49 protein-coding genes and 1 pseudogene (2 of these 50 cut by a window edge) are annotated in these 57,189 nt (G+C 71.3%); 23 read left to right on the top strand and 27 right to left on the bottom strand.

Going from position 1 to position 57,189, the window contains the following annotated elements:
* From ACZ4UV_RS28020 to ACZ4UV_RS28010, 3 genes are all read right to left on the bottom strand, one after another.
* Positions 1-178, bottom strand: partial view of an ATP-binding protein gene (locus ACZ4UV_RS28020; protein ID WP_390048630.1) — the 5' end (the start) only. It extends 251 nt beyond the left edge of the window; 178 of the gene's 429 nt are visible here — the first part of the coding sequence; it begins with the start codon at positions 176-178; the stop codon falls past the left edge of the window.
* Positions 179-428: 250 nt separating this feature from the next.
* Positions 429-1,214: a zf-HC2 domain-containing protein gene (locus ACZ4UV_RS28015; protein WP_390048632.1), complete on the bottom strand. Its 786-nt coding sequence runs from the start codon at positions 1,212-1,214 to the stop codon at positions 429-431.
* Positions 1,215-1,239: 25 nt separating this feature from the next.
* Positions 1,240-1,842 carry a sigma-70 family RNA polymerase sigma factor gene (locus ACZ4UV_RS28010; RefSeq protein ID WP_467841534.1) on the bottom strand — a complete coding sequence of 201 codons (603 nt, stop codon included), beginning with the start codon at positions 1,840-1,842 and terminating at the stop codon, positions 1,240-1,242.
* A 170-nt stretch (positions 1,843-2,012) separates the two neighbouring features.
* Between ACZ4UV_RS28010 and ACZ4UV_RS28005 the strand changes: the two genes are divergently transcribed.
* From ACZ4UV_RS28005 to ACZ4UV_RS27995, 3 genes are read left to right on the top strand one after another with little or no spacing between them, the layout of a single operon-like run.
* Positions 2,013-2,543: a cupredoxin domain-containing protein gene (locus tag ACZ4UV_RS28005; RefSeq protein ID WP_467841531.1), complete on the top strand. Its 531-nt coding sequence runs from the start codon at positions 2,013-2,015 to the stop codon at positions 2,541-2,543.
* Complete coding sequence (locus tag ACZ4UV_RS28000; protein ID WP_451020440.1) at positions 2,540-3,532, top strand: metallophosphoesterase family protein; 993 nt, start codon at positions 2,540-2,542, stop codon at positions 3,530-3,532. The genes ACZ4UV_RS28005 and ACZ4UV_RS28000 overlap by 4 nt, the downstream gene beginning before the upstream one ends.
* Positions 3,529-4,206 carry a hypothetical protein gene (locus ACZ4UV_RS27995; RefSeq protein WP_467841528.1) on the top strand — a complete coding sequence of 226 codons (678 nt, stop codon included), beginning with the start codon at positions 3,529-3,531 and terminating at the stop codon, positions 4,204-4,206. Before ACZ4UV_RS28000 ends, ACZ4UV_RS27995 begins: the two co-directional genes overlap by 4 nt.
* Before the next feature lie 128 nt (positions 4,207-4,334).
* On the opposite strand, the gene ACZ4UV_RS27990 is transcribed toward ACZ4UV_RS27995, so the two are convergent.
* From ACZ4UV_RS27990 to ACZ4UV_RS27955, 8 genes are all read right to left on the bottom strand, one after another.
* The gene (locus ACZ4UV_RS27990; RefSeq protein ID WP_467841525.1) at positions 4,335-5,846 is read right to left on the bottom strand and encodes an MFS transporter; all 1,512 of its coding nucleotides are present in this window, start codon (positions 5,844-5,846) and stop codon (positions 4,335-4,337) included.
* Between the two features lie 73 nt (positions 5,847-5,919).
* Positions 5,920-6,942 (bottom strand): class II fructose-bisphosphate aldolase, encoded by a 1,023-nt coding sequence (fbaA, locus tag ACZ4UV_RS27985; RefSeq protein WP_352364163.1) that lies wholly within the window; start codon positions 6,940-6,942, stop codon positions 5,920-5,922.
* Between the two features lie 161 nt (positions 6,943-7,103).
* Positions 7,104-7,652, bottom strand: coding sequence for an orotate phosphoribosyltransferase (gene pyrE / locus ACZ4UV_RS27980; protein ID WP_450897790.1), 549 nt, complete (start codon positions 7,650-7,652; stop codon positions 7,104-7,106).
* 10 nt (positions 7,653-7,662) lie between these two features.
* Positions 7,663-8,451, bottom strand: a complete 789-nt coding sequence (locus ACZ4UV_RS27975; protein WP_467841521.1) for an aldose epimerase family protein — start codon at positions 8,449-8,451, stop codon at positions 7,663-7,665.
* 240 nt (positions 8,452-8,691) lie between these two features.
* Complete coding sequence (locus ACZ4UV_RS27970) at positions 8,692-9,417, bottom strand: SRPBCC family protein (protein WP_390048648.1); 726 nt, start codon at positions 9,415-9,417, stop codon at positions 8,692-8,694.
* A gap of 63 nt (positions 9,418-9,480) precedes the next feature.
* The gene (locus tag ACZ4UV_RS27965; RefSeq protein WP_467841517.1) at positions 9,481-11,157 is read right to left on the bottom strand and encodes a polyamine aminopropyltransferase; all 1,677 of its coding nucleotides are present in this window, start codon (positions 11,155-11,157) and stop codon (positions 9,481-9,483) included.
* 85 nt (positions 11,158-11,242) lie between these two features.
* Entirely contained in the window at positions 11,243-11,773 is a 531-nt protein-coding gene (locus tag ACZ4UV_RS27960) for a DUF2617 family protein (RefSeq protein ID WP_451022145.1), read from the bottom strand.
* Positions 11,774-12,105: 332 nt separating this feature from the next.
* Positions 12,106-12,405, bottom strand: a complete 300-nt coding sequence (locus ACZ4UV_RS27955; protein WP_351486957.1) for a hypothetical protein — start codon at positions 12,403-12,405, stop codon at positions 12,106-12,108.
* A gap of 140 nt (positions 12,406-12,545) precedes the next feature.
* On the opposite strand from ACZ4UV_RS27955, the gene ACZ4UV_RS27950 reads away from it, so the two are divergent.
* The gene (locus tag ACZ4UV_RS27950; RefSeq protein ID WP_451022144.1) at positions 12,546-13,736 is read left to right on the top strand and encodes a pyridoxal phosphate-dependent aminotransferase; all 1,191 of its coding nucleotides are present in this window, start codon (positions 12,546-12,548) and stop codon (positions 13,734-13,736) included.
* A 379-nt stretch (positions 13,737-14,115) separates the two neighbouring features.
* Here the strand turns inward: ACZ4UV_RS27950 and ACZ4UV_RS27945 are convergent, their stop codons facing one another.
* A complete protein-coding gene (locus tag ACZ4UV_RS27945) occupies positions 14,116-17,190 on the bottom strand; it encodes an FG-GAP-like repeat-containing protein (RefSeq protein ID WP_467841512.1) in 3,075 nt (1,024 codons plus the stop codon).
* 450 nt (positions 17,191-17,640) lie between these two features.
* Here ACZ4UV_RS27945 and ACZ4UV_RS27940 point away from each other — a divergent pair, with 450 nt between their 5' ends.
* The 6 genes and pseudogenes from ACZ4UV_RS27940 (at position 17,641) to ACZ4UV_RS27915 (ending at position 24,442) form a co-directional block, all read left to right on the top strand.
* Positions 17,641-17,898 (top strand): type II toxin-antitoxin system Phd/YefM family antitoxin, encoded by a 258-nt coding sequence (locus ACZ4UV_RS27940; protein ID WP_189263334.1) that lies wholly within the window; start codon positions 17,641-17,643, stop codon positions 17,896-17,898.
* Between the two features lie 10 nt (positions 17,899-17,908).
* A complete protein-coding gene (locus tag ACZ4UV_RS27935; RefSeq protein WP_451022142.1) occupies positions 17,909-18,169 on the top strand; it encodes a Txe/YoeB family addiction module toxin in 261 nt (86 codons plus the stop codon).
* Positions 18,170-18,326: 157 nt separating this feature from the next.
* A pseudogene (locus tag ACZ4UV_RS27930) lies at positions 18,327-18,689 on the top strand (aminotransferase); the annotation flags it as partial.
* Positions 18,690-18,995: 306 nt separating this feature from the next.
* Complete coding sequence (locus ACZ4UV_RS27925; RefSeq protein ID WP_467841507.1) at positions 18,996-22,754, top strand: hypothetical protein; 3,759 nt, start codon at positions 18,996-18,998, stop codon at positions 22,752-22,754.
* Entirely contained in the window at positions 22,744-23,100 is a 357-nt protein-coding gene (locus ACZ4UV_RS27920; protein WP_390048666.1) for a hypothetical protein, read from the top strand. Before ACZ4UV_RS27925 ends, ACZ4UV_RS27920 begins: the two co-directional genes overlap by 11 nt.
* Positions 23,101-23,260: 160 nt before the next feature.
* Entirely contained in the window at positions 23,261-24,442 is a 1,182-nt protein-coding gene (locus tag ACZ4UV_RS27915; protein WP_467841504.1) for a hypothetical protein, read from the top strand.
* 9 nt (positions 24,443-24,451) lie between these two features.
* Here ACZ4UV_RS27915 and ACZ4UV_RS27910 read toward each other — a convergent pair whose 3' ends face one another.
* Positions 24,452-24,982, bottom strand: coding sequence for a type III secretion system chaperone family protein (locus ACZ4UV_RS27910; protein WP_351486951.1), 531 nt, complete (start codon positions 24,980-24,982; stop codon positions 24,452-24,454).
* Between the two features lie 102 nt (positions 24,983-25,084).
* Positions 25,085-27,718 carry an ATP-dependent chaperone ClpB gene (clpB, locus tag ACZ4UV_RS27905; RefSeq protein ID WP_451020397.1) on the bottom strand — a complete coding sequence of 878 codons (2,634 nt, stop codon included), beginning with the start codon at positions 27,716-27,718 and terminating at the stop codon, positions 25,085-25,087.
* Between the two features lie 113 nt (positions 27,719-27,831).
* Between clpB and ACZ4UV_RS27900 the strand changes: the two genes are divergently transcribed.
* A complete protein-coding gene (locus ACZ4UV_RS27900; protein WP_451020396.1) occupies positions 27,832-28,245 on the top strand; it encodes a pyridoxamine 5'-phosphate oxidase family protein in 414 nt (137 codons plus the stop codon).
* 187 nt (positions 28,246-28,432) lie between these two features.
* On the opposite strand, the gene ACZ4UV_RS27895 is transcribed toward ACZ4UV_RS27900, so the two are convergent.
* Together ACZ4UV_RS27895 and ACZ4UV_RS27890 are read right to left on the bottom strand one after the other, a co-directional pair.
* Positions 28,433-28,768, bottom strand: coding sequence for a Rieske (2Fe-2S) protein (locus ACZ4UV_RS27895; protein ID WP_089100103.1), 336 nt, complete (start codon positions 28,766-28,768; stop codon positions 28,433-28,435).
* On the bottom strand, positions 28,765-28,986 hold the full coding sequence (locus ACZ4UV_RS27890; RefSeq protein WP_451020395.1) for a hypothetical protein: 222 nt from the start codon (positions 28,984-28,986) through the stop codon (positions 28,765-28,767). The genes ACZ4UV_RS27895 and ACZ4UV_RS27890 overlap by 4 nt, the downstream gene beginning before the upstream one ends.
* Positions 28,987-29,168: 182 nt before the next feature.
* Here ACZ4UV_RS27890 and ACZ4UV_RS27885 point away from each other — a divergent pair, with 182 nt between their 5' ends.
* Genes ACZ4UV_RS27885 through ACZ4UV_RS27875 form a run of 3 tightly spaced genes read left to right on the top strand, consistent with a single transcriptional unit; the run spans position 29,169 to position 32,103 of the window.
* Entirely contained in the window at positions 29,169-30,134 is a 966-nt protein-coding gene (locus ACZ4UV_RS27885; protein ID WP_390048779.1) for a helix-turn-helix transcriptional regulator, read from the top strand.
* Positions 30,131-31,129, top strand: a complete 999-nt coding sequence (locus ACZ4UV_RS27880) for a helix-turn-helix transcriptional regulator (protein WP_451020394.1) — start codon at positions 30,131-30,133, stop codon at positions 31,127-31,129. Before ACZ4UV_RS27885 ends, ACZ4UV_RS27880 begins: the two co-directional genes overlap by 4 nt.
* Positions 31,126-32,103: a helix-turn-helix transcriptional regulator gene (locus tag ACZ4UV_RS27875; protein WP_451020393.1), complete on the top strand. Its 978-nt coding sequence runs from the start codon at positions 31,126-31,128 to the stop codon at positions 32,101-32,103. The genes ACZ4UV_RS27880 and ACZ4UV_RS27875 overlap by 4 nt, the downstream gene beginning before the upstream one ends.
* Here ACZ4UV_RS27875 and ACZ4UV_RS27870 read toward each other — a convergent pair.
* Positions 32,066-33,130: a helix-turn-helix transcriptional regulator gene (locus ACZ4UV_RS27870; RefSeq protein WP_451020392.1), complete on the bottom strand. Its 1,065-nt coding sequence runs from the start codon at positions 33,128-33,130 to the stop codon at positions 32,066-32,068. The genes ACZ4UV_RS27875 and ACZ4UV_RS27870 overlap by 38 nt on opposite strands.
* Before the next feature lie 394 nt (positions 33,131-33,524).
* Here ACZ4UV_RS27870 and ACZ4UV_RS27865 point away from each other — a divergent pair, with 394 nt between their 5' ends.
* The 3 genes from ACZ4UV_RS27865 to ACZ4UV_RS27855 are packed head-to-tail and all read left to right on the top strand — an operon-like array spanning position 33,525 to position 36,845.
* Entirely contained in the window at positions 33,525-35,072 is a 1,548-nt protein-coding gene (locus tag ACZ4UV_RS27865) for a circularly permuted type 2 ATP-grasp protein (protein ID WP_451020391.1), read from the top strand.
* Entirely contained in the window at positions 35,069-36,001 is a 933-nt protein-coding gene (locus ACZ4UV_RS27860; RefSeq protein WP_390048684.1) for an alpha-E domain-containing protein, read from the top strand. The genes ACZ4UV_RS27865 and ACZ4UV_RS27860 overlap by 4 nt, the downstream gene beginning before the upstream one ends.
* Before the next feature lies 1 nt (position 36,002).
* Complete coding sequence (locus tag ACZ4UV_RS27855; RefSeq protein WP_390048686.1) at positions 36,003-36,845, top strand: transglutaminase family protein; 843 nt, start codon at positions 36,003-36,005, stop codon at positions 36,843-36,845.
* A gap of 115 nt (positions 36,846-36,960) precedes the next feature.
* Here ACZ4UV_RS27855 and ACZ4UV_RS27850 read toward each other — a convergent pair whose 3' ends face one another.
* Positions 36,961-38,070 carry a sugar ABC transporter substrate-binding protein gene (locus ACZ4UV_RS27850; RefSeq protein WP_451021096.1) on the bottom strand — a complete coding sequence of 370 codons (1,110 nt, stop codon included), beginning with the start codon at positions 38,068-38,070 and terminating at the stop codon, positions 36,961-36,963.
* A gap of 293 nt (positions 38,071-38,363) precedes the next feature.
* Between ACZ4UV_RS27850 and ACZ4UV_RS27845 the strand changes: the two genes are divergently transcribed.
* Positions 38,364-40,385, top strand: coding sequence for a PA14 domain-containing protein (locus tag ACZ4UV_RS27845; RefSeq protein ID WP_451021095.1), 2,022 nt, complete (start codon positions 38,364-38,366; stop codon positions 40,383-40,385).
* 7 nt (positions 40,386-40,392) lie between these two features.
* Entirely contained in the window at positions 40,393-42,366 is a 1,974-nt protein-coding gene (locus ACZ4UV_RS27840; RefSeq protein WP_467841494.1) for a PA14 domain-containing protein, read from the top strand.
* 52 nt (positions 42,367-42,418) lie between these two features.
* On the opposite strand, the gene ACZ4UV_RS27835 is transcribed toward ACZ4UV_RS27840, so the two are convergent.
* From ACZ4UV_RS27835 to ACZ4UV_RS27815, 5 genes are all read right to left on the bottom strand, one after another.
* Positions 42,419-42,865 carry a heat shock protein transcriptional repressor HspR gene (locus ACZ4UV_RS27835; protein ID WP_089100113.1) on the bottom strand — a complete coding sequence of 149 codons (447 nt, stop codon included), beginning with the start codon at positions 42,863-42,865 and terminating at the stop codon, positions 42,419-42,421.
* A gap of 5 nt (positions 42,866-42,870) precedes the next feature.
* On the bottom strand, positions 42,871-44,046 hold the full coding sequence (gene dnaJ, locus ACZ4UV_RS27830; protein WP_451021093.1) for a molecular chaperone DnaJ: 1,176 nt from the start codon (positions 44,044-44,046) through the stop codon (positions 42,871-42,873).
* 36 nt (positions 44,047-44,082) lie between these two features.
* Positions 44,083-44,739 carry a nucleotide exchange factor GrpE gene (gene grpE, locus ACZ4UV_RS27825; protein WP_451021092.1) on the bottom strand — a complete coding sequence of 219 codons (657 nt, stop codon included), beginning with the start codon at positions 44,737-44,739 and terminating at the stop codon, positions 44,083-44,085.
* Positions 44,736-46,568 (bottom strand): molecular chaperone DnaK, encoded by a 1,833-nt coding sequence (gene dnaK / locus ACZ4UV_RS27820; RefSeq protein ID WP_390048696.1) that lies wholly within the window; start codon positions 46,566-46,568, stop codon positions 44,736-44,738. The genes grpE and dnaK overlap by 4 nt, the downstream gene beginning before the upstream one ends.
* Before the next feature lie 94 nt (positions 46,569-46,662).
* Complete coding sequence (locus tag ACZ4UV_RS27815) at positions 46,663-47,682, bottom strand: MraY family glycosyltransferase (protein WP_351496353.1); 1,020 nt, start codon at positions 47,680-47,682, stop codon at positions 46,663-46,665.
* Between the two features lie 228 nt (positions 47,683-47,910).
* On the opposite strand from ACZ4UV_RS27815, the gene ACZ4UV_RS27810 reads away from it, so the two are divergent.
* Together ACZ4UV_RS27810 and ACZ4UV_RS27805 are read left to right on the top strand one after the other, a co-directional pair.
* Positions 47,911-50,178 carry a heterodisulfide reductase-related iron-sulfur binding cluster gene (locus ACZ4UV_RS27810; RefSeq protein ID WP_390048700.1) on the top strand — a complete coding sequence of 756 codons (2,268 nt, stop codon included), beginning with the start codon at positions 47,911-47,913 and terminating at the stop codon, positions 50,176-50,178.
* A 168-nt stretch (positions 50,179-50,346) separates the two neighbouring features.
* Entirely contained in the window at positions 50,347-51,630 is a 1,284-nt protein-coding gene (locus ACZ4UV_RS27805) for a hypothetical protein (RefSeq protein WP_467841488.1), read from the top strand.
* Between the two features lie 76 nt (positions 51,631-51,706).
* On the opposite strand, the gene ACZ4UV_RS27800 is transcribed toward ACZ4UV_RS27805, so the two are convergent.
* The 3 genes from ACZ4UV_RS27800 to ACZ4UV_RS27790 form a co-directional block, all read right to left on the bottom strand.
* A complete protein-coding gene (locus ACZ4UV_RS27800) occupies positions 51,707-52,846 on the bottom strand; it encodes a sugar ABC transporter substrate-binding protein (RefSeq protein WP_467841485.1) in 1,140 nt (379 codons plus the stop codon).
* Between the two features lie 338 nt (positions 52,847-53,184).
* Positions 53,185-53,511 (bottom strand): hypothetical protein, encoded by a 327-nt coding sequence (locus tag ACZ4UV_RS27795; protein ID WP_451020783.1) that lies wholly within the window; start codon positions 53,509-53,511, stop codon positions 53,185-53,187.
* Positions 53,512-53,653: 142 nt separating this feature from the next.
* Positions 53,654-55,000 carry a S53 family peptidase gene (locus ACZ4UV_RS27790; protein ID WP_451020778.1) on the bottom strand — a complete coding sequence of 449 codons (1,347 nt, stop codon included), beginning with the start codon at positions 54,998-55,000 and terminating at the stop codon, positions 53,654-53,656.
* Positions 55,001-55,275: 275 nt separating this feature from the next.
* On the opposite strand from ACZ4UV_RS27790, the gene ACZ4UV_RS27785 reads away from it, so the two are divergent.
* Together ACZ4UV_RS27785 and ACZ4UV_RS27780 are read left to right on the top strand one after the other, a co-directional pair.
* Positions 55,276-56,598, top strand: coding sequence for a phosphatase PAP2 family protein (locus ACZ4UV_RS27785; protein ID WP_451020777.1), 1,323 nt, complete (start codon positions 55,276-55,278; stop codon positions 56,596-56,598).
* A gap of 87 nt (positions 56,599-56,685) precedes the next feature.
* Positions 56,686-56,952, top strand: coding sequence for a hypothetical protein (locus tag ACZ4UV_RS27780; protein WP_467841826.1), 267 nt, complete (start codon positions 56,686-56,688; stop codon positions 56,950-56,952).
* On the opposite strand, the gene ACZ4UV_RS27775 is transcribed toward ACZ4UV_RS27780, so the two are convergent.
* Positions 56,949-57,189 carry the 3' portion of a cupin domain-containing protein gene (locus ACZ4UV_RS27775; RefSeq protein WP_451020781.1) on the bottom strand. 101 nt of this gene lie beyond the right edge of the window, so 241 of the gene's 342 nt are visible here — the last part of the coding sequence; its start codon lies off the right edge, out of view; it ends in the stop codon at positions 56,949-56,951. The two genes, ACZ4UV_RS27780 and ACZ4UV_RS27775, sit on opposite strands and share 4 nt — an antisense overlap.

Genomic DNA, 57,189 nt, shown 5'->3' with positions numbered 1-57,189 from the left:
CGATGAGAACGGCGGAGTCCCGCTCGCTCGCGGGCACGCTCCAGGTCTCCAGCAGATCGGCCGCGAAGTGACGGGCGGCGGAGACGTGCGCCTCCTGCGCGGGCAGGGTGAGCAGCGCCTGGTAGCGGCAGGGCTGGCCGGGCAGTGCACCCGGGCGGGGCGAATCGGTCACGAACATGGTCTTCTGGCTCTTCCGTGGAGGTGCGGAGACCGGAACGGGGGGGGAGAGACCGCCGACACTGCCGGGGGTCCGGGTACCGGTCCTGCGTTGGATGCGCTCATTCAGTTCCACGGATGGCAGGTGCCCGATGGTTCGAGCCGTTCGAACCTTTTGTCGGGATTCTCGCGAGTCGCGTTGTGGCCGACGGCAAGTCACCTACGGAACGGGCTGGTTGGCGGTACGCCGTACCGGCATCGGTCTCAGCACCTCACGCCCGGATGGTGACCAGCTTCTGGCCGTCGCCCGCGAGGATCTCAAAGTGCTGGATGTCCCCCGGGGACATGGCGACCGCCCCTGGGACCGTGGTGCCGGGAGGGTATTCGCCCGCCCGCCAGGTGGCGCCGTCCGCCCTGGCGCCGCCGGGCCCAACGGCCTGGAGCCGGCAGGTGATTCCGGCCGGCGCCCCCTTGGCGTGGACCTGTAGGACACTCCCCCATGCGGAGGGGTAGACCCGCACCGAGGCGGTGACACCGGTGGCGGGGTCGCTTCCGGAGAACGTGCGCCAGGCGGTCGGCGCGGTCGCCCCGGGCGGCGTCGCCTGACTGGTCACGGATCCGACCGTCGCCAGCCACGTGCCGCCGACCGCTGCCGCGATGAACGTCAGGGAGGCGGCGGCACCGGCCAGTTGCAGCCGCCAGGTCCTGCGCCGCCGGACCGCGGCCCGCTGCAGCAGGCTCTCCAGCACACCCGCCTGTGGTGGTGCCGCCACCACCGGCGGCGCGGGCGAGGAGACCTGCGCGCTCTCGGCCGCCTGGGCCACCAGCCGGTCGGCCAGGTCGCCGTCGGCCGCCGGAATCGTCCGGCCCGCGGCTTCGGCCTCGGCCTCGGTCACCGTCGCCAGCAGCGCGGGCAGTCCCGCCAGCCGGACGTGTTCGGTCCGGCACTCGTCGCACTCCGCGAGGTGGACCCGCATCCGTTCCATCTCCGCCGAGGGCAGCGCGCCCAGGACGTATCCACCCAGCGCCAGCCGGAGGGCCTCGTGCTCCGCGCTCACGGTCGCCACCTCCCGCACATCACGGTCACGGCTCGATCCCCCGCTCCTGGAGCGCCAGCCGCAGGGCGTGCAGGGCGTAGTACGTCCGCGACTTCACGGTGCCCAGCGGGATGCCCAGCACCTGTGCGGCCTCCGCCATGGTCCGCCCCCGGTAGTAGGTCTCCAGCAGCACCGCGCGGTGGTCCGGGGACAGCGCCCGGAGGGCGTCGGCGACCGCCCAGCTCTGCAGCGCCTGCTCGATCTCGTCCTCGCCCGGGGTCTGCTCGGCGGCCCGCTCCAGCGCCTCGCCGCCGGCCTCGGCCGGCCTGGCCTGCCGGGCCCGGTGGGCGTCGATGACCACATGCCGGGCGACCGTGCACAGCCACGCCCGGGCCGGGCCGCGTGCGGGCTCGAAGGCGGCGGGGTGCTGCCACGCCCGCAGCAGCGTCTCCTGCACCACGTCCTCCGCCCATTGCCGGTCTCCTGAGGTCAGTCGCAGCACGTAGTGGAACAGGGGCCCTGCGTGCTCCGCGTACAGAGTGCGCAGCAGCTCCTCATCCGCGGTCGAAAGCGTTCCTCTACCGGATACACGGCGCGCGGAGCGATCCGGATCAACCCTTTGCTCACGCTTTCGGAAACTCCGGGGCATAAGTCGATGATCGCGCACATGTACTTCTTTGTCCTGTAACGCAGGGCGCGGTACAGGTAGCGCTCCGCATCACGGTGAAGAAATCCCAGAAAAGCGTATATATGCCGAACCGTATGGCCGTCGCCGTCCGTGGAGCCGGACAAGAACCCCCATACGGCAAGGGATCAGACGTGACCGAGACACACCACCCCCCGAACCCCCACACGCCGGGCCGACGCTCGCGCACTGCGGCCGGGCTGGCCCTCGCCACCCTCGCCACCGCCGGCGCGCTGGGGCTCCTCAGCGCATGCGGCCAGTCCTCGCACTCCTCGTCCACCGGAGCCGGCGCCATCACGCCCGGTCCGGGCCGGCACGGGGCGGGCTTCTCTCCCGGCGCCTCGCCGATGCCCGGCATGAGCATGCCCGCGAGTCACTCGACCACGGGCACGCAGGCCGCGCCGGTGACCGGGGACGCCGTCGCGATCCAGAACTTCGCCTTCTCTCCGGCCACGCTGAAGGTGAAGGCGGGTACGACGGTGACCTGGACCAACCAGGACACCGACGCCCACACCGTCACCAGCACCGGATCGGGCGGCCCGCTGCGTTCCGCCGCCCTGGCCACGCACGGGACCTACAGCTACACGTTCACCGAACCCGGCACCTATGCCTACCTCTGCACCATCCATCCGTTCATGACCGCCACCGTGGAGGTGACCCGATGACCGCCTACGACGCCTACGACCCCTACCGCGAACCCGCTGAGCCCGCTGCCGAACACGGCATGACGCGTCGTCAACTCATGAGGCACGCAGGGTGGTTCGGCGGTGCGGTGGTGCTGACCGTGGCGAGCGGAGAGGTGATCAGCCACATCGCCGACTCCCGGGGCACCGACGCCGAGGCCGCCGCTGCCACCACCACGGCGGGAACCGGCACGCTGCGGTTCGTGCAGGTCTCCGACAGCCACATCGGGTTCCAGGGCCCGGCGAACACGGACGTGGCCGGCTCCTTCACCGAAGCGGTCAACCAGGTCAACTCGCTCGGATTCAGGCCCGACTTCGTCATGCACAGCGGCGACCTGACCCACCTGTCCACGGCCGGGCAGTTCGACCAGGTCAAGCAGATGATGTCCGGGCTGAAGACGGACCGGGTCTTCACCGTGCCGGGCGAGCACGACTCCATCGGCGACGCGGGCCGCGCCTACCGGCGCGCCTTCGGCACGGGCACGCTCGGCGACGGCTGGTACAGCTTCGACACCCACGGCGTGCACTTCATCGCCCTGGTCAACACCCTGAGCCTGGAGAAGCTCGGCCACCTCGGCAACGACCAGATCGACTTCGTCCGCAAGGACCTCGCCGGCCTGCCCTCGGACACCCCCGTCGTGGTCTTCAGTCACATCCCGCTGTTCGCCATGTACCCGAAGTGGGGCTGGAGCACCGACGACGCCCTCAAGGTCATCGCCCTGCTGCGCCGCTTCTCCTCCGTCACCTGCCTCAACGGGCACGTCCACCAGCTCTTCACCAAGACCGAGGGCAACATCACCTTCCACTCCGCCACCACCACCGCCTACCCCCTGCCGAAACCGGGCCGTGCCCCCGCCCCCACCCCGCAGGTCGTCCCCGCCCGGCAGCTCAAGGACGCACTCGGCATCCGCAGCGTCGGCTACCGCCAGGGCGACCGCGAGCTGGCCGTCAAGGATCAGAGGCTGGCATGAACGGCCGAAGACTCCTCGTCCTCGCCCTGCGGTGGGCGACTGCCGCAACCCTCGCCGCCGGCGGTTACGTCCACGCCCTGCTGTACGTCGACGGGTACCGCTTCGTCCACGTCATCGGCCCTCTGTTCCTCCTCCAGGCCGGCGCGGCCTTCGCCCTCGCCGTCCTGCTGGCAGCAGGGACGCCGCCCCTGCTGCTGAGGGCCGCCGCGGCCGGCGTCGCGCTCGGCGCCCTCGGCGGCTTCGCGGCCTCGCGCACGGTCGGCGTGTTCGGGTTCACCGAACACGGTCTGCAGCCCGCGCCGCAGGCCGCCCTCAGCCTCCTCGCCGAGACCGGCACGCTGCTGTTCCTCGCGGCCTGGCAGCTGGCCCTGGCCTCGGCCGGACGACCGGAGGCACCTCCCGGGCGCCTGGAACCACGCCCGGGAAGCGCCTGGCCGAGCCCGCGGCTGCGCGAACTGAGGGACACCGTGCGCGTCCTGCTCGGTCTGGACGACGACACCGCGGTCGTGATCCGCCAGCTCAGGTGCGACGCACGCGGCCGCCCACCACTGGAAACCGTCGTCGAGGTACTGCCGATGGACGGCGGCGAGGCGCACCGCTGGACCCTCCACCGCCCCGCCGACCAGATCACCGAACACGACCTGCGGACCACCCTGCTCCGCCGTCGGCAGTAGCCTCCACTCCCGCGCCCTGAAGGGGCGCCGGGGGTACCCCCGGCCGAAGGCTGGGGGAGGAACTGCGCGACCAGCCACGACGGCGCCGCAGTCGGCAGACGGCCTCTGCGGCACTTCCCGCGGAGCGTCTAGTGGGCCTTCGCCTCGATCGGCGGCGACGTCACGTTCCCGTGGGTACGGCATTCCGGGCGTACGCAGCCCGGTGCCGGCCTGCGGACCAGGGCGAAGGCCAGGGCCGCGCCGACCACCAGGACACCGGCGCAGATGGGCATGGCCCGGTCGAACGCCGCGTCGAACGCCGAGGGCGACCGGTACGCCTCCGGGCTCATCCCGGCGAGCAGCGGCAGCGCCGCCACCGCGATCAGGCTGGCGGCGCGGGCCGCCGCGTTGTTGATGCCGCTGGCGATGCCCGCCCGGGCCGTGTCCACGGAGGCGAGGACGGAGGCGGTGAGGGGGGCCACCAGGGTGACCATGCCGACGCCCTGCACCAGGACCGCCGGGAGGACGTCGGTCAGGTAGTTCGCGTGCTCGCCGACGCGCAGCATCAGGAGCATCGCGGCGGCGCAGAGCAGCGGGCCCACCGTGAGGGGGATGCGGGGGCCGATGCGGTCGGCCAGGGCACCCGAGCGGGCCGAGAAGAGCAGCATCAGGGCGGTCGTCGGCAGCAGCGCCGTGCCGGCGGCCAGCGCCGAGTAGCCCGCCACCACCTGGAGTTGGAGCGCGGTGAGGAAGAAATAGCCGCCGAACGCGCCGTACACGCACAGGGTGACGATGTTGAGCGCCGTGAACTGGCGGGAGCCGAAGATGTCCAGCGGGAGCATCGGGTCCTGGCGGCGCTTCTCGACGTACACGAAGGCCACGCCGGCCGCGACGCCCGCCACGGCGAGCAGGGCCACGGTCCCGGCCTCGATCAGCGCGTACGTCACCAGGCCGAGGGCGACGGCGCCGAGGACCGCGCCGAGGACGTCGAAACGGCCGTGGCTGCGCTCTCCCCCACTCCCGGCTTCTCCCCCACTCCCGGCTTCGCTCGAGCGGGGGGACCCCCATGAGCGGGAGGTGCCCCCAGAGGACTCCGGGACGTGGCGCAGGGCGACCGGGACGCAGAGCAGCGCCAGCGGGACGTTGAGGAGGAAGACCCAGCGCCAGCCCGGGCCGTCCACCAGCCAGCCGCCGAGGAAGGGCCCCACAGCCGCGCCGATGCCGCCGAAGCCGGACCACAGGCCGACCGCGCGGGCCCGGTCGTCGGGGTGGAAGGAGGCCTGGATGAGGGCGAGGGAGCCCGGGGTGAGGAGGGCGCCGCCGATGCCCTGGAGGGCGCGGGCGCCGATCAGTACGGCGTCGGTCGGGGCCAGGCCGCACATCAGGGACGCGGCCGCGAACCAGACGACCCCGATCACGAAGATCTTCCGGCGGCCGTACTGGTCGCCCAGCGAGCCGCCGAGCAGGATCAGGCCGGCCAGCGTCAGCATGTACGCGTTGACCGTCCACTGGAGCGCGGACAGGCTCGCGTCCAGGTCCTCCCCGATGCGGGGCAGGGCGACGTTGACGACCGTCGAGTCCAGCATCGCCATGCTGGAGCCGAGGACGGTGGTGAGCAGGATCCACTTGCCCTGTGAGGAGGCCAGCCGGACGTCGGGCATGGGTCCAGATATACAGCGGACCCGGCGCTGTCGACAGAGGAAGACAGCCGCCGGGTCCGGACCGTGATACGGACTACTTGATCTTGTTGCCCGCCGAGCGCAGGTTCTGCGTGGCCTCGACGACGCGCGCGGCCATGCCGGCCTCGGCCAGCTTGCCCCAGGTGCGCGGGTCGTAGGTCTTCTTGGAGCCGACCTCGCCGTCGACCTTCAGGACGCCGTCGTAGTTCTTGAACATGTGATCGGCGACCGGACGAGTGAAGGCGTACTGGGTGTCCGTGTCCAGGTTCATCTTCACGACGCCGTTCTCCAGCGCGGTCAGGATCTCCTGCTCGGTGGAGCCGGAGCCGCCGTGGAAGACGAAGTCGAACGGCGACTGCTTGCCGAACTTGGCGGCCACGCCGTCGCTCAGCTCCTTCAGCAGGTCGGGGCGGAGCACGACGTTGCCCGGCTTGTACACGCCGTGCACGTTGCCGAAGGAGGCGGCGAGCAGGTAGCGGCCCTTCTCGCCCAGGCCCAGGGCCTCGGCGGTGCGGATCGCGTCGTCGACCGTGGTGTAGAGGGAGTCGTTGATCTCGTGGGAGACGCCGTCCTCCTCGCCACCGGTCGGGGTGATCTCGACCTCGAGGATGATGTTGGCGCGGCGGGCCTGCTCCAGGAGCTCCTGGGCGATGGCCAGGTTGTCGGCGAGGGTCTCGGCGGAGCCGTCCCACATGTGCGACTGGAAGAGCGGGTTGCGGCCGTTCTTCACCCGCTCCTCGGAGATCGCGAGCAGCGGGCGTACGTACCCGTCGAGCTTGTCCTTCGGGCAGTGGTCCGTGTGCAGCGCAATGTTCACCGGGTACTTCTCGGCGACGATGTGCGCGAACTCGGCGAGCGCGACCGAGCCGGTGACCATGTCCTTCTTGTACTGACCGCCCAGGAACTCGGCGCCGCCGGTCGAGATCTGGACGATGCCGTCGCTCTCCGCCTCCGCGAAGCCGCGCAGCGCCGCGTGCAGGGTCTGGCTCGAGGTGACGTTGATGGCCGGGTAGGCGAACTTGCCTGCCTTCGCCCGGTCGAGCATCTCGTTGTAGACCTCGGGGGTTGCGATGGGCATCTGTCCGCTCCTTGAGTGTGCGGGTCGGCGTACTGCTTTTTTCTTACGGCCCTGACCTAGACCTTGGGGGCGACGTCATCGTCGTCCCCATCTTTCCAGACATGAACCGATGCTCCGGGCGTCGGTCAAATCCGGGTCAATCCCACTCGTCAACCGGGGTGTCAGTCCAGCCCCAGTTCATCCTTCGAGAAGGCGAACAGGTACGGCACGCCGGCCTGCTCCGCGATCGCCTCGGCCGCGCCCGTCGCCCGGTCCACGATCGTCGCGACGGCGACGACCTCGGCGCCGGCCTCGCGCAGCGCCTCCACGGCGGTCAGCACAGAGCCGCCGGTGGTGGAGGTGTCCTCGACGGCGAGGACGCGGCGGCCCTTGACCTCCGCGCCCTCGATACGGCGCTGCAGGCCGTGCGCCTTGCCTGCCTTGCGCACCACGAAGGCGTCCAGCGTCCTTCCGCGCGCGTGGGAGGCGTGCAGCATCGCGGTGGCCACCGGGTCGGCGCCCAGGGTGAGCCCGCCGACGGCCTCGAAGTCCAGCTCGGCGGTCAGGTCGAGCATGACCTGACCGACCAGCGGGGCGGCCTGGCCGTCCAGCGTGATCCGGCGAAGGTCGATGTAGTAGTCGGCCTCCTTGCCCGACGACAGGGTCACCCTGCCGTGCACCACGGCCTTGTCCTTGATCTGTTGCAGCAGCTCAGCGCGTACGTCCGTCATGCCGACCAGCTTAGAGGCGCGTCCACGTCCAGGTGGTCGCGGCTTCCAGCGGCTCCAGGGGCGTGACGAGCCGGGGGAGCGTGTTCAGCCCGTTGGGCGGTCCGGTCTGCGGCTCCACGCAGACGGCCTCCGCCTGCTCGTCGTAGACGACGACCCACTGCTCGCGGCTGGTGACCTGCAACTGCAGCTGCCCCGGCCAGGTCAGGGTGACGTCGACGCCGTCGGGCATGCCGAAGCAGTCGTCCCAGGGGCCGGGCTTCGGGTCGATGCGGTTGCCGGTGGGCAGGTGGTCCGCGCCGCGCTCCTCCTGCCAGGCGGGGGCGAAGTCCACCTGGGCGTCCTGGCCGCCGAGGTTCCGGTTGAACCAGGGGTGCCAGCCGATCTGCGCCGGGAAGGAGTCGTCGTACGTCTCCACGGACATCGTCAGCGTCAGCGAGTCCTCGGCGAGCTGTACGACGTGGGTGACGCGGGCGGGGTGCGGCCAGGGGGAGCCGAGTTCGCACGTGATGACGGCCTCGGTCGCCGAGACCCGCGCGGTGCGCCAGGCACCGTCGCGGGCGGTGCCGTGGATGGCGTGCGGCGGGGAGTTGAGGGGCATCTGGACGACGGTCGCGCCGTCGAGGAAGCGGCCGTCGCGGATCCGGCCGCACCACGGCACCATCGGGAAGCAGCCGAAGCGGTCGCCCTGGCGGAGGAGTTCGAGGGACCCGACTTCGAGGCCGGCGATCCGGCCGCCGTTGCCGGGGTGCAGGCGGAGGGTGGCGTCGCCTGCGGTCAGCGTGATGTCTTCGTTACTCACGGGATGAGAGTAGTGGGGGGGCGCGCCTTGCGCTTCGGCTGCGGGTGCGTGGGGGTTGCTCGCGCAGTTCCTCCCCCAGCCTTCGGCTGGGGGTACCCCCAGCGCCCCTGACAGGGCGCTGTTCAGCCACGTCCTGCATACCCATCTGCGGGCAGCTTCGCCAGGTGCCCCCAGGGCGGCACGGGTGGGTGCGGGCGGCACTCTGCCGGCGCCGGTGAGTGTCCCCACCCCCGGGCCCCGTCAACGGCGGCGCCGCAGCGCTCTCGTCACCACGATCGCCGATGCGAGCGCCAGTGCCGCTGCCGGGGCGGCCCAGCGGAGGGCGGAGGCTCCTGCCACCGTCTGGGGTGCCGGGACCGGCGCGTAGCGGCCCCGGGGCGGCGCGTGGTCGACCTCCTCCGCGCTGCGGCCGATCATCGTCCGGCGCGCGTGCGCCGCCTCGGCGAAGATCTCGGGGAGCGGCTCCACCACCGGCTCCGGCTCCGGTGCGAGGGACGGGGGCGGGACCTCCGTCTCGAAGACCGAGGGCGGTTCGGCGGCAGGCGCCGCCGCCTCCCCCAGCCCCTCCGCGAAGCGGCCCAGCAGCCTCGTCGCCGCCGCCTGGACCGCCTCCGCCGACAACTCGGCGACCCGCCCGTCCGCGGAGGCCGTACCGGTCACCGTGACCGTGCACCCCTCGCCCGTCTCCGCGAGGCGGAACGTCAGCGCCAGCTTCACCGTGCCGGTGCCGCGGGCCTCGGTGGCGTCACCGTCGACCGCGTAGGAACCGTCGTCGTGGGCGCTCACGCGCAGGGAGCCCCGGTAGGTGATCGAGTGGCTGCCGATGCGGACCTTGAGGCGGCCGGTGCCGGGGTCGGCGCCCGCGTCCTGCTGGAGGCCGGGGACCGCCCGGGCGACCCGCGCGGGGTCGGCCAGCGCCTCCCTGAGCCGCGAGGCCGGGGCCGGGACGTACACCTGGTGCTCCATGCCGACTGAGCCTACCCAGGAGTCCGTCCGGCACACCCTCCCCGGCGCACCGGCCGGGTCCGTTCAGTACCGCGGGTGCACAAGCGTCGACGGAGGCAGCCCGGCCGCCGGCGTCTGCAGCGCGTCCCGCTCCAGTCCCCCTTCCGTGAGCGTCCGCAGCCGTGGACCGTCGGCCGGGAGGCGCAACGGCGGCCCGTGGGAACCCGCCGTCGCGAGGAGGAAGCCCCAGTCGTGCGGGGCCCTGGACTCGCCCGCCGAGCGGTCGGGGCCCGGGGTGAAGCCAGCGTCCTGGCCGAGGACCCGGTAGGGCGTCGTGGCGAGGCCCGCCGCCCGCAGGGTCGCGGCGACCGTCCAGAACGCGCGGGGGCGGGCCTGGACCGGTCCGGCGTGGACGACCAGGCGGCCGCCCGGGGCGAGGACGCGGCGGACGAGGCCGTAGAACTCCTGGGAGTACAGCTTGGTGCTGGCGGTGATACCGGGATCGGGCAGGTCGGCGATGACGACGTCGTAACCGGAGTGACCGGAGTGACCGGAGTGACCGGAGTGACCGGAGTGACCGGAGCGGGGCGCCTCGCGCAGCCAGTGGAAGGCGTCGGCGGTGACCACGTGCACGTGCGGGTCGTCGTAGGCGTGGCCGTTGAGCGCGGCGAGGGCGGGGTCGTGGCGGGCGAGGCGGACCAGGCCCGCGTCGAGTTCGACGATGTCGACGCGGTCGACGCCGCGGTGCCGCAGCACCTCGCGCGCGGCCATGCCGTCGCCGCCGCCGAGGATCAGCACGCGCGCGTGCGGGCCGGTCATCGCGGGGTGGACGAGGGCTTCGTGGTACCGGCGTTCGTCGCGGCCGCCGACCCGCAGCCGGCCGTCCAGGAAGAGGTCGAGGGGGCGGCCGTGGGTGCCGCCGGTGAGGACGATCTCCTGGACGTCTGTCTGCAGGGCGACCCGGACGTCGGCGCCGTAGACGGCGTGCCGTGCGGCCCGTTCGAAGTCGCCGACGAGGACGGCCGCGGAGGCGAGGAGGCCGAGGACGGTGACGCCCGCGACGAGGAGGGTCCAGCGGGCCCGGCGGGAGAGGTCGCGGCGGAACAGGCCGAGGACCAGGGCGCCCCCGGCGACGACGTTGACGGTGCCGGTGAGCAGGGTGCCCGTCAGCTGTCCGAGGAAGGGCAGCAGGAGGAACGGGAAGGCCAGGCCGCCGACCAGCGCGCCCACGTAGTCGGCGGCGAACAGGTCGGCCACCGCGCCGCCCGCGTCCTGGCGGCGGATGCGCTGGATGAGCTCCATCAGCAGCGGCACCTCGGCGCCGATCAGCAGACCGATGGCGAGGGAGAAGGCGACCAGCAGGCAGCGCGGGCCGGCGGCCCACAGTCCGCCCCAGCCGCCGGTCCAGGCGAAGACGGCGTACAACGCCATGGCGCTGCAGCCGCCGACCAGCGCCAGCGCGGCCTCCACCGCGGCGAACCCGGCCGCCGCGTGCCGGCGCAGCCGCTTCGCGGCGAGTGAGCCGACGCCCATCGCGAAGACCATCACGGACAGCACGACGGAGGCCTGGGTGACCGAGTCGCCGATCAGGTACGAGGCGAGGGCGACGAGTTCGAGTTCGTACACCAATCCGCAGGCCGCGCAGACGAACACGCATGCCAGCACCAGGAAGCGGCCCGTCCCCGGCCGCACGGGCAGCGGCGCGGGGGCGGCCCAGGACGGCGGTGCGCCGGGAGGGGCCGGTGCGTGCGGATCGATCACTCTGCGACGTTACGTCACTCGCTCGGTACGCTTCGTCACCCACACGTGTGGAACTCGCGGCCTTTTGACGCCCCGTTGGTTTATGTCATCCGGCCACGGGGCGGGACGCCGTCACCCGTACGCCGACCCTCGTCCGGGTCGCCACCAGCTGGCCGTCCTGCGGGTAGGCGTGCCAGGTCCGCCAGTGCACCTGGCCCTCGTGGCGCTGGGCCAGCATCGCCGTGAACGCGTGCGGGCTGCCCGGGAAGACCCCGGCGAGGCCGTGAGGATGCTCGGAGACGAGGGCCAGCAACTCCTGGGCACGGCCCGCGAAGGAGCCCGGTGACAGCACCTCGACGCGGGCCGCGAACTCGTACTCCCAGTCGCCGTTGCGCTTGGCGACCCCGAGCGGCAGGGGGGTGCTGGACCCCGGGATGCACGCCACCGTCTCCGAACAGCCGCCGCGCTCCTCCTCCAGGAGCACCTGGTGGGACGCGCCGAGCAGTCTCAACTGCAGCTTCGCCCCGGTCAGTTCCAGGTCGAGGGTGGCCAGGGCGGGCAGTGGCTCGCGTCCCAGGGCCCAGGCGAGGTCGGCCGCGCGCGTATCGGTGTAGGTGGTGTTCAGGGTCGTGAGCATGGATCGGCTCCGCTAACACGCAAAAGGGGAGGAGTGTGGTCCGGCGCACCTCGGTCGACACCGGGAGATCGGCCCGGCCGGCCCAGCCGGGGGAGGGTGTCGTCAGGACGTCCGAGGCGCTGCTTTGGTGATTTAGAGGGAATCATGAACTGTGGCGCCGCCACAGCGTTTTTACCCAACTTCGTGGGGTTTCCATCCCTCAGGGGGCTCCACAGCTCAACTGTTCAACCACGTGGTGCGCCCCACCGCTCCTGGCGTACGCCGGGGCGCCCGGCGAGAGCTCCCCCGCTCTCCGCCCGGACGCCCCGGTCCCCCGCCGCCTGCGCGGCCGCTCAGTTGCCCCCGCCGCAGCCCCCACCGCCGCACGACGAGCCACCGCCGCAGGAGGACCCGCCGCCGCACGAGGAGTGCCCGCCACCGCAGGAGTGGCCACCGCCGTGGTGCCCCCCGTGATGACCCCCGTGCGAGGACGACGACCCCGAGTCCCCGGCCCACCAGCTGCCGGAGCTGTCGTAGGAGGAGGACCCGCCCCCGCGGTACGCCCCCTTGCCCCGTGCGCCCCTGCGGACCGCCGACGCGACGATCGCGAGGCAGATGACCGCGGCCACCACCACGATGAAGACGGTGCCCATGGCGTCACCTTCTTTCCGTTCCCCCGAAGGCGACCCCCCGTGGGCGCCCCGGCCGCCGCGAGAACGCGGCGTGCCCGGGGGATGCCCGGCCGCCTCACCAGCCAAAGCAGAGTTGAGGAACTCCAGAGCTTGGGCGCAGGATGACTTGCATGACCTCCAGCGCACGCCCGCTCCTGAACCGCCGGCTGGCCGAGTTCGGCACCACGATCTTCGCCGAGATGTCCGCCCTCGCCCTGCGCACCGGCTCCATCAACCTGGGGCAGGGCTTCCCGGACACCGACGGTCCCGAGGAGGTCAGGGAGGCCGCCGTGCGCGCCCTGCGCGAGGGGCACGGCAACCAGTACCCGCCGGGGCCGGGCGTCCCCGAGCTGCGCACCGCGATCGCGGCACACCAGCAGCGCCGGTACGGGCTGTCGTACGACCCGGACGCCGAGGTGCTGGTGACGGCGGGCGCCACGGAGGCGATCGCCGCCGCCCTGCTCGCGCTGGTGGAGCCAGGGGACGAGGTGGTCGCCCTGGAGCCGTACTACGACTCCTACGCGGCGAGCATCGCGATGGCGGGCGGCACCCGGGTCCCGGTCACCCTGCGCCCCGACGCCGGCGCCTTCCGCCTCGATCTCGACGAGCTGCGCGCCGCCGTGACCCCACGCACCCGCCTCCTGCTGGTCAACACTCCGCACAACCCGACCGGCACGGTCCTCACCCGCGCCGAGCTCACCGCGATCGCGGAGCTGGCGGTGGAGCGGGACCTGCTGGTGGTGACCGACGAGGTGTACGAGCACCTGGTCTACGACGCGGCGGAACACGTGCCCCTCGCCACCCTCCCCGGCATGCGCGGACGCACGGTCACCATCGGCTCGGCCGGCAAGACCTTCTCCTTCACCGGCTGGAAGGTCGGCTGGGTTACGGCCACCCCGAATCTGGTGGCCGCGGTCCGCTCGGCCAAGCAGTTCCTGACGTACGTCGCCTCCGGGCCCTTCCAGTACGCCGTGGCCGAGGCCCTGCGCCTGCCCGACTCATACTTCGCGGACTTCCGCGCGGACATGCTGGCCAAGCGGGACCTGCTCGCGGGCGGCCTGGAGCGGGCGGGCTTCAAGGTCTTCCGCCCGGCGGGTACGTACTTCATCACCACCGACATCCGGCCCCTCGGTGAGAGCGACGGTTTCACCTTCTGCCGTGCACTGCCGGAGCGCTGCGGGGTGGTCGCGATCCCCAACGCGGTCTTCTACGACCACCGCGAGCAGGGTGCGCCATTCGTACGGTTCGCCTTCTGCAAGCGCACGGAGGTGCTGGAGGAGGCCGCCACCCGGCTCAAGACGCTGGCCGGGTAACGGCCGACAGCCGTACCAGCAGGGGTCCCGGCCTGACTCACGCCGCAGCGCGTAGATGACGCAGGCCATGGAGCGGCGCGGTGGACGGACGAGCACGACTGCTGACGCGGAGCTGCACGACCGGGTGGAGCGACTGCCGGTCCACCGACCTCGCCGGCCTCCCTCGGCTGGGCCTGCCGCGCGGCACGCGAGCGGGTGCGTGAACACGGTTCCGGCTGGGTCACGGCCAACGGCCCGCTCGGCTCCGCCGTCCCGACGGCGGAGCAGTACCTGACGTACGTCGGCGCCGGCCTCCGCCGCAAGCGCGACCTGCTCGGCAACGACCTGCCGGCAGCCGGGTTCGAGGCCGACCAGCCCCGTGGCGCGTTTTCGTCACCGCTCAGAAGATCCCCTTGTACCCCCGCCACCCGGTGGCGATCTTCGTGCGGGCGCCGAACGCCCCCTTGCCGTTGCCGTTGTTGCGCCACAGGTTGCCGGAGGTGTCGCGGGACAGGAGGTCGGCCTTGCCGTCGCCGGTGAGGTCGCCGACGCCGATGACGGTGTCGTACGAGCCGCCCCAGGCGGAGTACAGCTTCACGCGTGCGGAGAAGGTGCCCTTGCCCGTGCCGAGACAGCGGTACAGGTTGTTGGACTTGTCCTGGGCGACCAGGTCGCCGATGCCGTCGCCGTTGAGGTCGCCGACGCCCACGATCTTCTTGTACGTCTTCCAGTCGGCGTAGAGCTTCACGCGCGCGGAGAGCTTTCCGGTGCTCGTCCCCTTGTAGAGGTAGACCGCGCCGGTGGCGGAGTTGCGGGCGATGAGGTCGGGACGGCCGTCGCCGCTGATGTCGCCGGGCGAGGTCAGGACGTCGTACTGGTTCCAGCCCTTGCCCAGCGAGGTGTGCGGGGTGCTGGTGAGGAACGCCTGACCGAGCATGGTCCGGTACACCCGCAGTTCGCCGCTGCTGAACCGGACGAGGATGTCGTTGCGCCGGTCGCCGTCGAGGTCGCCGAACGGGACGAGCTTCACGGAGGTGGGCCAGCCGGAGGCGGACATGGCCTTGCCCAGGGTGCCCGTGCCGGTGCCCGGCCGGTAGCTGATGGTGCCGGAGGAGTTGAGGGTCAGGACGTCGCCGGTTCCGTCGGGCGCCCAGGAACCGCCGCCGGTGAAGTCGTGGCGTACGGCGGCTCCGTCGGACACCTTCACCGTCTGCGACACGGTCAGCGCGCGTCCCGAGCCGTCGGCGGGCGGGATCGTCACCGTGAGGGCGTAGGTGCCGTTGGGGACGAACGCGCCCCTGGCGTCGCGGATGTCCCACCGGACGGTCAGGTCGCCCTGCACCGCCCCGCCGGACAGGGTGCGGACGACGGCACCGGTGGCCTTGCTGGTGAGGGTGGCCGTCCAGGAGGCGGCGGGCTTGGAGAGGAGTCCGCGCCACTGCCACCACGGGGCGCCGGCCGCGCTGCTCTCTCCGGCGTTGCCGGTCGTCTCGGACTCGACGGCGGAGAGCGGCTGGGTGGCGACCCCGCTGGGCACCAGGTGGATCCGGTGGTCCGCGTCGACGTAGGCGACGGGCCCGCCGAACTTGTCCACGGTCCAGGTCGTCCCGCGGCCGCCGGACGTGGCCGCCGGGAGGTCGGCTATCTCACGGGTGGCCGCGGTGCCGTCGGCGAAGTCGGTGAGGAGGAGCGTCCCGGTCGTCGTGTCCTGCCGGACGAGGTATCCGTCGCCGAGTTGGACCTGGCCGGAGGGGACGGGGATGTTCTTCTTCGCCGTACGGTCCCAGACGCCGGCCGTCCCGCCCGTCCCGCAGGACCAGTAGATCCAGCGGCCCACCACCTGGAGCTCCTTGGGGACGCACGGCGCGCCGGTGCTGACGGTGGTGGCGGTCGCGCCGGTCTTCAGGTTCCTGGCGGTGACGACACCGTTGCCGGAACCCGGCGTCCACAGGCTGGTCCCCCAGACGGAGGCGGCTGTGACGGAGCGGGTGAGGACGGGCTGCAGGTCGGTGTAGACACCGAGGTCGCCGACGTACTGCTTGCTGGGGGAGGAACCGTTGACGACCGCGTAGCGGCCGGTGACGTCGAGGACGGTGCCGGAGGCCGACGGCAGGTAGAAGAAGCCGGCCTGGTCGTCGCTGTCGACGGACTGGACGTACGAGCCGACCGGGTCCGAGTCGGCGGTGAACGTCACAGCGCGGCCGTCCCCGGTGGCGTACGGCCCCGAACCGAGGCCGTCCCACTTCCGCCAGGTCCGGGTACCGGGTGTTCCGTCCGCGGCGACCGGCCGGGTGTAGTACGCGCCCATGAAGCTGCTGTCGGCCTCGTCGGTGGCCAGGGTGCCGTTCTCCAGCGACAACCGCGTGATCTTCGCCGCCATCGGCGGTACGGCGGTCAGTTCGGCCGGTACCGGGATGTCCGCGCCTGTGCCGGTGACCCGGCGTACCGCCCAGTGCCCGGCGTCGGTGCCGCCGACGACCAGCAGGCTGCCGTCGGGGGCGGGTACGACGGAGCTGTTCGCGTGCCGGAGCAGCGTGACCGGGGCGCCGCCCGTGACGGGGACGGCCATGAGCTGCTCGCCGGACTCGTCGGCCAGATTGGAGGGGTCCGACGGCACGGTACGGGCCACCACCAGCCAGCCCCCGGTGATGCCGACCGACGGGGTGCCCTCGGTGCCGGGCAGAGTCACCGTCGTCCAGGGGGAGGTGAGGTCACCGCGGTCCAGGACGTGTGCCGTCGGCGTGGTACCGGACGGGTACCAGACCAACCGGTCCGCGCTCAGCGCGACGCCTGCCGGAGCGGCGGACAGGGTCACGTCGCCGGTGACCTTCGCCGCAGCCAGGTCCACCAGCGCCAGATGCTGCACGCCTCCCAGCCCGTAGCCGACGACGGCGGTGCCGCTGTCGCCGCCCAGCACCCGGAAGTTCGACGTGATCCCGGCCGGCCACCCGTCGACGAGGGTGCCGTCGGCGGGGGCGCCGTCGCCGTAGAGCCACAGCCTGCGGCTGCCGTCCGTGTCCTGGGCCTGGGTCAGCACATGGGCGCCGTAGGTGGCCACGTATGTGCCGTGGGTGAGGGTGACGTCGGCGCTGGTGGCGGCGGAGAGGTCACGGAGGACGACCTTCTGGGTGGGCGAGACGACATCGGTCACGATGTCGGACGACGAGCCCAGGTAGCCGGCGAGTTCGAGTCGCGACAGTTCGCCCAGTTCGGTCGTCGCCCCGGTGGCGTACGACGTCCACAGATAGCCGGAGCGCCCCTCCTGGGCGTGCAGGTAGCCGTCGGCACCGGCGCTGTAGAGCCGGTCGGCGCGGGGCTGGTAACGGTCGGCCTGGAAGACCTTCTCGGTCGCGAGTGGGGTGCTCCCGGTGCCGTCGCCCGCATCGGCCGTGCCGACGAGCGGACCGGGACCGGCGACAACGGTGAGGACTGCCAGCGCGGCGACGACGCCGCGGGCGGTGGTACGACGAGCCATCGTCGCCTCCTGAGGGCTTCCGGCGTAAAGAGGCGTGACGGAGGTCGGCGGTCGGGAAGGCGTGTGTTGATACTGCCGCGACATATCCGCCCCCCGAACTTCCCCCCCACGCGCGGCGAGTTGAGGATAACAGTGGCCACAGGTTTCTCTGAGGCACGGTAGGACGAGATCCTGATCGTCTTCGCGACGGCCACCGCGTCGGCCCCCCAGGCCCCTTCTCGGCGCACCTGCCGTTGTCGGTGACGTCGATGCCGTCGCCGCACGCCGGACAAAATGCCCCCTTCCGCAGCGGGCGCCCCCTGCGTCCGGCTCGCATTCCCCGTCGCCCGCCCCGCCCCACCCGCCCGGAACGTCCGCACCGGAGGCCGCATGCTCCCGGCCGTGGTACCGGCGCTTGCCGCACCACAGAGCGAGACGTACAATTTCTTGTACGTCGAAGGAGGGTTGATCGTGAAGACCATGACGTATTCCGAGTCCCGCGCGCGGTACGCCGAGGTGCTCAACTCCGTCACCGACGACCGCGAGGAGGTCGTCATCACCCGGGCCGGACATGAGCCGGTCGTCATCGTCTCCCTTGAGGACTACGAGTCCCTGAAGGAGACCGCGTACCTGCTGCGAAGCCCGGCGAACGCCCGGCGCCTGCTCGCCTCCATCGACGAGCTGGAGAACGGCGGCGGCACCGTACGCGAGCTGGCGACCGACGGATGACGGCCCCGAGTTGAAGATCACCTTCTCCTCCCGCGCCTGGGAGGACTACCTGTGGTGGCAGCTTCAGGACCGGAAGATCCTGAAGCGCATCAACACGCTCATCGCGGACATCGCCCGGAACGGCAACGAGGGGATCGGCAAACCGGAACCGCTCAAGCACGGATTCCAGGGCTACTGGTCGCGCCGCATCAACGACGAGCACAGACTGATCTACAAGGCCACCGGAGACGCCGTCCTGATCGCACAGTGCCGCTACCACTACGAGAGCTGACCGGTGAACCGCGGCGATCCGCCGGTCCCGTCCCATCCGCACGGCGCGTTCAGTCGTACGGCGGAGAGCGGCGGACTTCTCGGCCCGCGCCTCGGCCGGCGACGGCTGACCCTCGTGGGCCCGGTGCGCCACGCGTGAATGGGGGCACGAAGGAGGCGTGGCCCGGGTGACGTCGACGCCGGAGCCGGTCACGGCGGTGCGGTCGGCGAAGCAGTTCCTGACGTACGTCGCCTCGGGCCCCTTCCAGTGCGCGGTCGCGGAGGCCCTCGCACGTCCCGACGCGTACTTCGAGGCGTTCCGCCGGGACATGCAGACCAAGCGGGACACCCTCGCGGCGGGGCCGGCGGAGGCGGGCTTCGAGGTCCACGACACCGCCGGCACGTACTTCATCAGCACGGACAGCCGCCCGAACGCGGTCTTCTACGACCACCGGGAGGCGGGGGCGCCATTCGTCCGCTTTGCGTTCTGCAAGCGGGCGGAGGTTCCCAAGGAGGCGGCGGAGCGGCTGCGCCGGCTCGCCCAGCCGCCGTGGCGCCGCGCGTGGCACACCCCCGGCTTTACTTCAGCAGAGCCGGGGATGGGAAACTCTTTACCGAACTCCTGTTTCCTGTGTACCTTCTGTGAGGCCCTGAGGGAGAGGGCGCGGGGGACGTGTGCCTGACCAGTACACGCGATACTCGACCAGCTGACCGCTTCTCTCGACGAGGCTGTGTCCGCAATCCGACCAAGGCTGTCGCACAGCCATGCCCGCCTGCTCTCTTCCTGGGCCGAACCAATCGTCCAGAAGACAGGCGACAACATGCGAAGAGCCTTGCGCTCAAGGGGGATGGCGGGCACCGCACTGGTGGCGGCTTCCGCGGTACTGACGGGACTGGTGTACGCGGCGCCCGCCCGGGCCGACGATCCGCCGCCGCAGGATCCGGACACCGGCCGGTTCCGGATCAGCCTCGGCGAACAGCCCCGTGTCAACCGGTGCACGGCCGGCGTGGCCCTGCACATCGGCGGCCCCGCCCTGAAGTCGGCGGCCGCGAAGGCGCTGAACGGCACCGATGCCGATCTCGCCACCGCTCTCGACGGCGTTCTCTGGGGCCTGGGCCCCCTCGGTGACGCCCTGTCCAAGGACAAGGACGGCGTCACCGAGTACCTGAACCAGTCCAGGGCCCGCAAGGAGCGCTGGGAAGGCGCGAACAAGATCTACGCCCAGACCGGGTGGGACTCGGGCACCAGCTACCACGCCCCCGAGTTCGACACCGACGTCGTGGCGTTCACCCTCGGCCCGCAGCAGGACCTGTACGGCCGGCTGGGGCAGGACGGCCGGAGCGTACCCACGCCGGCCTCGGTCGAGCAGGCGAAGAAGATCGCCGCCGCGATCGAGGGCCAGGACAGCTGGAACGATTTCGCGGCCGGCTCCATGTTCCGGGACGGCGACGTCAAGGGGCCCTACAACTCGACCACCGCGAGCGACGTCGCCTCCTTCCTGCGCCACGGTGGCTTCGTCACCAAGCCGCTGGAGGAGGGCTCCGCCGAGTACCGCATGGAGGTGGAGGCCCTCAAGGTCGCCTGGGGCGACTGCGACAGCTTCAACCCCGTCGACGCCCGGCGGATCCTCACCCCCGTGGTCGCGACGGCCGACCAGGAGTGGGAGCAGGAGTACGCCGCCCAGGCCAAGCCCCGTGCCACCATCATGACCGCGGAGGCGAACGCGTCCGCGGAGGCCCGCAAGGCCACCGAGACGATGATCGAGTCCATCGGGCAGGCATGGCTGGCCGAGCAGATCCTCCTCTGGCAGAAGTACTGGGCCGCCCAGCCCAAGGACGACATCCACCGGCCCAAGCCCGCGGTCTTCACCCAGGCCAAGGCGGACCTGGCCACCGCCCAGAAGAAGGCCGCCGATCAACTGGCGCTGGCCAACAAGGCGGTGACTGCCGCCAAGACGGCCGCGGAGCAGGCCGCCACCGCGCAGAACGACGCGTACGTCATCGCCGACGCGGCCAGGACACCACGCGGTCGCGGGCTGTTGTACGCGCAGCAGTCGGTGCAGGTCGCCAAGGCCTCGTACGCGGCGGCCCAGGCGGCGGCGAAGGCCACGCAGACCGCGGTGAACGCCGCCAAGGCGACGGTGGCCGACAGCAAGGCGCTGTTCGCGCTGTCGCAGAGCCAGGCCCACGCCGTCAACACGGAGTTCCGGCGGATCGCCGCGCAGGAGGCGGCGGCGCAGGCGAAGGCGGCAGCCGCGTCCGCGGACGCGCTGGCCAAGGAGGCCGCCGCCAACGCCACCAAGGCGAAGAACGCGCAGGCCACCGCCGAGCGGGCACAGGAGACGGCCCGCGCCGCCGCAGAGACCGCCAAGGCACAGCGGGCCAAGGCCGAGCAGGAGAAGGGCCTCGCCGCGACGGAGCGCCGGAACGCGGCCGACGAACGGGCCAAGGCGAAGGCGGCCGAGCAGCGGGCGGCCGACGAGCGCGAGACGGCCGGCGCCGCCCGTAACCGGGCGGAGGACGCCGCGAGGACGGCCGACGAGCAGCTCACCACGGCACTCCTGGCCGAGGGCCAGGCCTCCGCCGCACGGGAGAAGGCCGAGGAGGCGGAGCGCACCAAGAAGGCCACCGCCGCCCGGGCCGCCGCCCTGGAGTCGGCCGCCGCCGCGGCCGTCGGCACCAGCGCCGCCGGCGAGACCCGGGAGGCGGCCACCGCCGCCCGAACCGCCGCCGACGACGCGGCCGGCGCGGCCGGCCGGGCGCACGCCGCCGCCGGCGAGGCGAGCACCGCGGCGCAGAACGCCCGCGCCGCCGCCACCCGGTCCGATGCCGCCGCGCAGCGCTCCCGCGCGGCCGCCGACAAGGCGTGGTCGGCCTACCAGACGGCCGTCGCCGCGGGCGCGGTCGCGCACGCCGCGGCAGCCGAGGCCATCGACGCCTCCGAAGCCGCGGCGGCGAACGCCGCCGAGGCCGAGAAGGAGGCCAAGAAGGCCCAGGCCGCCTCTCTCAAGGCGAGCCAGGAGGCCCAGGCGGCCCGCGACGAGGCCGCCAAGACCAGGGCCTGGGCGGCGGAGGCCGCCGGACACGCGTACGCGGCCGGCCAGGCGGCCGCCGCGGCCCGTGACTCGGCGACCGAGGTGATCAAGCCCGCCAACACCGCCATCGCGGCGGGCACCCCGTACCGGGAGTCGGACACCGCGGCCGCCTTCGCCGTGCTGATCGGCCAGACCTCCATGTCGCTGTCCGAGCAGCAGGCAGCCGCGGCCGCCGCCAAGGCCAAGGAAGCGGCCAAGGCCGCCGCCGACGCCAAGGCGCTGGCCGACAAGGCCGCCGGCGACGCCAAGCTCGCCGCGCAGGCGGCAGCGGCAGCGGCGGCCGACGCGGCGGCCGCGCTCAAGTCCGTGGCCGAGGCCCGGGCCTCGGCAGCGGAGGCGGCCAAGGCCGCCGAGGCGGCGAAGAAGGCCGACGCCAGGACCAGCGAGTACGTCGCACAGGCGGGCACCGACTGGTTCTACGCCGACAGCGCCGCTCGCGACGCCTCCAGCGAGGCCGCCGCGGCGGACAACGAGGCCACCGAGGCCGAGAGGAGCGCCACGAACGCCCGCGCCTCCGCCGACGCCGCCACCCGCGACTCCGGCGCCGCGGACTCGGCGGCCACCCGGGCGGAGAAGGACGCCGACGCCGCGGAGAAGTCCGCGGCCAACGCAGGCGAGGACGCGAAGGCGGCCGACGGGGCGGCCGACCGCGCCGAGCAGGAGTTCCTCAAGGAGCAGGAGGAAGCCCGCAAGGCCGCGCTGGAGGGCCCCAAGCCCGACACGGGAGCGGACCTCTCCCAGAGCGAGGAGGCGCTGCTCCTCGCCCAGTGCGGCCAGTCCTGCGTGGACGACTTCCGAGCGGCCAGGCAGCTGCTGGCCATGGACGTCATGGACTGGGTGGTCGACAACGGCGGCCAGATCCTCCTCGACGAGCTGGGCTACACGGACGCCAAGAAGTGCTTCACCCAGGGCGACGTCGAGGGCTGCCTGTGGACGCTGGTCAACGTCATCCTCGTGGGCGCGGCCGTCACCAAGGTTCCGGCCGTGGGCAAGGCGATCTACCGGGTCAGCAACGGCATCTACTCCTTCTGGGAGAAACTGGACAAGGCCAAGGACACCCTGGACCGGCTCCGTACGGTCCTGGACCGGGTCAAGAAGGGCCAGAGCGCCGTATCGTGCCTCCTCGCGGCAGGCACCGCCGCCGCCCGGCCGGCCGCGTTCCACGCGGCCACCACGAAGACCGCGGCACTGGCCGCCGCCGGCAAGCCGAAGATCTGCGTGACCTCGGCGCTCGGCAAGAACAGCAGGCTCGCCAAGCTCGCCGAGAAGTCCACGAAGAACGAGGACGTGCAGCGCGAGATGAACCAGCTGATCAACAAGCTGATGGACGGCAACGACCAGCCGGGCAGGGGCTCCAAGGCCCTCTCGCACGGCATCCGGTACCTTCGGAGCGACAAGGGCGCACGGCTCTTCTTCCGCGAGGTCGAAGGCGGCTTCGAGATCATCGGCAAGTCCGACAAGCCGAACGAGCCGAACGTCATCAAGGAGTTGCTGAAGATCTATGGCTCATGAGCCGCTCGTGACCGTGGAGACGGCCGACTTCTCCGTCACGTACGTACTCGGCCTGGAGGACGACGCCGACACCGTCGAGGACGTCGACGCGGTCATCCGCGCCCGTGACGGCAAGGGGTGGACCGCCAGCTTCATGACTCCTCGGAAGATCGCCGAGGTGATGGACCGCTGGTCCACCACCGGCGAGTGCGCCGACGGCCTGTATCTCCAGATCCCCGACCTCGTGATCGTCCGCGAAGCCGGCCTGGACGCCATGACCAGGGCCCTGGTCGACCTCTTCGGCACATACGGCATGGACACCGACGTCCTGCCGCGTTTCGAGGCCGACGAGGACGAGGACGACTGACCTCACGTACCCGCCCGTGCCCCGCCAGGTCGATCCTGGCGGGGCACGGTCCTTTCGCGGCTCACCCCAGGGGGCGCAGCGGCTCGTGCCTCTCCAGGGCGCTTCCCCCATCGGGCGTACATTTCTCGCACGCGCCCCGATCGCCCGGCACTGTGCGAATGTGAGCCACGCCAGCACCACCGCCCTCGCCCCGCCCGTCGCGCAGCAGCCCCGCGCCCGGCTGTCCGTCGTCACCGCCGGCGGGGTCGCCGTGGGGCTGTTCGCGGCGGCCCGGCTCACCGGCATGGCCGTGCTGGCGCTGGCCGCCTGGGCGGGCGGCCGGCATCCGCTGACGCTGCTCGGGAGGTCGTGGGACGCGGCCTGGTACCTGGGGATCGCGGCGCACGGCTACGGCCGCACCCTGTACTTCGGTCCCGGCATCGTCCACAGCGACCTGGCGTTCTTCCCGCTCTACCCGGCGCTCATCCGGACCCTGACGGCCGTGACCCCGCTCAGCGGGGCCGGCGCGGGGCTGCTGGTGTCGTGGACGGCCGCCGCCGTCGCCGCGGGCGGGATCTACGCGGTGGGCGCCCGGCTGCACGGCCGCGCGGTGGGCACCGCCCTGGTGCTGCTCTGGGGGCTGCTTCCGCACTCCGTGGTGCTGTCCATGGCGTACACGGAACCGGTCCTGACCGCCTTCGCCGCCTGGTCGCTGTACGCCGTGCTGGCCGGGAACTGGCTGTGGGCGGGCACCCTGGCCGCCCTGGCCGGTCTGGCCCGGCCGAACGGCTTCGCGGTCGCGGTGGCCGTCCTGCTGGCCGCCGGCCGCGAGCTGCACCGCGCCCGCGGCCGGGTTACCCACAGGCTGTGGACGGGCGCGGCGCTCGCCCCGCTGGGCTGGACGGCGTACGTCCTGTGGGTCGGCCGCCGCACCGGCGACGCGCTGGGCGGCTACTTCGGCGTACAGCGGCTGTGGGGTTCGCGCTTCGACTTCGGCCGGGGCTCGCTGGCGTTCGTCCGCACGCTGCTGCTGCGCGGTGACCGGTTCGTCTTCCCGATGGCGCTGGTGATCGTGGCGGCGGCGGTGGTCCTGTTCGCCCTGCTGGCACTGGACCGCGCCCCGTTCCCGCTGCTCGCCTACACCGCCGTGCTCCTGCTGATCGCGCTCGGCGGCTCGGGCTTCTTCGAGTCGAAGCCGCGCTTCCTGCTCCCGGCCTTCCCGCTGCTCCTCCCGCTGGCCCGGGCGCTGGTCCGCACAGCGAGAGCCCGGCCCTGGCACGCGACGGTGGTGGTCACGGCCCTGGCCGGGCTCTCGTTCGGCTACGGCACGTACCTCGTCGTGTACGCGCACACACCGCTGTAGGTCTGCTGCTTACTCGTCGCCGTCTTCCGGCTCGTCGGCCTCGTTGACGGCCTCCTCCAGGCCGAGCTGCTCGACGAGCCACTTGTCGAACTCGATCGCGGCCCGCACCCAGCTGACCGTGGACGAGACGAAGTGGTTGATGTCGACACCCGTGCCGATCAGCATCTGGGCCTCACCGATGAGACGGACGGTGCCGTCGTCGTGGGTGTGGGTGTAGACCTTGGGCCACAGGGTCCGCCGGTTCCAGTCGTCGATGGACTCGAGGAGCTGCGGCTTCTCGTCAATCTTGTGGGGGCGGTCGTAGAACGTCCGCACCGAGAAGACGGCCTGCTCGTCCTCGCCGCGGAACATGAAGTACGTACGGAACTGCTCCCACGGCGCCGCGAGGTCGCCCTCGTCGTCGACGACGTACTTGAGCTCCATCTGGTCGAGGAGCTGCTTCACAAGATCCTGATCCGGGACGACGGGGCCCGCCGGTCCTTGGGGCTGCGGCTCGGGCTGGCCCCCGAAGTTCGGAATCGAGGACGGGTCGATGGTCACCGTGTTTTTCCCTTCATGCGGATTCCGTCATCCTCCCCCATCCGGGGAGGGGGGTGGCAACCCCCGCCCCGGCGGGTTCATCTCGCGTTGGCGGAATTCCGCTCAGAGCGTTTTTCCGGACTCCTGACCGGGGCTTTCCACGGCCTCCTCCGCCGTCGCCGGCCCCACGATCAGCCCCTCCCCGAAGGCGTCCACGCGGATCGTGTCGCCGTCCTTGACCTCGCCGGCCAGGATCTCCTTGGCCAGCCGGTCGCCGATGGCGGTCTGGACCAGGCGGCGCAGCGGGCGGGCGCCGTAGGCGGGGTCGTTGCCCTCCTCGGCGAGCCAGGCCAGGGCCTCGGGGGTGATCTCCAGGGCGAGCCGGCGGTCGGCGAGGCGCTGGGCCAGCCGGTCGATCTGGAGCCTGGCGATCCGGGCCAGTTCGTCCTTGGCCAGGGCGGAGAAGACCACCAGGTCGTCGAGGCGGTTCAGGAACTCCGGCTTGAAGGACTGCCGGACCGTCTCCAGGACCTGCCGCTTCTTCTCCTCCTCGCCGAGGACCGGGTCGACCAGGTACTGGCTGCCCAGGTTGGACGTCAGCACCAGGATGGTGTTGCGGAAGTCGACCGTGCGGCCCTGACCGTCGGTGAGGCGGCCGTCGTCGAGCACCTGGAGGAGGATGTCGAAGACCTCGGGGTGGGCCTTCTCCACCTCGTCCAGGAGGACCACGGTGTAGGGCCTGCGGCGGACCGCCTCCGTGAGCTGGCCGCCCTCCTCGTAGCCGACGTAGCCGGGCGGGGCGCCGACCAGCCGGGCCACGCTGTGCTTCTCGCCGTACTCCGACATGTCGATGCGGACCATCGCCCGCTCGTCGTCGAAGAGGAAGTCGGCGAGGGCCTTGGCGAGTTCGGTCTTGCCGACGCCGGTCGGGCCGAGGAAGAGGAAGGAGCCGGTGGGGCGGTCGGGGTCGGCGATGCCCGCGCGGGAGCGGCGGACGGCGTCGGAGACCGCGCGTACGGCCTCGGTCTGGCCGATCAGGCGGCGGCCCAGCTCGTCCTCCATGCGGAGCAGCTTCTGGGTCTCGCCCTCCAGCAGACGGCCGGCCGGGATGCCGGTCCAGGCGGCCACGACGTCGGCGATGTCGTCGGAGCCCACCTCGTCCTTGACCATGGTGTCCCGGGAGGTCTCCTCCTCGGCCTCGGACGCGGCCTCCAGCTCCTTCTCCAGCTGCGGGATCTCGCCGTACAGCAGCTTGGAGGCGGTGTCGAAGTCGCCGTCACGCTGGGCGCGTTCGGCGGTGCCGCGCAGGGCGTCGAGCTTCTCCTTCAGCTCGCCGACCCGGTTCAGGGACTGCTTCTCGCGCTCCCAGCGGGCGTTGAGGCCGCGCAGGTCCTCCTCCTTGTCGGCCAGGTCGCGGCGCAGCTTCTCCAGGCGCTCCCGGGAGGCCGGGTCGGTCTCCTTCTCCAGCGCCAGCTCCTCCATCTTCAACCGGTCGACGGAGCGCTGGAGTTCGTCGATCTCGACGGGCGAGGAGTCGATCTCCATGCGGAGCCGGGAGGCGGCCTCGTCGACGAGGTCGATGGCCTTGTCGGGCAGGAAGCGGGAGGTGATGTAGCGGTCGGAGAGGGTCGCGGAGGCGACCAGTGCCGAGTCCGCGATCTGGACCTTGTGGTGGGCCTCGTAACGGCCCTTCAGGCCACGGAGGATGGCGATGGTGTCCTCCACCGTGGGCTCCGCCACCAGTACTTGCTGGAAGCGGCGCTCGAGCGCCGGGTCCTTCTCGATGCGTTCGCGGTACTCGTCGAGGGTGGTGGCGCCGACCATGCGCAGTTCGCCGCGGGCCAGCATCGGCTTCAGCATGTTCCCTGCGTCCATCGCGGAGTCGCCGCCGGCGCCCGCGCCGACGACCGTGTGCAGCTCGTCGATGAAGGTGATGATCTGCCCGTCGGAGTCCTTGATCTCGGCGAGGACGGTCTTCAGCCGCTCCTCGAACTCGCCGCGGTACTTCGCACCCGCGACCATCGCGCCGAGGTCCAGCGCCACCAGCCGCTTGTCCTTCAGCGACTCGGGGACGTCGCCCTTCACGATCCGCTGGGCGAGCCCCTCGACGACGGCGGTCTTGCCGACGCCGGGCTCGCCGATCAGGACCGGGTTGTTCTTGGTCCGGCGGGACAGCACCTGCACGACCCGGCGGATCTCCTGGTCGCGGCCGATGACGGGGTCGAGCTTGCCGTCCCGGGCGGCGGCCGTGAAGTCGGTGCCGAACTTCTCCAGCGCCTTGTACTGGCCCTCGGGGTCGGCGGTGGTCACCCGGCGCCCGCCGCGCGCCTTCCGGAAGGCCTCCGCCAGCTTCTTCGCACTGGCGCCCTGCCGGTCGAGCACCTCGCCGGCCGCGCCACCCTTCGCGGCGATGCCGATGAGCAGGTGCTCGGTGGAGAGGTAGTCATCGCCGAGGTCGCCGGCGCGTTCGCCGGCGTCGGCGATGACCGCGAGCAGGTCGCGGTTGGGCTGCGGGGGCGCGACCGTGGAACCGGTCACGCTGGGCAGCGCGGCCAGCACGCGCTCGGCGCCCTGGCGCACGGCGGCCTGGTCGGCGTCGACCGCCGCGAGCAGGTCGGTGATGTTCTCGTTGTCCTGCCCGGCCAGCAGAGCCAGCAGCAGGTGGGCAGGGGTGAGGTCCGCGTGCCCCTCGGTCACGGCCCGGCTGCTGGCCGCGTTGATCGCGTCCCGGCTCCTGTTGGTCAGCTCGGCGTCCACGTTCGCGTTCTCCTCCTCGGCGTCGTACGGCTGACTCAGCCAACGTACACAAAGTTGAGTCTATTCCACTCAAGGTGCAAGCGGGAGCCCTTCCCGGGACTACCTTCCGAGCCATGAGTACCTACCGCGTGAACCCTGCCGCACCGGACGAGGCGTACCTGCGCTTCTGGCTGGAACGCCACCTGTGCACCCTCACGACCCTGCGGCCCGACGGCAGCCCGCACGTCGTGCCGGTCGGGGTGACCTACGACCCGGAGGCGGGCCTCGCCCGGGTGATCACGAACAGGGCGAGCGTGAAGGTGTCCCACGTACTGGCCGCGGGACCGGACGGGGCGCGGGTGGCGGTGTGCCAGGTGGCGGGGCGGCGGTGGGCGACGCTGGAGGGCCGGGCGTCCGTCCGGACCGAGTCGGCGAGGATCACGGAGGCGGAGCGCCGGTACGCCGAGCGGTACGGGAGGACGCCCGGCGAGAATCCGTCGAGGGTGGTGATCGAGATCGCGGTGGAGCGGGCACTGGGGCGCGGCTGAGGGCCGGACAGGGGCGGGGCGGCCGACCGGTTCTGGCGATCGGTTTCAGCCACCGTGAGGCAGGACCGAAACCGGCCGAAACATCGAAATATCCCCCAAAACTGCAGCGGCGTCACCGTGTTCAGGTCACGGTGACGCCGCTGCGGGGGGAAGCACCTGAGCGATCTTTTACGACGGGGGAATCGCGTCAGGCACTGCGGGGGGTGGCCGAGATGGTCCTCACGTCCGGGACGTCCGGCTCAGCCAGCCGGTGGTCCCGTTGGTCCAGATTCACAAAGATCATTCCGTACCGGATCGCGCACCGCACGGGCTGCGGCGCACCCCGGGGCTTGCGCAGGCACCGGTACGCCCGTACGTCCTCATCCTCGTCGCGCGTGACGACGACCGGCTCACCGAAGACGGTCACCATCAGCGAGTCACCGGAGTGGGGGATCGCGGTGACAAGGTCGATGAAGTGCCAGCCCGAGCGGTAGGCCGTGGCCATTTCGCGGCGGAAGGAGCGGTCGTCGGGTGGGGTGGTCATGACGAGACGGCCCAGCTGCTGTCGTCGGCCGGGGCGACCCAGGAACTGTCCCCGGGAACGTCGGACGCCACGATCACCCAACTGCTGTCACCGGGAACGGCGGCGGTGGTGCTCCAGCTGCTGTCCCCCGCGATGTCACTCTTCGTCGCCGAGAGGCCGCCCAGCGCTCCGAAGGCCACAACGGCGGAGAAGGCGGCGACAAGCGCCGAGCGAAGCATTCTCTTATGCATAGTCGGCTTCGTCCTCATTTGAAGGTCACCTCTCCCCCGTCCGAATACGACGATGGCCCATTCCGGCACGTCGTGGCCACACAATCGATGCATCATGTTCCTGCACGTTCAGGACCCTGGGGGGTGGAGATTTGACAATAAATGAGACTAAGCGGACACATCCCCACGGGCTGACCGACCTGTGCGAGGACGGGCGCCGTCTCTACGGGAACGCTCTCCGGACGGGACGCGTCGCCCGTGCGGATGTGGAACCGGCGCCATGTCTGATGGAGTTCGCCCTCCTTCATGCCGATCCGGACGACCCGAACTGGCTGCGCCCGGTCCCCCCTTCGATCGCCCTCGCCCAGCGGCTGAACCCGATCGAGAACGAGATCACCCAACGCAGGCGGATGTCGATCGAACTCGCCGACGCTTTCGAGCCGTTCATGACTCTCAGCGCCCAGTCCACGACGACCACGCACTCCATCACGGTGCTGGAGGGACTGGACCGGATCAACGCGGCCCTCGACCTGGCCACCGCTCAGTGCCAGACCGAGATGCTCACCGTCCAGCCCAGCCGCCGGCGACTGGAACACACCCTCACCAAGGCCCTGGAACGCGACCGGCCGCTGATCGAACGCGGCTGTCGCATCCGCACCCTCTACCAGCATCCGGCCCGCTACAGTCCCGAGACGCTCGCCTACGTCGCCCAGTTCACCGACGGCAAGGTGGAGTACCGGACGATCGACGAACTCGTCGAGCGGCTGATCATCTGCGACGAGACCGTGGCCTTCATCCCGACCCGCGACGACGGGGAGATCGCCCTCGAACTCCGTCACCCGGGACTCGTCCGCTACCTGATCAAGGTCTTCGAGTTCATGTGGACCCGCGCGGTCCCGCTGAGCGCCGGCGCGCCCTACGAGACCGCCCCCGACGGCATCACCGAGATCCAGCACTCCATCGCCAAGCTCCTCATCGAGGGCCATGTCGACGAGGCCATAGCCCGGCGCCTGGGCATGAACGTCCGCACCTGCCGGGCCCACATCGCCAAACTGGCCCAGCTCCTGGGCAGCGGCAGCCGCGCCCAGCTCGGCTACCTGATCGCCCAGTCCGGAATCCTGGACGAGACGCCTCCCGAGGAGGCCGCCCGGCCGTGACCCCCGACCCGCATGCCGAGCACGGCGTCGAGGACCTGTGCGCCGCGGGCGCGGAACTCTACGAGCGTGCCCTCGGCCACGGGCACGTCTCCGCCCAGGACGCCACGGGGGTGCCCTGCCTCCTCGCCCTCGGCCTGCTGCGCCCGGCGCCGGGCGACCCCGGCCGGCTGGAGCCCGTGGCCCCGGCCGTCGCCCTCGACCGGCTGCTGCGCGGTGCCCGGGTCGGCATCGCCGACGAGTGGCGGCGGCAGGAGCGGCTGGCCGAGCTCTTCGCACCGCTGATGCACCTCGCACCGGACACCGGCACGGTGCCGTCCTCCCCGGCCCTGCGGCTGCTCAGCGGCACCCGGCGGATCAACCAGGCCATCGGCGAGGCGATGGCACAGGCCCGCGAGGAGATCCTCTGCATCCAGCCGCACGCCGGCATGGTCGGCGAGCGCGGCACCGCCGCGGGATCCGTCGCCTACGAACGCGACAAGGCGTTCCTCGACCGCGGCGGCCGGTTCCGCACGCTCTACCAGCACACCCTGTTCCACGTGCAGGCGGTCTACGCCTACGCCGAATCCCTGCAGGGCGACACCGTGGCCCGCGGCCTCGACGAGGTGCCCGACCGGCTGATCGTCATGGACCGCACCGTCGCCTTCCTCCCCGCCGACGACGACGGCCGCATCGCCCTCGAAGTCCGCCACCCCGCACTCATCGGTTACTTGGCCACCGCCTTCGACCGCCTCTGGCACCTGGCCACCCCGATGTTCCCCAAAGCCGAGCACCGCCCCTCCGTCAACGGCATCACCCCCCGCCAGCAGGCCATCGCCGCCCTCCTCGTCGAGGGCCACACCGACGCCGTCATCGCCGCCCGCCTCGGCATGAACATCCGCACCGCCCGCGTCCACATCGCCAAGCTCGCCGCCACCCTGGGCAGCGAGAGCCGCGCCCAGCTCGGCTACCTCATCGGACGCTCGGGGATCCTCAAGGACCGCGAGGGCCGACCGTGACCCACTGCGAGCACGGCGTCGAGGAGCTGTGCCCGGCCGGCGCGAAGCTGTACGAACGCGCCCTGCGCACCGGGCACATCAGCGCGGAGGACACCGCCGAGGCCCCCTGCCTCACCGACTTCGGCCTGCTCCACCCGGCCCTCGACGACCTGGGCCGGCTGGAGCCGGTGGCCCCCGCCGCGGCCCTGCACCGGCTGCTGCGCTCCTCCGCCGCCCGGATCGCCGACGAACGGCGGCGCGAGGAACGGCTGCTGGCGCAGTTCGAACCGCTGCTGCGGGCCGGCGAACCGGGCCCGGACGGCGAGACCCCCACGCTCCGCCTGCACAGCGGCACCAACCCCATCAACCAGGCCATCACCGACGCCATGGCCGAGGCGGGCCGTGAGGTGCTCTGCATCCAGTCGCACGCCGGGCTGACCGGCCCCCGCGCCCGCGCCGCCGTCGCGGCCGCCCGCGAGCGCGACCAGGCGATCCTCGACCGCGGCGCCCGCATCCGCGCCCTCTACCAGCACACCCTGCGCCATGTCCCGGCCGTGTACGGCGGCTTCGAGCAGCTGCGCGGCGACATCGAGGTGCGCGGCCTCGACGAACTGCCCGACCGGCTGATCGTGATCGACCGCGAGGTCGCCTTCCTCCCGGCCGACGGCGACGGCGCCCTCGCCCTCGAAGCCCGGCACCCCGCGCTGATCAAGTACTTCGTCACCATCTTCGACCGCCTGTGGCGCCTGGCCAGCCCCCTCTACCCGGTCCTCGAGCACCGCCCCACCGTCAACGGCATCACCCCCCGTCAGCAGGCCATCGCCGCCCTCCTCGTGGAGGGGCACACGGACGCCGTGGTCGCCGAACGCCTCGGCATGAACATCCGCACGGCCCGCGTCCACATCGCCAAACTGGCCGCCACCCTGGGCAGCGAGAGCCGCGCCCAGCTCGGCTACCTCATCTCACACTCGGGGATCCTTGATCAGGAAGACTGACCGCGTCCGAGGCCGCGTCGGAAGCCGCGCTCGTGCCGCCCGGCGGCCGGTCCAGTCCCACCTGCGCTATGCGCACGCCCAGTTGGGTACGGCTGGCCGCGCCGAGGGTCTCGGAGAGGCGGGCGATGTGGGCCCGGCAGGTGCGCACGCTGATGCCGAGGCGTTCGGCGATGACCGCGTCCTGGTGGCCCTCCGCGAGCAGCGCCGCGATGGACTGCTCGCGGTGCGAGATGCCCTCGATGCCGGTGTCGGGGAGCGGGGCGGTGAGCGGGATCGCGAGACGCCAGAGGCGTTCGAAGACCGTGACGAGGTACTCGACGAGGGCGGGGTGGCGCAGCTCCAGGGCCATCGTGCGGTCGGAGTTCGCGGGGATGAACGCCACGGTGCGGTCGAAGAGGATGAGGCGGTCGATGACCTCGTCGAGCGTGCGGGCCTCGACCGCGTCGCCCATCAGCTCCAGGTAGTTGAGCAGGCCCTGGCCGTGCCGGGCGACGTGCGTGTACAGGTCGCGCATCCGCACGCCCCGCCCGCGCAGGGCGACGGCCCGGTGCAGCCCCTCGGTCAGCTCCGACTCACGTCGGATACCGCCCGGCTGCACCGTCAGCACCTCCTGCGTACAGGCCTCCGTCGCCTCGTCCATGGCCGCCTGGATCCGGGCCAGCCCGTCGAGCACCCGGATGGCGGCCGTGCCCTCCGCGGAGGCCGACACCGCCTGCAACTGCCGTCCCAGACCGGCGTACCACTCGAACGCCTCGACCGCCGACCCCACCCGCCGCTGGCTGTCCGTCACCTCGTCGTACACCCCGCGCAGCAGCCGGGTCATGACCTCCTGCGGGGCGGTCGGCACCAGCCAGTCCATGTCGTCGGGGTCGGGGTGCAGCAGCGCCAGCTCAAGCAGGCAGGGCACCGTGTCGGCGTCCGTACGCGGCACCCGGCCCCGGCGCACGGCGCGGGAGTACACACGGTCCCCGACGGCGCACAGCCGGTCGGCACCGTGTGGATGCTCCTCCGTCCCGTGCCCGGCCATCGACCGTTTCACCCCCGGTTTGCTGCCTCTTCCGCAGCGCAACTATGAGCGGTCCGGACCGGGTCCGCAACACGGCTCCCCTCGCCCGGGGCGTCGTAATGCCCGGATGCGACCGGATATCGCACCGCCTCCGCCGGTCACGTTGCAACAAGATGACGGTGGTGGCAGGGGGGTGCGGGCGGCATCGTGGGAGCCGCTTCCCACGGGTGTCGCCGGACACCCGGCGGGGCCCCGGGCCATCCTCCCCCGATCGGGCCGGGGCCCTGTGCAACGCACCCACGGGGGAGGTGCGTTGCAGGGAGGGTCGCTCGCGGACGCGTGACGCGGCGGTCCCGGCGAATCCCCGAAATCCGCCAGTGATCGCCGCGTTACGTGCCCGCTCTAACGTCCCTTCATGGCGGACATATTTGACGCGTACGCGTTGGCCGACGCGTGGGACGAGATGTTTGTGCGGCCGGGTGAGGTCAGGACCGCCTATGAGCCGGTACTGGCGGCGCTCCAGCCGATCGAACCGAGTGAACTGCGGTTCCGGGCCGACCAGATGGCCCGGGCCTTCACCGACCGGGGGGTGACCTACGCCTTCGCGGGTGAGGAACGGCCCTGGCCGCTCGACCTGGTGCCGAGGATCCTCGACGCCCTGGAGTGGGATCTCGTACGAAGAGGCGTGGCCCAGCGGGTCCGGGCGCTGGAGGCCTATCTGGCCGACGCCTACGGACACGCCCGGGCCTTCGAGGACGGGGTGGTGCCCTGGCGGCTGCTGCTGGGCTCGCCGCACTTCCACCGGGCGGCGCACGCGGTGGAGCCGCCGGGCGGGGTGCGCATCCACGTGGCCGGAATCGACCTGGTCCGGGACGAGGCGGGGGCTTTCCGCGTCCTCGAGGACAACGTGCGGGTGCCGAGCGGGGTGTCGTACGTCATCGAGAACCGGCGGGCGATGACCCGGATCTTCCCGTCCCTCTTCGCCGAGCAGCACGTGCTCCCGGTGGACGGGTACGCGGGGCGGCTGCTCGCCGCCCTCCGGGCCGCCGCGCCGGGCGGGGCGGCGAGCGATCCCCGGGTCGTCGTCCTCACCCCCGGGCCCAGCAACGCGGCCTACTTCGAACACGCCCTGCTGGCCCGGCTGATGGGCGTGCAGCTGGTGGAGGGGCACGACCTGGTGTGCCGGAGCAACCGGGTGTGGATGCGGACGACCCGCGGCGAGGTGCCCGTGCACGTCGTGTACCGGCGCCTCGACGACGACTTCCTGGACCCGCTCCACTTCCGCCCCGACTCGGTGATCGGCTGCCCCGGCATCCTGAGCGCCGCCATCGCGGGAAACGTCACACTCGCGAACGCCGTGGGCAACGGCATCGCGGACGACAAACTCCTGTACACCTACGTCCCGGACCTGATCCGCTACTACCTCGGCGAGGAACCGGTCCTCCCCAACGTGGAGTCCTACCGACCGGACGAACCAGGACAGTTGGAGGCCGTCCTCGACCAGCTCGACCAGCTGGTCGTCAAGCCGGTCGACGGCGCCGGCGGGCAGGGCATCGTGATCGGCCCGAAGGCCGACCGGGAGACCCTGGAACGCACTCGCAAAGCCGTCGCCGCCGACCCGCGCGGCTTCATCGCACAACGCCCGGTCGCCCTCTCCACCTCCCCCACCCTCTCGGGTGAACGGATGGCACCGCGCCACATTGACCTGCGGCCGTTCGCCGTGAACGACGGCGACGGCATCTGGGTACTGCCCGGCGGCCTCACCCGGGTCGCCCTCCAGGAGGGCAACCTGATCGTCAATTCCAGCCAGGGCGGCGGCTCCAAGGACACCTGGGTGCTCGCCGAGGGCCCGGCGGAGCGACCCGAGCCGGCAGGGGCGGGCCCGATCCCCGCCGTCGCCCCGCGCCGCCTCGGCCCCGACGGCACCCGTGCGGTCGTACCGGAAGGAGCGCAGCAGCAATGAACGACGTGATCCTCTCCCGTATCGCCGAGTCGCTGACCTGGACCGGGCGGTACGTCGAACGGGCCGACGCCACCGGCCGGATCCTCGACGCCTACCTGCACCGGATGCTGGAGGACCCCTGGCGCGACGAGGACGCCGCCTGCCGGTCGCTGTACGCGATCCTCGGCGTGGACGCCGGCGCGGAACGGGTCGACATGCAGCAGGTCCTGGACCAGCTCGCCTTCGACGCCCGCTCCACCTGCTCCATCGAGGGCGCGCTCGGCGCCGCCCGGCTGAACGCGCGCAGTGCCCGTGAGGCCATCTCCTCGGAGATGTGGGAGTGCCTCAACTCCACCTGGCACGCGCTCGGCGACCGGCGCCGCGCGGCCCGCCGCACCGGCCCCTACGCCTACCTGGAGCTGGTCCGCAGCCGGGCCGCGCTCTTCTTCGGGCTGGCCGACTCGACCATGAGCCGGGACGACAGCTGGCGGTTCGTCGTCCTCGGGCGGAGCCTGGAGCGGGTGGACATGACCGTACGGCTGCTGTCGGTACGGGTGCTCGACGCGGCGCATGCGCCGGACTGGCCGACGCTGCTCAGCGCCAGCGGCGCCGACGAGGCGTACGCACGCGTGCACACCGGCTTCGGGGACACCCCGCGAGTGGCCGAGTTCCTGCTGCTGGACCGGGACTTCCCGCGCTCGGCGCTGCACGCGCTGACCACGGCGGAGGAGTGCCTGGCCGCGCTCGGCCGGCCGCGCCAGGACCCGGCCCGCTCCCCGATCGGCCGGGCCCGCACCCGCCTCGAATACCTGGACACCGCGTCCCTGGAGGAGCAGCTGCCCGTCCTGCTGCGCGACCTCCAGCAGGCCTGCATGGCGTCCGCCGACGCGGTGGCGGAGCGGTTCTTCCCGTACCAGGGGCTCGTGCAGTGGGCCCAGGAAGGAGCCTGAGATGGCTCGTCGCCTCCGGATCCGGCACACCACCCGGGTCTCCTACGCGCAGCCCGCGGCCTCCTCGCACAACGAGGTCCGGATGACCCCGCTGACCCTGCCGGGGCAGACCACGCTGGACGCGCGGGTCACGGTGCAGCCGGCGACCGCCGTCTGGTCGTACTGGGACTACTGGGGCACCCAGGTCACCGGCTTCGACCTCCTGGAGCCCCACGAGGACCTGACGATCACCGCGTCCAGCCTGGTGGAGACGGCGGCGCCGGGCCCGCTGCCGGCCGCACCGGAGTGGGCGGAGCTGGCCGAACGGGCGGCGGGGTCGCGGCTGCTGGAGTTCGTGAACCCGACGGGACGTACGTCGGTGCCGAAGAAGCTGGTGCGGAAGGCGCTGGGCGCCGCGGAGGGGCTGGGCCCGCACGAGGCCGCGATGGCCGTCTCGGGGCTGGTCGCGGACCGCGTGACCTACCTGCCGGGCGCGACCGGCGTGAACACCTCCCCCGCGGAGGCGTGGGCCCAGCGCGCGGGTGTCTGCCAGGACATCACCCACCTCACCATCGCCCTGCTGCGGGGGCTGGGGCTGCCGGCCCGGTACGTCTCCGGGTACCTGCACCCGGAGCGGGAGGCCGAGCTGAACCGGCCCGTCGCCGGGCAGAGCCACGCGTGGATCGAGTACTGGGCCGGCGACTGGTGCGGGTACGACCCGACGAACCGGGTGCGGGCCGGGGAGGACCACGTGGTGGTGGGGCGGGGTCGGGACTACGACGACGTCACGCCGCACAAGGGGATCTACCGGGGGGTGCCGGGAGGGACGCCGGAGGTGACGGTGGAGTTCACGAGGGTCGCGTAGTCGTCTGCGGGCGCGCGGGGGCTGGTCGCAGGGTGCCTCCCCCAGCCTTCGGCTGGGGGAGGCACCCTGCCGGCGCCGGTAAGCGCCCCACCCCCGCCCGCCCCTTGGGCAGGGCTTACTTGAGGCCCGCCTCCGCGCAAGCGGTCTTGTACGCGGCCGTGCAGATCTGCGAGATCTTGTAGATGCCGTCGGCGACGACGGTGTCCTTGATCTTGCTCTTGGTCACGGCGCTGACCTGCACCAGCTGGGACGGGATGTCCTTGTTGGTCGGGCTGTCGACGGTGTCCTGGGTGAGCGCGTCGAACTGGATGTCCTTGCCCTGCACCTTGTAGACGGCCATCTGGGCGGCAGCCTCGGCCTCGTCCGGGTACGGCTTGTAGACCGTCATGTACTGCTCGCCGTTGAGGATCCGCTGGATGGCGTCGAGGTCCGCGTCCTGGCCGGTGATCGGCGGCATGGTGGTGACGCCCGCCGCCTTGAGGGCCTTGACGACGCCGCCCGCCATCGCGTCGTTGGCGGAGTAGACCGCGGCGACGTTGTCCTTGCCGAGCAGGTCGATCGCCTTGGTGACCTCCTTCTCGGCGATGTCCGGGTTCCAGTCCTTGGTGTCGTACGAGTAGCCCGCGGTCGTCACCTTGCCGTTCAGCTCGGACATGGCGCCCGTCTTGAACTGCTTGGCGTTCGGGTCGGTCGGCGAGCCGTTGATCATGATGACCTTGTCGGAGGTGTCGACGTTGCTGCCGAGCGCCTCCAGGAGGGTGCGGGCCTGGACCTCGCCCACCAGCTCGTTGTCGAAGGAGACGTAGGCGTCGATCGGGCCCTCGGCGAGGCGGTCGTAGGCGATGACCGGGATACCCGCGGCCTTGGCCTTCTTCACCGTGCCCGCGATGGCGTGCGCGTCGACGGCGTCCAGGATGATCACGTCGACCTTGTCGTCGATCATCTTCTGCATCTGCGTCGCCTGCGTGGAGGCGGACGACGCGGCGTTCTGGTAGTCGACCTTGCCCTGCTTGTTGGTGAGCTCGGCGATCTTCGCCGCCATGATCGGTTCGTCGAAGTTGGCGTACCGGGTGTTGATCTTGTCCGGCATCAGCACGCCCACCGTGATGTCGTTGCCCTTCGTCGGGGTCGCGGACGTCGACGATCCTGTCGCGTTGAGCACGCCGCAGCCGGCAAGCGAAAGGGTCATCGTGGACGCGGCCACAAACATGGCTATACGACGCATACGGGGGCTCACTTCAGGTGCGTTCCGGACGTGGGCTGCTTTGCGACCCAGATGTCTGAAAAGCCAACGCGTACGCCACACCCGACGTCAAGCGGAACTACTTAACGAGTGCGCAACAGCACGCTCCGCTGCAACTGTGAAGGCTCCGCGGAATCACCTCCAAACACCCTTTACGGACCCTCCATCCAAAGGGAGTTCATGGGCAGGCAAAGATCAGTACAACCAAGTCGTTTCCTCATGAGTCGACATCGGCAACGGCCGTCCCCGCCGTGTCGATCCGATCAGAGGAACGAATGAACCCAGCCAGAAGCGCCGCGGTCGCCGCCGTGGTGCTCGCCACCGCCGGCACCCTGCTCGGCGGCGCCGTCGTGACCGCCTCGGCCGCGACGAGCTGTGCCTCTCCCGTCTTCAAACGGCAGTTCTTCGCGAACACCACCTTCAAGGGCACCCCGAAGAGGACGGACTGCGACTCCGCGATCAGCGAGAGCTGGAGCGGCGCCCCCGCGTCCGGGCTCCCGAAGGACAACTTCGGCGTCCGCTGGAGCGTGACCCGCGACTTCGGCTCCGGCGGACCCTTCGCCCTCACCGCCTCCGGCCTCGACGGGATCCGGGTCTACCTCGACGGCGTCCGCAAGGTCGACCTCTGGAAGAACACGACGAAGACGGTGAGCAAGACCGTCAACGTCACCGTCCCCAAGGGCAAGCACACCCTGCGGATCGACTACGCCAACTGGACCGGCGCCGCCAAGGTCAAGTTCACCTACACACCCCGCACTTCCGCCGGCGTCGACAAGGTCAAGCCGCTCGCGCCGACCGGTGCCTCGGCCGACTACATCCCCGACGGGGAGACGGCGTACGCCGAGCTCACCTGGTCCGCCAACAAGGAGATGGACCTCGCCGGATACCGCGTCTACCGGCGGCTGAAGGGGTCCGGCAGCTGGACCCGGGTGGCCGCCACCACGCCCGCCCGGCGCACTGCCGGCGACCAGCCGCCGCCCACCGGGCAGTCGTACTACTACGAAGTACGCGCCTACGACAAGGCGGGCAACGAGTCGGCCGGTTCCGAAGACCAGCTGGTCACCTCCTACGACTGGACCGCCCCCGCCGCCCCGGTCCTCACCGCCTCCGCCGTCGAGGCCTCCAACGACCTCTCCTGGACGGCCCCCGCGGACGCCGCGACCTACAAGGTCTTCCGCAAGTCGGCGTCGGAGACCTCGTACACCGAGATCGCCGAGACCGCCGGCACGAGCTACTCGGACACCAGGGCGTCCTACGGCCGGGCCTACGACTACAAGGTCAGCGCCCTCGACGCGGCCAGGAACGCCCGCGCCTCCAACGTGGTGCGCAGCACCCGGTCCATCCTGCCGCCGCAGAACGTGACGGCGACCGTGCCCAGCTACGGCGTGACGTTCACCTGGACCGAGGCGGCGGGCGGCGACACCGCCGACTACGACGTCTACCGCTCCACGACCTCCCCGGTGGAGCTCACCAACGACAACCTCACCGACTGCCGCAGCCGCAAGAAGAGCACGGACGCGGCCGGCAACACGGTCCGCTCCTGCGTCGACTACGACGGCGACCAGGGCACCACGTACCACTACGTGATGATCCGGCAGAACACCGCCGGCCGCTGGTCCACCGGCTCCGCCGACATGACCGTCACCCGCCCGGGAGACGAGATCGCGCCGCCTCCGGTGGCCAACCTGACCGCGCAGCCCCTGGAGTACGGCTTCAAGCTGGACTGGGACGACAGCACGGCGGCGGACCTGAAGGAGTACCAGGTCTGGGAGTACTTCTCCTGCTGCACGCCCGACTACCTGGGCACGGTGCCCGCCGGCACCTCCGAGTTCGTGGTCGGTCCGGAGGCGGCCGACGGCGAGTCGCACGAGTACGTCGTCATCCCGGCGGATATCTACGGCAATTACCCCGATTTCACCGGCGCCTACTGGGACGGCGCCGTCTCCCGGGTCACGGCCACCGAACTCGACCTCAGGCCCACCACCGTCCCCGAGGACACCGCGGACTGCTCGCTGACCACCTACACCGCCCTCGGCTACGAGGGCGGCATGTACATCGACTGCGCGGACTCGGTGGCCACGGAGGCCGCCGGCATCAACGTGTACCGCTGGGACCCCGCGACGAGCGCCTACGTCCGGGTGACGGACGTACCGCTGGCTCCCACCGCCACCCACTACACCGACACCACCGTGCCGCACGGCACCACCGTCTACTACCTGCTCTCGGTCGTCGCTCCCGACGGCTCGGAGACCTTCAGCAACGTGGACGCCAGTGTGTCCCTGCCGAGCGGAGCCTGACCACCTGATGAAGACCACCCTGCAGGCGACGGCCGCGGTGCTGGCCATCACGGCCGGCCTTCTCACCACCGTCGCCGTGTCCACCGCCTCGGCGGCCACGAGCTGTGCCTCTCCCGTCTTCAAACGGCAGTTCTTCGCGAACACCACCTTCAAGGGCACCCCGAAGAGGACGGACTGCGACTCCGCGATCAGCGAGAGCTGGAGCGGCGCCCCCGCGTCCGGGCTCCCGAAGGACAACTTCGGCGTCCGCTGGAGCGTGACCCGCGACTTCGGCTCCGGCGGACCCTTCGCCCTCACCGCCTCCGGCCTCGACGGGATCCGGGTCTACCTCGACGGCGTCCGCAAGGTCGACCTCTGGAAGAACACGACGAAGACGGTGAGCAAGACCGTCAACGTCACCGTCCCCAAGGGCAAGCACACCCTGCGGATCGACTACGCCAACTGGACCGGCGCCGCCAAGGTCAAGTTCACCTACACACCCCGCACTTCCGCCGGCGTCGACAAGGTCAAGCCCCTCACCCCGCTGGATCCGCTGGTGTCCTACGACGGCAACGCCAACACGACGAAGCTGAGCTGGACGAAGAACCGGGAGATGGACCTCGCCGGATACCGCGTCTACCGGCGGCTGCGCTCCAGCACCAGCTGGACGAAGGCGGGGACGACGACGTCGACGTCCCTGACCGACGCTCCGCCCGCGACCGGCGACCTCTACTACTACGAGATCCGCGCCTACGACAGGGCCGGCAACGAGTCGACCGGCACGGCCGACGCCCTGGTCACCAGCACCGTGCTGCAGACGCCCGCCCGGTTCACCGCCTCGGCCACCGGCACGGGCGCCGAACTGAGCTGGTCGGGGGTGCACGCCGCGGTGAAGTACCGGGTGGAGCGGACCGACTTCTACGGCGTCGTCACCAAGTCCTGGGACCTCGCCTACACGGTGAGCCTCACCGACGACACGCTCACCCGGGGCGAGACCGTCAAGTACCGGGTCGCGGCCGTGGACGGCTCGGGCCACCTGTCGCCGTTCACCGACCTCAAGGCGGTGACCCGCCCGCTGGCCGCACCCCGCGGACTCACGGCGACCGCGGGCATCGGCAGCGCGACCCTCCAGTGGACGATGAAGGCCGAGGACACCCCGTACGGCGAGTTCCGCGTCTACCGCTCGACGACGCTGCCCGTGGACACCTCGACGGCGCAGTGGGTGACCTGTACGACCAGCTACACCACCCTCTCCGACGGGTCCCGCCGGTACAGCTGCGGCGACTTCTCGGCCGAGGAGGGCACGACGTACCACTACGCGGTGGCGAACGTGCAGTGGCCGCAGGTGTCCCCGCTCTCCGACACCGCGACCGTCACCACGCTGGAGTCGGACAAGCCGCCCGCCCAGGTGACCGGCCTGACCGCGACGGCCACCGAGTACGGCATCGAGCTGGACTGGGCCGACAACACCGAGCCCGACCTGAAGCGGTACGCGGTCTACCGGGGCACGGTCCTCGGCGAGGAGGGCGAGGAGCAGGTCTGCTCCGGCTCGGAGTGGGCCTGGCTGTCCCCGTCCACCTCGCACTACCGGGACGTGCGGCTGCCGGACGGGGATCACGCCTGCTACTGGGTGGACGCGATCGACACCGCGGGCAACTCCAGCCGGTGGCTGGGGCCGGTGAGCGCGGTCGCCGTCGACGAGCTGGACCTGACCCCGTCGGTGGCCACCCCGGAGGGCTCCCCGCTGACCCTGACGGCGGACACCCCCGACTCGGGCGGCGTCCACCTCGCGTGGAACGCGGTCGACGCGGCGACCGGCTACCAGGTCTACCGCTGGAACCCGGCGACGCAGAGGTACGAGAAGCTGGCGGCCACGGCCGACCGCTCGTACGACGACGCCACGGCCGCCCGCGGCACCACCCACTACTACTGGGTGACCGCGCTGTACGCCGACGGCACGGAGTCGGCGCCCGGCGCGGACTGGGCGATCCTGGAGCCGTAGCCACGAGAAGGGCCCCGGCCTGCGGCCGGGGCCCTTCTTCGCACAACTGCCGCTAGTCCTTGGCCTTCTTCGGCCGCCACACCACCAGCGCGCTGGTCTGCTGCACCTCCTGGTACGGCACCAGGTCGCGGCGGTACGACGCGTGGACCGCCGCTTCCCGCTGCTGCATCGCGGCCGCCGCGCCGTCGACCGCCGCCTGGAGTTCGGCGACGCGCTGCTGGAGCGCTATGACCTGGTTCTCCAGTTCGATGATGCGCTTGATGCCGGCCAGGTTGATGCCCTCGTCCTGCGACAGCGCCTGCACCTGGCGGAGCAGTTCGATGTCGCGGGCCGAGTAGCGGCGGCCGCGCCCGGCCGTGCGGTCGGGGGAGACCAGACCGAGGCGGTCGTACTGGCGCAGCGTCTGCGGGTGCAGGCCGGAGAGCTGGGCCGCCACCGAGATGACGTAGACCGGGGTCTCCTCGGTCAGTTCATACGGGTTACGTCGACGGCCGTCCATCTCTGTCATGCTCCCTTCGCGGCCTCGAACAGCTCGGCACGCGGGTCCTCGCCCGCGGTCGCCTCGCGATACGCCTCCAGTGCGTCACGAGCATTCCCCGACAGGTCCTTCGGGACACTCACCTCGACGGTGACCAGGAGGTCGCCGCGGGTGCCGTCCTTGCGGACCGCGCCCTTGCCACGGGCGCGCATGGTGCGGCCGTTGGGCGTGCCCGGGGGCAGCTTGAGGGTGACCGGCGGGCCGCCCAGGGTCGGGACCCTGACCTCGCCGCCGAGCGCCGCCTCGGTGAAGGTCACCGGCACGGTCACCGTGAGGTTGTCGTCCTTGCGGCCGAACACCGGGTGGGTGTCCACGTGCACCATGACGTACAGGTCGCCCGCGGGGCCGCCGCGTTCGCCCGGTGCGCCCTTGCCGCGCAGCCGGATGCGCTGGCCGTCGGTCACCCCGGCGGGGATGCGGACCTGCATGGTCCGGGACGACTTGGCGCGCCCGCTGCCCTTGCAGTCGGGGCAGGGGTTCTCCGCGATCAGGCCGCGGCCCTTGCAGTCCGGGCAGGGGTCGGTCAGCGAGAAGCCGCCGCCGGATCCCCGTGCCACCTGGCCGGTGCCGACACAGGTCGGGCACACCCGCGGGGTGCCGTTCGCGTCGCCGGTGCCCGAACAGGCCTTGCAGGGGGCCTGCGAGGACATCCGCAGCGGGACCGTGGCGCCCTCGATGGCCTCCGTGAAACTGAGCGTGACCTCGGACTCGATGTCCTGGCCGCGCCTGGGCTGGGTGCGCGCGCCGGCGCCCCCACCCCGGTTGAACAGGCCCCCCAGGACGTCACTGAAGCCGCCGCCGCCCCCGCCGAAGCCGCCGCCCTGGGCGCCGCCTCCGAAGAGGTCGCCCAGGTCGAAGTTGAAGTTGCCGCCGCCCGCGCCCGGCCCGGGGCGGAAGCCGCCGTTGCCGAAGAGGGCGCGTGCCTCGTCGTACTCCTTGCGCTTCTTGGGGTCGCCGAGTATGTCGTTCGCCTCGGAGATCTCCTTGAAGCGCTCCTCGGCCTTGGCGTTGCCCTTGTTGGCGTCCGGGTGGAACTCGCGGGCGAGCTTCCGGTACGCCTTCTTGATCTCGGCCTCGGTGGCGTCCTTGGGGACGCCGAGGACCTTGTAGTAGTCCTTCTCGATGAAGTCCTTGGTGCTCATCCCCGACGCCCCTCCTTCCACGTGTTACCTACGACGTCAGCCCTCCTCAGGGCCGTTGTCCTTCTCGTCCCCGGCCGCCGGGGCCTCGTCGGTCCCCTCGGCCTTCACCGCCGTCGCTCCCGGCTGCGGTTCGGCGACCGCCACCCGCGCGGGGCGGATGGTGCGCTCGCCGATGCGATACCCGGGCTGCAGGATGGCCACGCACGTCGTCTCGGTGACGTCCGGCGCGTAGCTGTGCATCAGCGCCTCGTGGATCGTCGGGTCGAAGGGCTCGCCCTCCTTGCCGAACTGCTGCAGGCCCATCTTCGCCGCGACCGTCTCCAGCGACTCGGCCACCGACTTGAAACCGCCGACCAGTTCGCCGTGTTCCCGGGCGCGGCCGATGTCGTCGAGCACGGGCAGGAGTTCGGTCAGGAGGTTCGCGATGGCGATCTCCCGGACCGTGATCCGGTCGCGCTCCACCCGGCGGCGGTAGTTCTGGTACTCGGCCTGGAGGCGCTGGAGGTCCGCGGTGCGCTCGCCGAGCGCGGTGCGTACCTGGTCCAGCTGCGCGGTCAGACCGGCCAGCTGTGCGCTTGAGTCCCCGGCCGGGGCCGCCCCCTGTGCGGGAGCGGCCTTCGGCTCGGCGTCGTCGGGGGTGGCGCCGGAGGGGACGTCGGGCTTCTCCTCGAAGCCCGGGGTCTCCTCCGTCACGCGGCACCGTCCTTGCGCTCGTCGTCGACGATCTCGGCGTCCACCACGTCGTCGGCGTCACCGGCGGGGGCACCGCCGGCCGCGGCCTGCGAGGCCTGGGCGTCGGCGTACATGGCCTGGCCCAGCTTCTGGGAGACGGCCGCGACCTTCTCCGTGGCGGTGCGGATCTCGGCGGTGTCCTCGCCCTTGAGCTTCTCCTTGAGCTCCTCGACCGCGGCCTCGACCTCGGTCTTGATCTCGCCCGGGACCTTGTCCTCGTTGTCCTTGAGGAACTTCTCGGTCTGGTAGACGAGCTGCTCGCCCTGGTTGCGGGTCTCGGCGGCCTCGCGGCGGCGGTGGTCCTCCTCCGCGTACTGCTCGGCCTCCTGGCGCATGCGGTCGACCTCGTCCTTCGGCAGCGAGGAGCCGCCGGTGACGGTCATCTTCTGCTCCTTGCCCGTGCCCAGGTCCTTCGCGGTCACGTGCATGATGCCGTTGGCGTCGATGTCGAAGGAGACCTCGATCTGCGGGACACCGCGCGGGGCCGGCGGCAGACCGGTCAGCTCGAACATGCCGAGCTTCTTGTTGTACGCCGCGATCTCGCGCTCGCCCTGGTAGACCTGGATCTGGACGGAGGGCTGGTTGTCCTCGGCGGTGGTGAAGATCTCGGACCGCTTGGTCGGGATCGTCGTGTTCCGCTCGATGAGCTTGGTCATGATGCCGCCCTTGGTCTCGATACCGAGGGACAGCGGGGTCACGTCGAGGAGCAGGACGTCCTTGACCTCACCCTTGAGCACACCGGCCTGGAGCGAGGCGCCGATGGCGACGACCTCGTCCGGGTTCACACCCTTGTTGGCCTCCTTGCCGCCGGTCAGCTCCTTGACGAGCTCGGCGACGGCGGGCATACGGGTGGAGCCGCCGACGAGGACGACGTGGTCGATCTCGCCGAGCTGGATGCCGGCGTCCTTGATGACGTTGTGGAACGGCGTCTTGCAGCGCTCCAGCAGGTCCGCGGTCAGCTGCTGGAACTGGGCGCGGGTGAGCTTCTCGTCGAGGTGCAGGGGGCCCTCGGCGGAGGCGGTGATGTAGGGCAGGTTGATCGAGGTCTCCGTGGAGGAGGACAGCTCGATCTTGGCCTTCTCGGCGGCCTCGCGGAGGCGCTGGAGGGCCATCTTGTCCTTGCCGAGGTCCACGCCGTGGCCGGACGCGAACTGCTTGACCAGGTAGTCGACGACGCGCTGGTCCCAGTCGTCACCACCGAGGTGGTTGTCGCCGTTGGTGGCCTTCACCTCGACGACGCCGTCGCCGATCTCCAGGAGGGACACGTCGAAGGTGCCGCCACCGAGGTCGAAGACGAGGATCGTCTGGTCGTCCTTGTCGAGGCCGTACGCCAGCGCCGCCGCGGTGGGCTCGTTCACGATGCGCAGGACGTTCAGACCGGCGATCTCGCCGGCCTCCTTCGTCGCCTGGCGCTCGGAGTCGTTGAAGTAGGCCGGGACGGTGATGACCGCGTCGGTCACCTTCTCGCCCAGGTAGGCCTCGGCGTCCCGCTTGAGCTTCTGCAGGATGAACGCGGAGATCTGCTGGGGGTTGAAGTCCTTCCCGTCCAGCTGGATCTTCCAGTCGGTGCCCATGTGGCGCTTCACGGACCGGATGGTCCGGTCCACGTTGGTGACCGCCTGTCGCTTGGCGACCTCGCCGACCAGAACCTCGCCGTTCTTCGCGAAGGCGACGACGGACGGCGTGGTCCGGGCACCCTCGGCGTTGGTGATGACGGTGGGCTCGCCGCCTTCAAGAACGCTGACGACGGAGTTAGTCGTGCCCAGGTCGATGCCGACCGCACGTGCCATGGTGATTTCCTCCAGCTGACTTGAGTGGAACGGACTCAAGTGTGCATGAAGCCTCGCCCTGGGTCAACAGACCTGAGTGGAGCGGACTCAAGTCTTATCCGTTCCTTACACGCAAGTGCCCGCTGACCTGCGTCGATACGGCGTTACGGGGCCCGTACACCGGCACCCGAAGGAGTAGCAGCACGATGCTGAAGGTGACGCAGGCGACGCAGGTGGCGCCGGTCCGGCCGACCCAGCCGCCGTGCACGAGCACCGCGACGAGCACCCCGGCGAAGGACGCGGCACCGAGGACCACGGTTGCCCGCTGCGAGGTGAGCCCGAGCCGCCGCAGCCGGTGCGCGAGATGGTCGGGCCCGCGCCGCAGCACCGGGCGTCCGGCGAGGAGCCGTGACAGCACGACGAGCAGGACGTCGGCGCTCGCCACGGCGGTGAGCGCGAACAGCACGCCCGCGCTGGCCGCCGGGTCGTACCCGGACCGCGTGACCAGCGCGGCCGCGGCCAGCACGAACCCGGTGAACAGCGAGCCGGTGGCGCCGAGGGCGATCCGCGCGGGAGCCCAGTTGTGGAGCAGGAACCCGGTGAGCGCGGCCGCGAGCACGCTCAGCAGTACGGCGAGCCCGTCCATCACCTCGGCGGCGGCACAGGCCCCGACCCCGAAGGCGGTCACCACCCCGACGGTCCCGGCCAGCCCGTCCGCGTGGTCGAGCCCCTTGAAGGCGACGGCGACGAAGGCGATCCAGCCCGCGCCGAGCACCCCGCCGACGATCCCGAACTCGCCGTACGGCACCACGCACGCGGCCGCCACCGCCGTGCCGAACAGCAGGAACCGCGTCTTCAGCCGCCACACGTCGGCTACCACCCCGAGCAGCGCCACGGCTCCCCCGGCGGCCACCAGCTCCCCGACGCCGGTGCCGAGCGGGGCGACGCCGGTCCAGTCGCCGGCGAACGCGACCAGGCAGGTGGCGCCGACCACGGCGAGGCCGCCCAGCGCGGGCACCCGCCGGGCCCGCCGCCGGTCGACGAGCCCGAGCCGCAGGGCACACGGGCGGATCAGCGCGGCGAGGAAGGCGGCGAGCAGGAAGGCGGTGGTGGCGGCGGCGATCCCGTAGAGCACGGGTCCAAATTAGACCTACATGTAACAATTCTGTACGAATAACACGATCGGGTTGGGGCGTACCGCCCAGGCAGACCTCAGCGATCCAGATCACCCCGCACCTGGCTACAGTGCGAGTAAAGATGCGGGTAGTCTCGAACGGACTGCATAAGTTACCGCTTAGTAATTTCGGGAACCCTCTGAGAAGAGACCCGAAGAGACCACCCCTCGCAGGCCCGAGGAGCCCCCATGCAACTCGCCGCGATCATCGTGTCGCTGGTTCTGATCGTGGTTGGCGTGGCGTTGTTCGCCCGCGCCGTCCTGCAGATCTACAACTTCATGCGGCTCGGCCAGAACGTGCCCGCCGGCACCCGTACCGACGAGCCCGTCCAGCGGACCGTCACGGTGGTCAGGGAGTTCCTCGGCCACACCCGGATGAACCGCTGGGGCATCGTCGGCGTGGCGCACTGGTTCGTCGCGGTCGGCTTCTTCTCCCTCCTGCTGACGATCGTCAACGCCGTCGGCCAGCTGTTCCAGGCCGACTGGATCCTGCCGGTCATCGGCGACTGGGCGCCGTACAACGTCTTCGTCGAGTTCATCGGCACCATGACGGTGCTCGGCATCCTGGTGCTGATCGCGATCCGCCAGCTGAGCAAGCCGAACCGGCCCGGCCGCAAGTCCCGGTTCGCCGGCTCCAACTTCGGCCAGGCGTACTTCGTCGAGACGGTCATCCTGATCGTCGGCGTCTGCATCTTCACGCTGCACGCGCTGGAGGGCGCCCAGCACCACGTGGACTCCTACGAGGCGTCGTTCTTCATCTCGTACCCGGTGGTGTCCTGGTTCCGGGGCATGGACCTCTCCACGCTCCAGAACCTCACCTACTTCTTCGCCGGCCTGAAGATCGCGACCTCCTTCATCTGGATGATCGTGGTCGCCCTCAAGACCGACATGGGCGTCGCCTGGCACCGCTTCCTCGCCTTCCCGAACATCTGGTTCAAGCGGAACGCGACGGGTGAGACCTCGCTGGGCGCGCTGCTCCCGATGACCTCGGGCGGCAAGCCGATCGACTTCACCGACCCGGGCGAGGACGACGTCTTCGGCGTCTCCCAGGTGGAGCAGTTCTCCTGGAAGGGCCTGCTCGACTTCTCGACCTGCACCGAGTGCGGTCGCTGCCAGTCGCAGTGCCCGGCCTGGAACACCGGCAAGCCGCTCTCCCCGAAGCTGCTGATCATGTCCCTGCGGGACAACGCGCACGCCAAGGCGCCCTACCTGCTGGCCGGCGGCGGCAAGACCGCCGAGGGCGAGGAGAAGGGCTCCGAGGAGCAGCTCGCCCAGGTGCCCGCCGCGGCTCTCGCCGAGGCCGAGCGGCCGCTGATCGGCACCGCCGAGGAGAACGGCGTCATCGACCCGGACGTGCTGTGGTCCTGCACCACCTGCGGCGCCTGCGTCGAGCAGTGCCCCGTCGACATCGAGCACGTCGACCACATCGTCGACATGCGCCGCTACCAGGTGATGATCGAGTCCGCGTTCCCGTCCGAGGCGGGCACGATGCTCAAGAACCTGGAGAAGAAGGGCAACCCCTGGGGCCTGGCCAAGAAGCAGCGCCTGGAGTGGCTCAAGGAGGTCGACTTCGAGGTCCCGGTCGTCGGCAAGGACATCGAGGACCTCACCGAGGTCGAGTACCTGTACTGGGTCGGCTGCGCGGGCTCCCTGGAGGACCGCGCCAAGAAGACCACCAAGGCCTTCGCCGAGCTGCTGCACATCGCGGGCGTCAAGTTCGCGATCATGGGCGGCGACGAGAAGTGCACCGGCGACTCCGCCCGCCGCCTGGGCAACGAGCCCCTCTTCCAGGAGCTCGGCATGGAGAACGTCGCCGCGCTGAACATGGCGTTCGGCGAGGATGACGAGGACGAGTCGACGAAGAAGCCGAAATCGGCCAAGAAGATCGTCGCCACCTGCCCGCACTGCCTCAACACCATCGGCAACGAGTACCCGCAGCTCGGCGGCGACTACGAGGTCATCCACCACACCCAGCTGCTCCAGCACCTGGTGGACGAGGGCAAGCTGGTCCCGGTCACCCCGGTCGAGGGCATCATCACCTACCACGACCCCTGCTACCTGGGCCGCCACAACAAGATCTACACGCCCCCGCGCGAGATCATCGCCAACGTCCCGGGCCTCAGGAACGAGGAGATGCACCGCCACAAGGAGCGCGGCTTCTGCTGCGGCGCCGGCGGCGCGCGGATGTGGATGGAGGAGCGGATCGGCAAGCGCATCAACAACGAGCGCGTCGACGAAGCTCTTTCGTTGAACCCGGACATCGTCTCCACCGCCTGCCCGTTCTGCCTGGTCATGCTCACCGACTCGGTCAACGGCAAGAAGAACGAAGGCAAGGCCAAGGAGTCCATCACCGTCGTCGACGTGGCCCAGCTGCTCCTCGACTCGGTGAAGACCCCGGTCGACCCGGCGGGCGCCGCGGAGCAGGAGAGCGAGCCGGAGCCGGAGCCGGTGAAGTAGCCCCTTCGGACGCGGAACGCCCCCCGAGCCCCCTGTGGCTCGGGGGGCGTTCTGGTTTCCCCGGGGGCCGGTCGGCCGCCTGCGTCCCCCGGACGGCCCTCTCCTGCTCGCGTGCGCGCGCCGCGGCGGTTCGGCTGACAGAAGGGCCGGATCGAGCGGGAGGTACGGGTGGCGGAGGACAACGCGCACGACGGCGGTGCCGGGGACCGGTCCGACGACGTGCGGGAGCTGCGGGCCCGGGTCGCGGCCCTGGAGAGCGAACGGGCCCGGCCGCCCCGGCACCACGTCAGGTCCCTGCTCGCCGTCGTCCTGATCGTCCTCGGCTGCCTGCTCGCCCCGCTCGCCGTGGTCGCCTCGTGGGCGGCCGACCAGGTGGGCGACACCGACCGTTACGTCAGCACGGTCGCCCCGCTCGCCTCGAACGCCGACGTGCAGAACGCCGTGGCCAACCGGGCCACCGACGCCCTCATGTCCCGCCTCGACCTGCCCGCCCTGCTAGCCGACGTGGCCCCCGCGGACCGGCCCCGTCTGCAGCAGGCGCTGGGCGGCAGACTCGGCGACGCGCTCGAAGGGGCCGTCCGCAGCTTCGTCCACGACAAGGCCCGCGAGGTCGCCGCGTCCGACGCGTTCCGGACCGTCTGGACCGACGCCAACCGCCGGATCCACAGCAGCCTCGACAAGGCCCTCACCGGCAGCGGCGGCGGCGCGGTGCAGCTGACGGACGACAGCGTCACCCTCGACATCGGCCCCATCGTGGACCAGGTCAAGCAGCGCCTCGTCGACGCCGGGCTGACCCCCGCCGAGCACATCCCCGCCGTGCACACCGACTTCACCCTCGTCAGGTCCGACCAGGTCGGCAAGGTCAAGACCTACGTGCGGCTGCTGCAGCTCGCCGGGGACTGGCTGCCCGTGCTGGCCGTACTGCTGGTCGCCGCCGGGGTACTGCTCGCGGTCCGGCGGCGCCGGGCGCTGGTGGCGGGCTGCCTCGCGGTCGCCGTCACCACCGGGCTGCTCGGCATCGGGCTGCGCGTGTTCCGCGTGTTCTACCTGGACCGGCTGCCCGCGGGCGTCTCCCCGGGCGCGGCGGCCGCCGTCTACGACGCGCTGACCCACTTCCTGCGCACCGGCGTGCGCATGGTGGTGGCCCTGGCCGTCGTCGTCGCCCTGGCCGCCTGGCTCTCCGGCCCCGGCCGGTACGCCGGGCTGGTCCGGGGCCTGTGGACGTCCGGGATCGGCGCGGTACGGGGCACCGCCGACCACGCCGGGCTGCGCACCGGGCCGGTCGGCCCCTTCGTCCACCGCTACCGCGCCTGGATCACCTGGGTCCTGGTCGCCGTGGCGGTGCTGGTCTACCTGCTGTGGCCCTTCCCCACCGGCTGGGTGGTGGTCGGCACGGCCCTGTGCCTGCTGTTCGTCCTGGCCGTGGTGGAGTTCCTGGCGGCGGCCCCATAGCGGCCGAGCGGCGTCGTTCGTCCGCGGCGCCGTCGTGGCTGATCGCGCGGTTCCCCACGCCCGTCATGGGGCGCTGTCACGCCTTCAGCCCGATCGCCGCACACGCCGACCGGTACTTCGGGGTGCAGATCTGGGCGACGGTGTAGACGCCGTCCGCGATCACCGTGTCCTCGATGTTGCTCTTCGTGAGGGCGACCACCGGCACGAGCGTCGCGGGGACGTCCTTCTCGGTCGGGCTGTCGACCTTGTCCTGGGCCAGCGCGTCGTACTGGATGTCGCGCCCCTGCACCTTGTACACCGCCATCTGCGCGGCGTCGGTGGCCTCGTCCAGGAACGACTTGTACACGGTCATGTACTGCTCGCCCGAGACGACCCGCTGCACCGCGTCCAGGTTCGCGTCCTGCCCGGTCACCGGGGGAATCGTGGTGGCGCCCGCCGCCTTGAGCGCGTCGATGACGGCGCCGGCCATCCCGTCGTTGGCCGAGTAGACGGCGGCGATGTTCTTCAGGCCGACGGCCCGGATCGCCTTCTTCATGTTCGCCCCGGCGTCCGCGGGCGACCACTTGTCGGTGTCGTACTCCTCGGCGATGCGGACCTTGTTCTTCAGCTCGCCGAGGGCGCCCTTCTTGAAACTCGCCGTGTTCGGGTCCGCGGGGTCGCCGTTCATCATGACGACCTCGCTGGTCGCCGCCCTGTCGCCGAGCGCACCGAGGATGGCGCGGCCCTGGACCTCGCCGACGAGTTCGTTGTCGTGCGAGACGTACGCGTCGATCGGGCCCTGTGCGAGCCGGTCGTAGGCGATGACGGGGATGCCGGCGGCCTTCGCCTTCCGGACGTCCGGTGCGATGGCCTTGGCGTCCACCGCGTCGACCAGGATGACGTCGGCCTTCCGGTCCACCATCTGCCGGAGCTGCCGGCTCTGGGTGGCCGGGCTCGCCTCGGCGTTGGCGTAGTCGACCTTGCCCTTGCCGTGGGTGAGGGAGGCGACCTCCTTCTCGATGATGGGGCGGTCGAAGTTCTCGAACCGTGCGGTGTCCTTGTCGGGCAGGAGCAGCCCGACCGTGATGTCGTCGCCCTTCTTCACGGACGCGGAGTCGCCGCTCCCGCCGATGCCGTCGACGACGCCGCACGCGCTGAGCGCGAGGGCGGACGCGGAGGCGGCCAGGGTGATCGCGAGGCGGGGCAGGGGGATCCCGCGGAGGATGGGAACGCTCACATCAGGCGCCTTCCGGGTGGGGGGAGCGTCATGCGCAACCGATGGTGTGAACGAAGCAAACGCGTAGCGGCCGGATACGTCAAGACGTATGGACAACGCGTCAGTTGGGGGCCGTTCCGCACACTGCCCGGCGACGCCCGGCGAGTGACCGTTCTACCAGGTCAGGCCAGCAGGGCGGGAGTTGGGGGGCGACCGGCCGGGGGCGACGCGCCGGGGTCGCGGAGAGACGGAAGCGGGGAGTGGACAACGGGCGCCCCACGGCCGGGACTTCACCAGATCTTCGCAGTTGCTACCGTGCCTCCACAGGCGCGAGCCGGGCACCGTCGTCCCGGCGGGCGTCACCGGTCGGCGCGCCCCCGACGGGAGGACGTCGCCACCCGTGTCGGTCCGTCGACGGCCTCGGTCCCCTGGTGCTGCGGGGCGTGCCCGGTCCCGGCGAGCGCACCCGGCAGCGGGTCCTCAAGGCGACCGCCGAGCTCGGCCACCGGCTCGACCGCACCGCCCTGGAGAAGACCTGTGTCCTGCGCCGGCTCCGCTTCCGCGACGGCCGGGTCGTCCTGGGCGCCCGGGGCGAGGACGGCGTCGGCGAGTGGAACCTCGTCGCGGAGGGCTATGCCCCTTACCGCCCGGTCGAGTTGACGGTCGGACGTCGCGGGCGCGGCCAAGGCACGGGGTGTCGCCTCCCCGGCGGAGGTCCCGCTTTCTCAACGTCCCGGCGTTGGTTCCCGGCGCCCCCGACTGCCGCCCCCGGAACGGAGATGGCCCGGGTGCGGGACCCGGGCCGTCGTCCGTGTGGTGCCGGTGGGATCAGGGCTTCTGCTTGACGAGGGCCGGGACGAAGCGCAGGGCGTCCACGGTGCCGACGCCGGTGGCGAGGTCGTAGCCGTTGACCGCCTTGTAGCCGGTCACGCCCTGGTAGCTGTTGTCCGTGCCGTCGTTGACGTCCACGATGCCGGTGATCTTGGAACGGTAGGAGGAGAGGTCGTACAGCCGCTTCTGGATGTTGCCCAGCCGGTGGCCGGCGGCCTGGTCGGCGAGGGCGACGATGCCCGCGAAGAGCGGGGTGGCCTCGCTGGTGCCGCCGCTGACGTCCCAGCCGGTGGCGGTCGGGTCGAAGCTGGAGTAGATCCAGGCGCCGCCGTTGACCGCGGCGGACATCGAGATGTCCGGGGTGCCGCGGCGGGTGCCGACCACCTTCTTCACGCCGTTCTGGAAGGACGGGCGGGTGAACACGTGGGACTGGCCGCCGCCGCCGGAACCGTAGTCGTTGTATACGCTGTCCGGCTTGACGCGGTTGCCCTTGTCGTCCAGGTGGAGCTGGGTGCCGCCGACGGAGGTGACCAACGGGTCGGACGAGGGCCAGGAGTTGACGCGCTTCTTGTAGTACGTCTTGCCGTCCGCCTGGAGGTCGGTGGCGCCGCCGTCGCCGGAGGCGGCGAGCACGGTGACGTGCTTGCGGTTGGCGTCCTGGAAGGCGTACCGCAGCTTCTTGATGCTGGAGAAGTCGCCCTTGGCGAAGCCGGGGAAGGTGTTCTCGGTGGCGCCGAAGCTCTGGCTGATGACGTCGCCGACACCGTGGTCGATCATGTACTTCTCGGCGTCCATCATCTCCGGCAGACCGGTGGTGCCCTCGGTCTCGGAGACGGCCGTCTCGACGACGACGATCTTCGCGGCGGGCGCCACCGCGTGCGCCATCTCCACGTCCAGGGTGGTCTCGCCGGCCCAGCCGGTCATGTCGGAGTTCTTGGGGTCGAAGGCGGGGACGTGCCCCCACTTGACGACCTTCACCTTGGTGCTGGGCAGCCCGAACTGCCTGCTGTAGACGTCGAGGTCGTGCTGGACGGTAGGCGAACCGTACGAGTCGACGATGACGATGGTGCGCCCCTTGCCCGTGACGCCCTTGCGGTAGAGGGCGTTCAGGTCGTACGCGGTGCGGTACTGGAGCGGGGTGTAGCAGTTGATCTGCCACTTGGCCTGGCACTGCGCGTCGGAGAGCGGGCTGCTCACGCGGTGCGCCAGGGTGTGCCCGACGACGGCCGGTACCGCGAGGGTGTGCGGTGCGGCGACGGGCGCGGCGGCCGTGAGCGCGGTGGCCGCGAGGGCGGCGACCGACGTGGCAGCCGCGACGCCCCGCCCGGTGCGGGCTATCTGCATGGATCCCCCTGTGGTTCGGAGTCTCACGAAGTGATCTCGGAGTGGTCTTCGCGCATCACACCGGAGAGGTCATGCACAGATCAAGTACGTTGAACCGACAATGCCGAACCCTTTACCCTGCGTTATCCCGCCATTAGCCTTCCAGCGGTCGGGAACAGAACTGGAACCCCGGTAGCGGTCTTTCCGTCTTCCCTCGTCGAACAGGACCTCCCCCTTCCCCCAACCTCTAGCAAATCGGCCGGGACTTGAGACACACACCACTGAGACCCTGGGCCGTGGCGGCTGCCACGGCCTTCGCGTTCCTCGTCGCACTCGAGGTCGCCGCACGCCACTACGGTCTGCCGGGACCGCTCACCAACCAGGCCCGCGAGGTGATATGCGCCCCCAAGTCCGGCTTCCTGCTCTACGCCGGGCTGGCGTTGACGATCGTGGTGCTCACCTGGCGGCAGCGGTTCGCCGCCCTCGGCGCCGCGATCGGCATCGACCTCGCCTTCGCCGCGGTCCGGTGGGCGACCGGTGCCGAGGTGACCCGCGGCCAGCCGTTCGGCAACGGCGCCCTGTGGGTGCTGCTCGGCTGCGCGGTCGTCGCCGTGACCCGCCGCACCGGCCCGGAACGCGTCCTGCTGCTCAAGGGCGTCGGTCTCGGCCTGCTGCTGGTGACCGGCCGCAAGACCGGCGACACCTGGCTGCTCATCACCTCCAAGACCCGCCCGGCGGTGCTCGACCAGTACGTGGCCACCGCCGACCACGCCCTGGGCAACCCGTCGTGGCTGGTGGGCCGGGTCGTCACCGCAAGCGGCCCGGTCGGCTTCAACCTCCTCGACGTCGTCTACGGCCAGCTCGCCGTGGCCGCGGTCGCCGTCGCGCTGTACCAGCTGCGCGGCGTGGCGGCCGACCGCCGCTTCCCGCGCCACCACCTGGTCCGCACCTTCCTGGTGATAGGCCTGCTCGGGCCGGCCGTCTACATGATCTTCCCGGTGGTCGGACCGGTCTTCGCCTACGGCACCGGCGCCGACCACTGGGCGTCGGTCAGCCTCTGGCCGGAGCGGCCGCCGCACGGCGGCCACTGGCCGGTGCCCGACCTGTGGCCGCGCACGGTGCCGCGGATCAGCGCCCCGCGCCCCGTGTCGTACGACGGGTTCACGCCGCGCAACTGCATGCCCAGCCTGCACACGGCGTGGGCCACCGCGATCTTCGTGCACTCCCGGCGGGGCCCCCGGGCGCTGCGCTGGGCGGGCACGTTCTGGCTGGCCGCCACGGTCACCGCGACGCTGGGCTTCGGCTACCACTACGGCGCGGACCTCCTCGCCGGCGCGGTGTTCGCGCTCACGGTCGAGGCGGCCCTGCGCACGTTCGACCGCGGCTGGGACCCGTCCGGCATCCGGCTGGTCGCCCACGGTACGACGGTCTTCGTCGCGCTCCTGGCGTCCTACCGCTGGCTGCCGCTGGAGATGGCCACGCACCGCTGGGCAGCAGGCCCGCTGCTCGTGCTGGCGACGGCCTCGGTGGTCCACCACTACGTGCGGACCGTCAACCGCTGGGATCCCCGGCCCGAGACGGCGGCGCGACCCGGGGTCCCGCAGCCCGAACTGGTCTGAAGCGGTGTGCTGGCACGAGGCCATGGCGGGCGCCCCGGCCACCGGTAACACGCGGGCCGGGTGTGCCGCCGTCGACCACCATCTGGGGTGGACGCTACTGGCAGGCCCGCTCTGGGGGGGAACGAGAAGGCAGCGCAGCTCGCCGAAGAAGGGTGGCGTCGGCGGTGGCAGGCCGGGCGCCGGTTCCTCCAGGCCGATGGGGAGTCCGGCAAGCGGTACGGCAGTGAGACCATCCGCGTCACCCCCGACGGCGAAGTCTCGATCAAGCTGCCCTCGCCGCTGGCACACCTGTTCTGGTCGACCGCGTTCGCTCCGCGTCCGGGCAGTACCTACTCACTCCCGCTCAGTCTCTAGGAACGATAGGTGATCACCAGCATGGTGACGCCGTCCGGGGCGGTCCAGGGGCCGTGCGGCATGCCGGGCGGGCGGCAGGCGTACATGCCGGCGGTGAAGGTCCGCTCCAGCGTCAGGTCGTACAGAGCTCCCTCGACGAGGTAGACCTCCTCCCAGAAGTCGTGGCGGGTCACCCCGTCCGCCGAGGTGTCCGTGCCCGGGGCCCAGCGGACCAGCGCGGTACGGGACCCGCGCTCG

This window comes from Streptomyces sp. NPDC028289, from assembly GCF_055565975.1.
This window is presented reverse-complemented; position numbering and strand designations above follow the sequence as displayed.

Excerpts from the sequence above, each read along its gene's own strand:
- ACZ4UV_RS27850 (WP_451021096.1), bottom strand. The coding sequence starts at position 38,070 with ATGCGTCGTATAGCCATGTTTGTGGCCGCGTCCACGATGACCCTTTCG.
- ACZ4UV_RS27960 (WP_451022145.1), bottom strand. The coding sequence starts at position 11,773 with ATGCTCACGACCCTGAACACCACCTACACCGATACGCGCGCGGCCGAC.
- ACZ4UV_RS27950 (WP_451022144.1), top strand. The coding sequence starts at position 12,546 with ATGACTTGCATGACCTCCAGCGCACGCCCGCTCCTGAACCGCCGGCTG.
- ACZ4UV_RS27840 (WP_467841494.1), top strand. The coding sequence starts at position 40,393 with ATGAAGACCACCCTGCAGGCGACGGCCGCGGTGCTGGCCATCACGGCC.
- ACZ4UV_RS27945 (WP_467841512.1), bottom strand. The coding sequence starts at position 17,190 with ATGGCTCGTCGTACCACCGCCCGCGGCGTCGTCGCCGCGCTGGCAGTC.
- ACZ4UV_RS27895 (WP_089100103.1), bottom strand. The coding sequence starts at position 28,768 with ATGACCACCCCACCCGACGACCGCTCCTTCCGCCGCGAAATGGCCACG.
- ACZ4UV_RS28000 (WP_451020440.1), top strand. The coding sequence starts at position 2,540 with ATGACCGCCTACGACGCCTACGACCCCTACCGCGAACCCGCTGAGCCC.
- fbaA (WP_352364163.1), bottom strand. The coding sequence starts at position 6,942 with ATGCCCATCGCAACCCCCGAGGTCTACAACGAGATGCTCGACCGGGCG.
- ACZ4UV_RS27855 (WP_390048686.1), top strand. The coding sequence starts at position 36,003 with ATGGCTCGTCGCCTCCGGATCCGGCACACCACCCGGGTCTCCTACGCG.
- ACZ4UV_RS27810 (WP_390048700.1), top strand. The coding sequence starts at position 47,911 with ATGCAACTCGCCGCGATCATCGTGTCGCTGGTTCTGATCGTGGTTGGC.
- ACZ4UV_RS27790 (WP_451020778.1), bottom strand. The coding sequence starts at position 55,000 with ATGCAGATAGCCCGCACCGGGCGGGGCGTCGCGGCTGCCACGTCGGTC.
- pyrE (WP_450897790.1), bottom strand. The coding sequence starts at position 7,652 with ATGACGGACGTACGCGCTGAGCTGCTGCAACAGATCAAGGACAAGGCC.
- ACZ4UV_RS27865 (WP_451020391.1), top strand. The coding sequence starts at position 33,525 with ATGGCGGACATATTTGACGCGTACGCGTTGGCCGACGCGTGGGACGAG.
- ACZ4UV_RS27990 (WP_467841525.1), bottom strand. The coding sequence starts at position 5,846 with ATGCCCGACGTCCGGCTGGCCTCCTCACAGGGCAAGTGGATCCTGCTC.
- ACZ4UV_RS27900 (WP_451020396.1), top strand. The coding sequence starts at position 27,832 with ATGAGTACCTACCGCGTGAACCCTGCCGCACCGGACGAGGCGTACCTG.
- ACZ4UV_RS27870 (WP_451020392.1), bottom strand. The coding sequence starts at position 33,130 with ATGGCCGGGCACGGGACGGAGGAGCATCCACACGGTGCCGACCGGCTG.
- dnaJ (WP_451021093.1), bottom strand. The coding sequence starts at position 44,046 with ATGAGCACCAAGGACTTCATCGAGAAGGACTACTACAAGGTCCTCGGC.
- ACZ4UV_RS27835 (WP_089100113.1), bottom strand. The coding sequence starts at position 42,865 with ATGGACGGCCGTCGACGTAACCCGTATGAACTGACCGAGGAGACCCCG.
- ACZ4UV_RS27955 (WP_351486957.1), bottom strand. The coding sequence starts at position 12,405 with ATGGGCACCGTCTTCATCGTGGTGGTGGCCGCGGTCATCTGCCTCGCG.
- ACZ4UV_RS27845 (WP_451021095.1), top strand. The coding sequence starts at position 38,364 with ATGAACCCAGCCAGAAGCGCCGCGGTCGCCGCCGTGGTGCTCGCCACC.
- dnaK (WP_390048696.1), bottom strand. The coding sequence starts at position 46,568 with ATGGCACGTGCGGTCGGCATCGACCTGGGCACGACTAACTCCGTCGTC.
- ACZ4UV_RS27970 (WP_390048648.1), bottom strand. The coding sequence starts at position 9,417 with ATGGAGCACCAGGTGTACGTCCCGGCCCCGGCCTCGCGGCTCAGGGAG.
- ACZ4UV_RS27925 (WP_467841507.1), top strand. The coding sequence starts at position 18,996 with ATGGCGGGCACCGCACTGGTGGCGGCTTCCGCGGTACTGACGGGACTG.
- ACZ4UV_RS27920 (WP_390048666.1), top strand. The coding sequence starts at position 22,744 with ATGGCTCATGAGCCGCTCGTGACCGTGGAGACGGCCGACTTCTCCGTC.
- ACZ4UV_RS27860 (WP_390048684.1), top strand. The coding sequence starts at position 35,069 with ATGAACGACGTGATCCTCTCCCGTATCGCCGAGTCGCTGACCTGGACC.
- ACZ4UV_RS27995 (WP_467841528.1), top strand. The coding sequence starts at position 3,529 with ATGAACGGCCGAAGACTCCTCGTCCTCGCCCTGCGGTGGGCGACTGCC.
- ACZ4UV_RS27890 (WP_451020395.1), bottom strand. The coding sequence starts at position 28,986 with ATGCTTCGCTCGGCGCTTGTCGCCGCCTTCTCCGCCGTTGTGGCCTTC.
- ACZ4UV_RS28010 (WP_467841534.1), bottom strand. The coding sequence starts at position 1,842 with ATGCCCCGGAGTTTCCGAAAGCGTGAGCAAAGGGTTGATCCGGATCGC.